Annotated in this window: 51 protein-coding genes, 2 pseudogenes and 1 riboswitch (1 of these 54 running past the window's edge); of the genes and pseudogenes, 18 read left to right on the forward strand and 35 right to left on the reverse strand. The window is 74.5% G+C overall.

The features are described 5' to 3' along the window. The 13 genes and pseudogenes from ADK41_RS22135 to ADK41_RS22195 all read right to left on the reverse strand — a co-directional run. Nucleotides 1–623, reverse strand: a pseudogene (locus ADK41_RS22135) (hypothetical protein); the annotation flags it as partial. Between the two features lie 3 nt (nt 624–626). Next, a complete protein-coding gene (locus ADK41_RS22140) occupies nt 627–1,190 on the reverse strand; it encodes a phage tail protein (protein ID WP_030829894.1) in 564 nt (187 codons plus the stop codon). Further along, nucleotides 1,187–3,148, reverse strand: a complete 1,962-nt coding sequence (locus ADK41_RS22145) for a putative baseplate assembly protein (RefSeq protein WP_030829891.1) — start codon at nt 3,146–3,148, stop codon at nt 1,187–1,189. Before ADK41_RS22145 ends, ADK41_RS22140 begins: the two co-directional genes overlap by 4 nt. Further along, on the reverse strand, nt 3,148–3,570 hold the full coding sequence (locus tag ADK41_RS22150) for a GPW/gp25 family protein (RefSeq protein ID WP_030829889.1): 423 nt from the start codon (nt 3,568–3,570) through the stop codon (nt 3,148–3,150). Before ADK41_RS22150 ends, ADK41_RS22145 begins: the two co-directional genes overlap by 1 nt. Continuing rightward, complete coding sequence (locus ADK41_RS22155; protein ID WP_030829887.1) at nt 3,567–3,887, reverse strand: PAAR domain-containing protein; 321 nt, start codon at nt 3,885–3,887, stop codon at nt 3,567–3,569. Before ADK41_RS22155 ends, ADK41_RS22150 begins: the two co-directional genes overlap by 4 nt. A 40-nt stretch (nt 3,888–3,927) precedes the next feature. Continuing rightward, entirely contained in the window at nt 3,928–5,757 is a 1,830-nt protein-coding gene (locus tag ADK41_RS22160; RefSeq protein ID WP_030829884.1) for a VgrG-related protein, read from the reverse strand. Beyond that, nucleotides 5,754–6,467 (reverse strand): LysM peptidoglycan-binding domain-containing protein, encoded by a 714-nt coding sequence (locus tag ADK41_RS22165; RefSeq protein WP_380957615.1) that lies wholly within the window; start codon nt 6,465–6,467, stop codon nt 5,754–5,756. The genes ADK41_RS22160 and ADK41_RS22165 overlap by 4 nt, the downstream gene beginning before the upstream one ends. A 75-nt stretch (nt 6,468–6,542) precedes the next feature. After that, nucleotides 6,543–6,968: a phage tail protein gene (locus ADK41_RS22170; RefSeq protein WP_030829877.1), complete on the reverse strand. Its 426-nt coding sequence runs from the start codon at nt 6,966–6,968 to the stop codon at nt 6,543–6,545. A 35-nt stretch (nt 6,969–7,003) separates the two neighbouring features. Further along, nucleotides 7,004–9,043 carry a hypothetical protein gene (locus ADK41_RS22175; protein ID WP_158717684.1) on the reverse strand — a complete coding sequence of 680 codons (2,040 nt, stop codon included), beginning with the start codon at nt 9,041–9,043 and terminating at the stop codon, nt 7,004–7,006. Between the two features lie 985 nt (nt 9,044–10,028). Next, nucleotides 10,029–10,187, reverse strand: coding sequence for a DUF6760 family protein (locus ADK41_RS42205; protein ID WP_167353482.1), 159 nt, complete (start codon nt 10,185–10,187; stop codon nt 10,029–10,031). After that, complete coding sequence (locus tag ADK41_RS22185; RefSeq protein WP_030829864.1) at nt 10,184–10,693, reverse strand: zinc-ribbon domain-containing protein; 510 nt, start codon at nt 10,691–10,693, stop codon at nt 10,184–10,186. Before ADK41_RS22185 ends, ADK41_RS42205 begins: the two co-directional genes overlap by 4 nt. Further along, nucleotides 10,690–11,130: a phage tail protein gene (locus ADK41_RS22190; RefSeq protein ID WP_030829861.1), complete on the reverse strand. Its 441-nt coding sequence runs from the start codon at nt 11,128–11,130 to the stop codon at nt 10,690–10,692. The genes ADK41_RS22185 and ADK41_RS22190 overlap by 4 nt, the downstream gene beginning before the upstream one ends. A gap of 35 nt (nt 11,131–11,165) precedes the next feature. Further along, the gene (locus ADK41_RS22195; RefSeq protein ID WP_030829858.1) at nt 11,166–12,728 is read right to left on the reverse strand and encodes a phage tail sheath family protein; all 1,563 of its coding nucleotides are present in this window, start codon (nt 12,726–12,728) and stop codon (nt 11,166–11,168) included. Between the two features lie 240 nt (nt 12,729–12,968). On the opposite strand from ADK41_RS22195, the gene ADK41_RS22200 reads away from it, so the two are divergent. After that, nucleotides 12,969–14,609, forward strand: a complete 1,641-nt coding sequence (locus ADK41_RS22200; RefSeq protein ID WP_051843260.1) for an eCIS core domain-containing protein — start codon at nt 12,969–12,971, stop codon at nt 14,607–14,609. A 13-nt stretch (nt 14,610–14,622) separates the two neighbouring features. Here ADK41_RS22200 and ADK41_RS22205 read toward each other — a convergent pair whose 3' ends face one another. From ADK41_RS22205 to ADK41_RS22220, 4 genes are all read right to left on the reverse strand, one after another. Further along, a complete protein-coding gene (locus ADK41_RS22205) occupies nt 14,623–16,974 on the reverse strand; it encodes an ATP-binding protein (protein WP_030829852.1) in 2,352 nt (783 codons plus the stop codon). Continuing rightward, on the reverse strand, nt 16,971–17,678 hold the full coding sequence (locus ADK41_RS22210) for a DUF4255 domain-containing protein (protein WP_030829849.1): 708 nt from the start codon (nt 17,676–17,678) through the stop codon (nt 16,971–16,973). Before ADK41_RS22210 ends, ADK41_RS22205 begins: the two co-directional genes overlap by 4 nt. Continuing rightward, on the reverse strand, nt 17,675–20,878 hold the full coding sequence (locus ADK41_RS22215) for a DUF11 domain-containing protein (protein ID WP_037804593.1): 3,204 nt from the start codon (nt 20,876–20,878) through the stop codon (nt 17,675–17,677). Before ADK41_RS22215 ends, ADK41_RS22210 begins: the two co-directional genes overlap by 4 nt. Nucleotides 20,879–21,045: 167 nt before the next feature. Then, nucleotides 21,046–21,783 (reverse strand): helix-turn-helix transcriptional regulator, encoded by a 738-nt coding sequence (locus ADK41_RS22220; protein WP_078662031.1) that lies wholly within the window; start codon nt 21,781–21,783, stop codon nt 21,046–21,048. A 195-nt stretch (nt 21,784–21,978) separates the two neighbouring features. Between ADK41_RS22220 and ADK41_RS41740 the strand changes: the two genes are divergently transcribed. Next, nucleotides 21,979–23,346 (forward strand): COG1470 family protein, encoded by a 1,368-nt coding sequence (locus tag ADK41_RS41740; protein ID WP_158717683.1) that lies wholly within the window; start codon nt 21,979–21,981, stop codon nt 23,344–23,346. A 229-nt stretch (nt 23,347–23,575) separates the two neighbouring features. Here the strand turns inward: ADK41_RS41740 and ADK41_RS41745 are convergent, their stop codons facing one another. The 5 genes from ADK41_RS41745 to ADK41_RS22250 form a co-directional block, all read right to left on the reverse strand. Beyond that, nucleotides 23,576–24,481 carry a hypothetical protein gene (locus tag ADK41_RS41745; RefSeq protein WP_037804592.1) on the reverse strand — a complete coding sequence of 302 codons (906 nt, stop codon included), beginning with the start codon at nt 24,479–24,481 and terminating at the stop codon, nt 23,576–23,578. Between the two features lie 249 nt (nt 24,482–24,730). Then, entirely contained in the window at nt 24,731–25,348 is a 618-nt protein-coding gene (locus tag ADK41_RS22235) for an RNA polymerase sigma factor (RefSeq protein ID WP_030829837.1), read from the reverse strand. A 522-nt stretch (nt 25,349–25,870) separates the two neighbouring features. Next, nucleotides 25,871–26,266, reverse strand: a complete 396-nt coding sequence (locus ADK41_RS22240) for a hypothetical protein (RefSeq protein WP_037804590.1) — start codon at nt 26,264–26,266, stop codon at nt 25,871–25,873. Nucleotides 26,267–26,367: 101 nt separating this feature from the next. After that, on the reverse strand, nt 26,368–26,925 hold the full coding sequence (locus tag ADK41_RS22245) for a hypothetical protein (RefSeq protein ID WP_030829832.1): 558 nt from the start codon (nt 26,923–26,925) through the stop codon (nt 26,368–26,370). Nucleotides 26,926–27,108: 183 nt separating this feature from the next. Beyond that, on the reverse strand, nt 27,109–28,677 hold the full coding sequence (locus ADK41_RS22250) for a beta-N-acetylhexosaminidase (protein WP_037804601.1): 1,569 nt from the start codon (nt 28,675–28,677) through the stop codon (nt 27,109–27,111). Nucleotides 28,678–28,859: 182 nt separating this feature from the next. Between ADK41_RS22250 and ADK41_RS22255 the strand changes: the two genes are divergently transcribed. The 9 genes from ADK41_RS22255 (at nt 28,860) to ADK41_RS22295 (ending at nt 35,762) form a co-directional block, all read left to right on the forward strand. Next, on the forward strand, nt 28,860–29,546 hold the full coding sequence (locus tag ADK41_RS22255) for a 2-oxo-4-hydroxy-4-carboxy-5-ureidoimidazoline decarboxylase (RefSeq protein WP_106979504.1): 687 nt from the start codon (nt 28,860–28,862) through the stop codon (nt 29,544–29,546). A 178-nt stretch (nt 29,547–29,724) separates the two neighbouring features. Beyond that, nucleotides 29,725–30,105: a succinate dehydrogenase, cytochrome b556 subunit gene (gene sdhC / locus ADK41_RS22260; protein ID WP_078662030.1), complete on the forward strand. Its 381-nt coding sequence runs from the start codon at nt 29,725–29,727 to the stop codon at nt 30,103–30,105. 5 nt (nt 30,106–30,110) lie between these two features. Beyond that, complete coding sequence (locus ADK41_RS22265) at nt 30,111–30,593, forward strand: succinate dehydrogenase hydrophobic membrane anchor subunit (protein WP_030829822.1); 483 nt, start codon at nt 30,111–30,113, stop codon at nt 30,591–30,593. Between the two features lie 19 nt (nt 30,594–30,612). Then, nucleotides 30,613–32,367 carry a succinate dehydrogenase flavoprotein subunit gene (gene sdhA, locus ADK41_RS22270; protein WP_030829819.1) on the forward strand — a complete coding sequence of 585 codons (1,755 nt, stop codon included), beginning with the start codon at nt 30,613–30,615 and terminating at the stop codon, nt 32,365–32,367. Next, entirely contained in the window at nt 32,367–33,146 is a 780-nt protein-coding gene (locus tag ADK41_RS22275; RefSeq protein WP_030829816.1) for a succinate dehydrogenase iron-sulfur subunit, read from the forward strand. The genes sdhA and ADK41_RS22275 overlap by 1 nt, the downstream gene beginning before the upstream one ends. 153 nt (nt 33,147–33,299) lie before the next feature. Then, nucleotides 33,300–33,914: a Uma2 family endonuclease gene (locus tag ADK41_RS22280; RefSeq protein WP_030829813.1), complete on the forward strand. Its 615-nt coding sequence runs from the start codon at nt 33,300–33,302 to the stop codon at nt 33,912–33,914. 126 nt (nt 33,915–34,040) lie between these two features. Beyond that, on the forward strand, nt 34,041–34,448 hold the full coding sequence (locus ADK41_RS22285) for a membrane protein (RefSeq protein ID WP_030829810.1): 408 nt from the start codon (nt 34,041–34,043) through the stop codon (nt 34,446–34,448). Beyond that, nucleotides 34,445–34,948 carry a thiol-disulfide oxidoreductase DCC family protein gene (locus tag ADK41_RS22290; protein WP_030829808.1) on the forward strand — a complete coding sequence of 168 codons (504 nt, stop codon included), beginning with the start codon at nt 34,445–34,447 and terminating at the stop codon, nt 34,946–34,948. Before ADK41_RS22285 ends, ADK41_RS22290 begins: the two co-directional genes overlap by 4 nt. A gap of 31 nt (nt 34,949–34,979) precedes the next feature. After that, nucleotides 34,980–35,762, forward strand: coding sequence for a TetR/AcrR family transcriptional regulator (locus ADK41_RS22295; RefSeq protein ID WP_030829805.1), 783 nt, complete (start codon nt 34,980–34,982; stop codon nt 35,760–35,762). Here the strand turns inward: ADK41_RS22295 and ADK41_RS22300 are convergent. Further along, the gene (locus tag ADK41_RS22300) at nt 35,755–38,169 is read right to left on the reverse strand and encodes an MMPL family transporter (protein ID WP_030829802.1); all 2,415 of its coding nucleotides are present in this window, start codon (nt 38,167–38,169) and stop codon (nt 35,755–35,757) included. The two genes, ADK41_RS22295 and ADK41_RS22300, sit on opposite strands and share 8 nt — an antisense overlap. 163 nt (nt 38,170–38,332) lie before the next feature. Here ADK41_RS22300 and ADK41_RS22305 point away from each other — a divergent pair, with 163 nt between their 5' ends. Both ADK41_RS22305 and ADK41_RS22310 read left to right on the forward strand, forming a co-directional pair. Next, the gene (locus tag ADK41_RS22305; RefSeq protein ID WP_030829800.1) at nt 38,333–39,022 is read left to right on the forward strand and encodes a response regulator transcription factor; all 690 of its coding nucleotides are present in this window, start codon (nt 38,333–38,335) and stop codon (nt 39,020–39,022) included. Between the two features lie 35 nt (nt 39,023–39,057). Further along, the gene (locus ADK41_RS22310) at nt 39,058–40,545 is read left to right on the forward strand and encodes a sensor histidine kinase (RefSeq protein ID WP_234318891.1); all 1,488 of its coding nucleotides are present in this window, start codon (nt 39,058–39,060) and stop codon (nt 40,543–40,545) included. Nucleotides 40,546–40,598: 53 nt separating this feature from the next. Here the strand turns inward: ADK41_RS22310 and ADK41_RS44320 are convergent. The 3 genes and pseudogenes from ADK41_RS44320 to ADK41_RS22320 form a co-directional block, all read right to left on the reverse strand. Continuing rightward, a pseudogene (locus ADK41_RS44320) lies at nt 40,599–40,928 on the reverse strand (isochorismatase family protein); the annotation flags it as partial. A gap of 245 nt (nt 40,929–41,173) precedes the next feature. Continuing rightward, nucleotides 41,174–42,493, reverse strand: coding sequence for a metallophosphoesterase (locus ADK41_RS22315; RefSeq protein ID WP_030829793.1), 1,320 nt, complete (start codon nt 42,491–42,493; stop codon nt 41,174–41,176). 24 nt (nt 42,494–42,517) lie between these two features. Beyond that, nucleotides 42,518–42,766 (reverse strand): SCO4848 family membrane protein, encoded by a 249-nt coding sequence (locus ADK41_RS22320; RefSeq protein WP_030829790.1) that lies wholly within the window; start codon nt 42,764–42,766, stop codon nt 42,518–42,520. Between the two features lie 172 nt (nt 42,767–42,938). On the opposite strand from ADK41_RS22320, the gene ADK41_RS22325 reads away from it, so the two are divergent. Further along, nucleotides 42,939–44,228 (forward strand): D-alanyl-D-alanine carboxypeptidase family protein, encoded by a 1,290-nt coding sequence (locus ADK41_RS22325; protein ID WP_030829786.1) that lies wholly within the window; start codon nt 42,939–42,941, stop codon nt 44,226–44,228. Here the strand turns inward: ADK41_RS22325 and ADK41_RS22330 are convergent. The 3 genes from ADK41_RS22330 to ADK41_RS22340 all read right to left on the reverse strand — a co-directional run bounded on the left by ADK41_RS22330 (nt 44,176) and on the right by ADK41_RS22340 (nt 46,646). Continuing rightward, the gene (locus tag ADK41_RS22330) at nt 44,176–45,093 is read right to left on the reverse strand and encodes a YihY/virulence factor BrkB family protein (protein WP_030829783.1); all 918 of its coding nucleotides are present in this window, start codon (nt 45,091–45,093) and stop codon (nt 44,176–44,178) included. The genes ADK41_RS22325 and ADK41_RS22330 overlap by 53 nt on opposite strands. A gap of 87 nt (nt 45,094–45,180) precedes the next feature. Further along, complete coding sequence (locus tag ADK41_RS22335) at nt 45,181–46,116, reverse strand: decaprenyl-phosphate phosphoribosyltransferase (protein ID WP_030829780.1); 936 nt, start codon at nt 46,114–46,116, stop codon at nt 45,181–45,183. Beyond that, nucleotides 46,113–46,646 carry a phosphatase PAP2 family protein gene (locus tag ADK41_RS22340; RefSeq protein WP_030829777.1) on the reverse strand — a complete coding sequence of 178 codons (534 nt, stop codon included), beginning with the start codon at nt 46,644–46,646 and terminating at the stop codon, nt 46,113–46,115. The genes ADK41_RS22335 and ADK41_RS22340 overlap by 4 nt, the downstream gene beginning before the upstream one ends. Before the next feature lie 134 nt (nt 46,647–46,780). On the opposite strand from ADK41_RS22340, the gene ADK41_RS22345 reads away from it, so the two are divergent. Next, nucleotides 46,781–48,136, forward strand: coding sequence for an FAD-binding oxidoreductase (locus ADK41_RS22345; RefSeq protein ID WP_030829775.1), 1,356 nt, complete (start codon nt 46,781–46,783; stop codon nt 48,134–48,136). Between the two features lie 19 nt (nt 48,137–48,155). Then, a complete protein-coding gene (locus tag ADK41_RS22350; RefSeq protein ID WP_030829773.1) occupies nt 48,156–48,911 on the forward strand; it encodes a decaprenylphospho-beta-D-erythro-pentofuranosid-2-ulose 2-reductase in 756 nt (251 codons plus the stop codon). A 13-nt stretch (nt 48,912–48,924) separates the two neighbouring features. Here the strand turns inward: ADK41_RS22350 and ADK41_RS22355 are convergent, their stop codons facing one another. Both ADK41_RS22355 and trpS read right to left on the reverse strand, forming a co-directional pair. Beyond that, on the reverse strand, nt 48,925–49,503 hold the full coding sequence (locus ADK41_RS22355) for a 2'-5' RNA ligase family protein (protein ID WP_030829771.1): 579 nt from the start codon (nt 49,501–49,503) through the stop codon (nt 48,925–48,927). A gap of 214 nt (nt 49,504–49,717) precedes the next feature. Next, nucleotides 49,718–50,731, reverse strand: coding sequence for a tryptophan--tRNA ligase (trpS, locus tag ADK41_RS22360; protein ID WP_030829769.1), 1,014 nt, complete (start codon nt 50,729–50,731; stop codon nt 49,718–49,720). Between the two features lie 434 nt (nt 50,732–51,165). Here trpS and ADK41_RS43365 point away from each other — a divergent pair, with 434 nt between their 5' ends. Beyond that, nucleotides 51,166–51,480, forward strand: coding sequence for a hypothetical protein (locus ADK41_RS43365; RefSeq protein ID WP_234318889.1), 315 nt, complete (start codon nt 51,166–51,168; stop codon nt 51,478–51,480). 41 nt (nt 51,481–51,521) lie between these two features. Here ADK41_RS43365 and ADK41_RS22370 read toward each other — a convergent pair whose 3' ends face one another. From ADK41_RS22370 to ADK41_RS22385, 4 genes are all read right to left on the reverse strand, one after another. Further along, nucleotides 51,522–52,976 carry a glycine hydroxymethyltransferase gene (locus tag ADK41_RS22370; RefSeq protein ID WP_030829767.1) on the reverse strand — a complete coding sequence of 485 codons (1,455 nt, stop codon included), beginning with the start codon at nt 52,974–52,976 and terminating at the stop codon, nt 51,522–51,524. 31 nt (nt 52,977–53,007) lie between these two features. Further along, a riboswitch (ZMP/ZTP riboswitch) is annotated at nt 53,008–53,108 on the reverse strand. Nucleotides 53,109–53,193: 85 nt separating this feature from the next. After that, the gene (locus ADK41_RS22375; protein ID WP_030829765.1) at nt 53,194–54,378 is read right to left on the reverse strand and encodes a glutathionylspermidine synthase family protein; all 1,185 of its coding nucleotides are present in this window, start codon (nt 54,376–54,378) and stop codon (nt 53,194–53,196) included. 7 nt (nt 54,379–54,385) lie between these two features. Beyond that, entirely contained in the window at nt 54,386–54,733 is a 348-nt protein-coding gene (locus ADK41_RS22380; protein WP_030829763.1) for a hypothetical protein, read from the reverse strand. A 156-nt stretch (nt 54,734–54,889) separates the two neighbouring features. Then, nucleotides 54,890–56,275 (reverse strand): PLP-dependent aminotransferase family protein, encoded by a 1,386-nt coding sequence (locus tag ADK41_RS22385; RefSeq protein WP_030829761.1) that lies wholly within the window; start codon nt 56,273–56,275, stop codon nt 54,890–54,892. Between the two features lie 46 nt (nt 56,276–56,321). Here ADK41_RS22385 and ADK41_RS22390 point away from each other — a divergent pair, with 46 nt between their 5' ends. Then, nucleotides 56,322–56,609, forward strand: partial view of a carboxymuconolactone decarboxylase family protein gene (locus ADK41_RS22390; RefSeq protein WP_030829759.1) — the 5' portion only. It continues 213 nt past the right edge of the window; the window shows 288 of its 501 coding nt (coding positions 1–288); the start codon lies at nt 56,322–56,324; its stop codon lies beyond the right edge, outside the window.

A 56,609-nucleotide genomic window follows, 5' to 3' on the forward strand; every position in this document is an offset into this window, starting at 1 on the left:
GAGCCGGCGCGGGGAGCGCCGGGGGTGGAGGGGGGTGGAGGGCTCGTGGTCGCCCGCTGGGCGGGGGCGGGGGCGGTGCCGTGGCCCTCGGCGGTGCGGGGCCCTTGACCGGTACCGGGCCCGTCGTCGGCCCCGGCGCGGGAGCCCGCGGCGTCCGTGGCCGGGGTTTCCGGGACGCCCGCCCCGTCGGGCCCACGGCCCGTGAGCCGGGAACGCAGCGACGCCCCGAGGGCACGCGCGGCCGACAGGGGCCCGTCCTCCGGGAGGGCCGCCTCGGACGCCTCCGGCGGGGTGACCTCCGGGACGGCCGGGGGCGCCGGGGGCGCGGGAAGCGTGGGGACGGCCGCTGAGGGGCCGTCGGGGACCGGGTCCGCCTCGGGCTCCGCGGCGGTCGGACGAGCGGCCGGCCGGCCCGGGCCCGCCGGAGCGGCCGGCCGCCCGGGAGCGGCCGAGGTCCCCGGGCCCGCCGGGGTGTCCGCCGGCTCCGTGACCGCCGGGGTCGCCGGTGTGGTGGCGCGGCCCGGCGCGGGTGGGGTGTCCGACCAGCCCAGGTACGCGCCGCAGTTGCCGCAGAAGTCGTCCGCGGGGTCGTTGGGCGCCCCGCACACGGGACATGCGCGCATGCGTCAGTTCCCTTCCTCGGCGGGCGGGCCGGACAGGACCTCCACCCGGAACGCCGTGTGCACCGGACACATGGTCCGGACGATCTCGTGGACCCTGTCCGCGTCCACCGGTGTCCCGCCGGCCGGCCGGACCCGGACCAGCGCCTCGGCGGGCGGCTTCGGCGGCAGGGCGGAGCCGGCGGTGCCCGACCACACCGCGCCGCCGTCGCCGGTCACCTCGGCGTGCGCGCCGAGCGCGAGCCGCAGGGCCTCGACCAGCCCGCGCCGGGTGCCGCGCCACCGGTGCAGGTACACCGCGCGGACGACGGCCTCGCGGCGCACCTCCACCGGCCACCGCGGGTCGTGCGCGGCCCCCACCCAGGACGCCAGCCAGGCCAGGAAGTCGACCGGCGTCACCCGGGGGTCGAGATAGGCGGGCAGGTTGTCGAGGGTCGAGAACACCGGGGCGAGGACGGTGTCGAGCCCGGCGGTGAACCGCTGCGCGAAGTCGTCGTCGGCGTACAGCGCGGGCAGTTGCCCGCCGATCGGGTACCTGCTCGGCAGGCCGGGTACCGCCGCGCGGCTCATCCCCGGCCCTCCGCCCCGGCCTCCGTCACGACCACCTGGTGCTGGTACGAGAAGACCAGCGCGCCCGCGGACAGGTCGATGCGGTCCGTCGGGGCGCCGCGGCGGCCGGTGACGGGGTCGGCGGGGAACAACCGGACCTCCTCGACCAGGGCGTCGCCGGTGGCGCGTTGCAGGACGCCGAAGACCTCGCCGTACTGCACGGGCCGCCCGAAGGGCCATCCGGTGCCGTCCGGGCCGCCGACCAGCGGGTTGAGGTGGCCGAAGAGCGCGTCGAGCGCGGCGCCGCGGACCCGGTCGGTGTCGCCGGGGGCCGCCGAGAGCCGGGCCACCACGGTGACGCCCTGGTACACCGGCGGCTCCACGACGAGCCGGGTGCCGATCAGCCGCCGTTCGTCGAGGCTCGCGGTGATCGCCGCGAGCACCTGGTCGGAGGGGATCAGCTGCTCGAAGCGCAGCCGGTCGTCCCCCTCGTCGGCCGCCGCGTCCGGCACCACCAGGACCCGTACCGCGCCGGGTGCGTCCGCGGCCGGCAGGCAGCGCACCCGGCGCACCGAGGGCGCGGCCCGGCGGCTGATGGTCTCGTAGTCCTCGGCGGTCACCGCGCGGTCCTGCATGCGGAGCGCCTCCGGCGCGCGCCGCCTGGCGTTCTCGACGGTCTCGCCGCCGACGCCTCCGCGCGCCGCCTCCCGGTTGGCGACCCGGGCGACGTACGGCACGGAGCTGAGCAGCACGGAGATCGCGCCGCGGGCCACGTTGCCCGCGGGGCCGCCGCCGGTGCGGTAGCGGGCCACCCGTATCCGCGCGCCCTTGGGCGGCACCGCGCCGCACTGCCGCAGCGTGCCGTCGGGTTCGCGCAGCGCCGGGGGGAAGAGGAACTCGCCGGTGGTGGCGTCCACCCGGACGTGCCGGTCGGCGGGTCCGGAGCGGCCGAAGTGCTCCACCACCTCCCAGCGCTGCCACCCCTCGTCGGAGGACACCTCCACCACGGGCGGCCCGGCGTCCAGGAGGACCGGCGGACGGTCGAGCCGGAAGGTCTGTCCGGCCACGCCCTCCGAGGTGCCGAGCGGCACGTCGGTCACGGTCTCGGCGTGCTCGACGGACATGGTGCCGCCGACGGTGAACACCGCCGCCTCGCGCACCGTCGGGGACTCCGAGTAGAACGGCTGGCCCGGCTCCGCCTCGGTGACCCGGCAGCGCAGCCAGCCGGCCCGGGTGCCGCCGATCACCGACGCCGTGTGTCCGGCCGGTACGTGCACGATGATCTCACCGGGCCGGTTCAGACCGCCGGTGGTGTCGGCGCCGGTCTCGCACGGCCGCCAGCCGCCGCCGTCCCAGGCCTCCCACACCAGCGGGGGCTGGCGCGGGTCCACGCCGATGCCCTCGACGCGGCTGTCCAGGCGCACCGCGACGATGCAGCGCGGCACCGCCGTCGGCAGGCCGAACAGCAGCGCGTCGCCGGGTTCCGGCCTCGTCTGGAAGCAGCGGATGTCGAGGCCGTCGGCGAGCATGCCGGTCCGGTCGCTCTGCCCGCCGGTCCTCGGCGCGGTGACCAGGCGGATCAACTCGCTGGGCAGGATCCGTAGTTCGTCGGTGGTGGTGAAGACCACGGGCTCGTCGGACTCGCCGCCGGCGGTGGTCACCTCGGTGCCCGGGGGCAGCGCGACCGTGTCGGGCTGCGGCGCCGAGAGCCAGAAGTCGACGTCGGCGCCGGCCGCGGTCGGCGGGAACAGGCGGATGCCCAACAGGTCGAGGAACGCGGTGTAGTTCTTGTCCGGGACCCGGTTCAGCCGGTACAGCAGCTGGTCCACGAGGTAGGCGAACGTCTCGATCAGGGTGACGCCCGGGTCGGAGACGTTGTGGTCGGTCCACTCCGGGGCGCGCTGCCGCACGTACCGCTTCGCCTCGTCGACGAGTTGCTGGAACCGCCGGTCGTCCAGGTTCGGGGAGGGCAGGGCCATCAGTCCGCGCCCGCTTCCTCGGCCCCCTCCTCGGAGGGGATCGTGTAGAAGGGAAAGACCAGGTTGCGCCGGTCGTTGGTGGATCGCAGGGTGTAGTGCACGTCGATGTAGAGGGTGCCGTCCTCGACCGCGTCGAAGGCGACCACCACGTCGTCCACCGTGATCCGCGGCTCCCACCGCTCCAGGGCCTCGCGCACCTGCCGCGCGAGGCGCCCGGCGGTGGCGCCGTCGCCGGGGGCGAAGACGTGGTCGTGGATGCCGCAGCCGAACTCCGGGCGCATGGGACGCTCGCCGGGCGCGGTGCCGAGCACCAGCCGGATCGCCTCCTCGACCTCCCGTTCCCGTTCGACCAGGGCGATCCCGCCGGTGGGCCCGACCCGCAACGGGAACCCCCAGCCGCGGCCGATGAACCGCTCGCTCACACCGCACCGCCGATCACGACGTTCACGGCGCCGGGCAGGACCGTCGCGCCGCACGCGGTCCGGTCACGCGCCCGGGCGGCCGGCAGTCCGCCGATGAGGACCTGTCCCGAGGCGATCCCGGCCGGGTTGGGCATGATCACGTTGGCCGGGCCCATGACCGCGTGCTGGGGCATCGCGCAGACGTGCAGGCTGCCCGTGACGGCGGCGGGGCGGCCGCCGATCAGGACGGTCGCCACCGCCCGTGCGGCGGCGGGCGGCGGGGTGGTGATCCGGCCGCCGTGGTCGGTGGGGTCACCGGTACGGGCTGCGGCTGGCATGCGGCACTCCTCGGAGGACGTCGGGGGCGGCGGGCGGGGGTCAGTTGATGCGGATGAGCTTGGCCTTCAGGACGCCGAGCAGACCGCCGTCGACGGTGACGCCCGAGCTGCCGGTGACGTTCACGTCACGGCCGCCGATCCGCACGCCGGCCCGGCCCTGGATGTCCACGTTCCGGCCCGACACGCTCACGTCGCCCTCTCCCGCGTCCAGGGTGATGCCCTGCTGGTCGAGCACGACGGAGCTGAGGGGCTGCCGGGCCCCGCCCCTGCCGGAGTGCACCGTCAGCTCGATCCGGTCCCGGCGGTCGTCGAGGAACACCTCCAGGCGTTCGTCGGCGGTCATCAGCCGCACCCCCGAACGGCCGGGCGCCCGCGCGTCCAGCAGCTCCACCCGGTGCCCCGAACGCGACACGAAGGAACGGCGGTTGACCTTCCCGGTGGTGCCGTCGACCAGCGGCACGTCGTGCGGCGAGGGCTCGTCCACGCCGTTGTAGAGCCCCCCGATGACGTACGGGCTGTCCAGCAGGCCCTGTTCGAAGCCGACCAGGACCTCGTCGTTGACCTCGGGGCTCACCACGCCCCCGCCGCCCCTGCCGCCCCACTGCACGGTGCGCACCCAGTCGGTGACGTAGGTGTCGTCCAGCCAGGGGAACCTCAGTCTCACGGCGCCGCTCTCGGCGCCGCCCGGCTCCCGTACGTCGGTCACCACGCCGATCGCCAGACCGGGGATGCGCGGGCCGCGGGAGGGCGCGTCGGCGCCGGTGACCAGACCGGTCGGGGAGCGGTCCGGGCCGGCGCTCACCCACACCGTCGTGCGGTACCCGCCGTGCGGTTCGAGGACGTGCTGGACCGCCGTCGCCGTGTACTTCCCGCTGAAGGCCTGCCCGACGTTGCCGAGCGCCACGGGCTTGCCCGCCCGCAGCTTCGGGTTGCCCTCGACCAGCGCCTCCAGCTCGCCGAATCCCGCGCTCACCTGGCCGGCCACCGCGTCCGCGACCGCCCTGGTCTCGGCCTGGGTGCGGTACGGGGTGTCGGCGACCGTCAGCTTCGACGTGCCGAACCGGGCGGCGAACGCCGGGCTCAGCCCCGGCAGCACCGTGTCGCTGTCCACCGAGGACCGGCCGGCCACCAGCGGCCGCTTCGTGGTGACGTCCCAGCCGCGCACCTCCACCCGCTGCGCCCCGTCCGCGGCCGACAGGGAGGCCCGCAGCGCCAGCAGGTTCCGCCCGTACTCCAGCACCATCGGGTTCCGGGTGGCCGACGTGGACGGCGCGGGCGCGCCGGACGCCTTCTCCGGCCGGGTGAACTGGAGCAGCCCCCGGTCGTCGACGCGCACCTGCGCGCCGCTCTCGGCGGCCAGGAATCGAAGAAAGTCCCAGTCGGACACGTTCGCCTGCGACAGCTGCTTGTAGGTGACCGGCGCGGCCTGCACGGTGCCGCAGGCCAGACCCGCCCCGGCGGCCACCTTGCGGACGATGGCCGCCGCCGTCATGTTCCGGTACGCCACCACCTTCCGGCCGCGCTGGAGGCGGTGCGCCTTGGAGTAGGCGCGCACCACCGTGAACGAGCCGGTGCGGTCCCGGTCCAGCTCCAGGGCCGTCACCTCGCCGTCGAACAGCCGCTCGCGGGCCTGTCCGGACACGGTCACCACCGACACCTTCAGCGGGGTGCCGATGGTGATGCCGGTCTTCCGGAGGAACTCGTGGTCGGGGTCGCGGAAGGTGAGCACCGCCGCGTCCGGCAGGCCCACGTTCTCGTCCACCACGCAGCTCACCAGCTGGGCGGCCCAGACCGGCGGGAGTTCGGCGGGCGTCTCCACGACCGGGTCCGCCGCGAAGGACCGGCCGCCCCGTTCCACGGCAGTGCTCACCGCTCCTCCTCACCGTCCGTGTCCCGCAGCCCCGGCACCACCAGTTCGGCGCCGGGCACCAGGGCCATCGGGTCGTCGATCCCGTTCGCCTCCGCGATGACCCGCCAGGCCGTCGCGTCGCCGTACTCCCGCCAGGCCAGCAGGGCCAGGCTGTCGCCCGCCACGACGGTGTGCGTGCTGCGGGCGGTGCGGGCGCCGGAGGTCGGGTTCTGGCCCGGCGGGTCGACGCTCGCCTCCTCGATCGACAGCCGGCAGGTGGCCCGCAGCGGTTTCCCGTCCACGTCGAACAGCGTGTAGGAGACCGACAGGCTGGAGAGCACCCCGTCGAACGAGGTCGTGCGCGCGGTGCCCCACTCGAACCGCACCCACGGGCTGGCCGGCTTCTTGCGGTCGAGGCTCGCCGGGGTCGGCACGCACGCCTTCATCAGCTTCTCCACCGCCTGCTCCACGGAGTCGTCGTGCCTGGCGGTGGCGTCCAGGAACACTTCGAGGCTCAGCGTGCGCGGGCCGCTGCCGACGAACTCGGGCAGCGCCGACTGCCCCGCCATCCGGGACGGGGTGCGCCGCCACTCGGTGGTCTTCCGCAGCTCCAGGCTGTTGGGGTTGAACTGGAGGTCCAGCCGCGCGATCGTCCCGCCCGGCTTCGCGCCGACGGAGGCCGGGGGCTCCTTCAGCGTCAGCTGGGCCCTGGCCCGACTGGAGCGGAACATCGTGGACACGCCGGGTCTTCCTTTCCGGGTCGGGTGCGGGGGGTGTGAGGGGGTGCGGGACGGCGGCGGGCCGGGTCAGGAGGGGCGCAGACCCTCGTGGGCGATCTCCAGGGTCTCCACCGCCGCCTGCGATTCGTTGGGGTCGAAGGACGGGCCCTGCCAGCGCACCGGCACGATCCCGAACACCTGCCAGCCGATGATCCGGCTGAGGTTCGGCTTCAGCGCCACGATCTCGCCGTCCTTGGGTTCCACCCGCTTCAGCGTCTCGTCCAGCCAGCGGCCGATCTTCGCCGTGTCGGCGGTGACCGGCCGGGTGAGCGTGATGTTCGACCAGGTCACGCGGCCGGGCAGCTGCCAGGCGAAGCCGTTGTTGCCGCCCTCCGCGTAGCTCTCGATCTCCACCTCGGCGCCCATGCCGGAGCAGGTGTTGAAGGCGCCCAGGTCGTTGCCGCCGATCGTGAGCCGGAAGAACACGCTGCTCGCGAAGATGTTGTCCGTCATCCGTCCGTCATCCGTCCGTCATCCGTTCCGTGCCCTCAGCGGCGTCCGTCGTAGGGGCGGCCCGTACGTTCCCGGCCGCGCCGCAGTTCGGTGCGCAGCAGGCGGGCCAGGGGGTCGAGCAGGCGGCGCGCCAGGTCGTCCAGGTCGGCGCCGGGGTTCTGCGGGGAGTCGGCCGACCGGTCCGCGTGCCCGGCGGAGCCCTCGGGCGCCGCGAGGTCGCCGGCGGCGGAGACCGACGACGAACGGGCGCGCGCCGGCCCCGTTCCGGCCGGTACGGCCTCGACCGGTACGCCCTTGGCCACGGCGAGGTCACCGGCGGGGGAAGCATCGCGCTGGACGGGGGTCGCCGCCCGGCCGGTTCCCCCGCCCGCCGCCGGCCTCGGCGTGACGTTCCTCGGGCGGACCACGGGGACGGGTCCCGCCGGCGTGGCCGACGGGCCGTGGGCCGGGGGTGCCGTCCGGGGAGCGGCCACGGGGAGGGGCCGCTCCGGCGCGGGGGCGACCGCCGTACCGGGAGCCGTGCGGGGCGGCGCGGGCCTGACCACGGGGACGCGCCGGACGGCGCCGGTGTCCCGCGGGGCGGCCGGACCGCCGGCCGGTACCGCGGGGTCGGGTCGCCGCGGGGCCGGGTCGTGCGGCCGGTGCGTCGGCACGGCCCGCTGGACGGGCGGGGCCGCCCGGGTGCCGGCGGGCCGCGCCGGGCGCGTGGGCGCGCCGGTGGACGGGGCGTGGTCGGCGCCGGTGCCGGCCGGGGCCGTGGTCCAGCGGGCGGCCACGACGGGGCGGCCGCCGGTGCGGGACGCGGCCGGTGGTACCGCGCCCTCGGGGGGCCGGGTGTTGAGGGTGAGCGGGCGGGCGGGGAGCAGCGCGAGGGCGCGGACGCCCGTGGCGGTCGCGCCCGCGGCGGGGCTCACGGCACGGGCGACGACGGGGCCCGGCCCCGGTCCGGCGGACGCCGACATGGGTCGTACGGCGTCCCCGGCCGGACCCTGTGGAGCCGGAGCCGGAGCCTGGGACGCGGCGGGCGGCCCCGGCGTCACCAGCGGCGTGGCCGGTCCGCCGCCGTGCGGATCCGCGGGGCCGGGTGACGGGGTGCCCGGCGCGGTGGAGCGATCCGCGAGGCTGCGCCGGACACCGGTGGTCCCCAGCAGCGGGGCGGCCGGCGTGTCCTGTTCCCGTACCGGGTGCGCCGCGGCGGGCGTCCGGGCGTCGGACGCGGTGGCTCCGGGGAGGTCGGCGCTGGGGGGCAGCGCGGGCAGGGGCGCACCCAGACCGCCGCGGGCGCGGGCGCCGCTCCGCCGGGGAGCGGCGGCCGGGTCCGAGGCGCGGCCGTCGGGGCCGGTGTCCGGGGCCGTCGCCCGCACACCGCTGCCGGACGGGGCGCCGGCCGTCTCCTCGGCCCGGCGCTGGACGACGGGAAGCGCGGGGCCGGAGACGGGACCCGGGGCGGGTACGGCGGAAGCGTCCTCGGCCGACGGTGTCGCCGTGGGCGGCAGTCCGGTCAGCGGTGCGCCCAGCGGCGGCCGTCCGCCGTCGCGTCGGACCGGGGCGGTCCCGGGCGTCTGCGGACCGGCCGGGGCGGCCGGGGCGGCCGGACCGGACGCGCCGGATGCCGTGGCGGTGCCCGGTGCCGGAACGGCGGCGGTGGGGCGCAGGGCGGCGACGCGGCGTACGGGTCCGGCCGTACGGCGGGCGACGGTCAACGGGGGCCCCACCGGCCGCGGTCGGGCGACCGGGCGGGACGCCGCGTCGCCGTCGGCCCGGGACGCCTGCGGCCGGCCGCCGCTCCGTTCGGGCGGCGCTCCCGCGGCGGTGCGCCGCGCGGACGGTCCGGACGCGGGCCCGGCGTCCGCGTCATGTCCCGCGGACGGTGTCCGCGAGGAGGAGGGGGCGCCGGGAGCGGACCCGGCGGTCGCGCCGGGGACCACGGAGACACGTCGTACCAGCGGAATCGGCGGGGCGGCCGGCGGGCGGGCGGAGTCGGAGGGCGCCGCGACCGGGGCGGTGCCCGGTGTCACGGCCCGTCGCGCGGCGGGAGAGGGCGAGGAGAGCACGGCGGGGGACGTCGTGGACATGAGGCCACGGGTCCGGTGGGCGCTGCCCGGACCTCCCGCGTCCGGACCGCTGTCGGTACCGTCCGCGGAACGTGCCACCACGGAGTCCGCCCCGGGACCCGTGCCCGCCGCCGCCCGCGCACCGCCCGAGCCGCCCCGGGACACCGCCGGACCGGACGGCCCGGCGCCGGAAGCTCCGGAGCCTCCGGCTCCGGAACCCGGGCGCGCCGAGTCCGGGGACGCCGCGCGGGAAACCCCGGAACCCGAAGACGCCGAACCCGAGGACCCGGAACCCGAAGACGCCGAACCCGAGAGGGCCGAACCTGAGGACGCCGAACCGGAAGCCCCGGAACCCGGGCGCGCCAGGTCCGGGGACACCGCGCGGGAAACCCCGGAACCCGAAGACGCCGAACCCGAGGACCCGGAACCCGAAGACGCCGAACCCGAGGGGGCCGAACCTGAGGGCGCCGGACCCGAGGAGCCCGGACCGGGCGGGCGCGCCCGGCTGGCGACCGGTGTGGCCGGCGTCGCGCCGCCCGCACGCGCCGGGTCCGGCCGCACCGTGCCCGGAGCGCCGTCCCGCGGGCCTTCCCCCTCCGGCTCCGTCCACAGCGCACGGAGCAGCAGCGGTCCCCCGCCGGTGACGGTGGCCCGTGGGACGGCCGGGCGCGTGACCCCCCGCACCAGGCCGGCCGGGGCGTCGGGCCGCAGGGCGTGACCGAGGCCGCTGTCGAAGGAGGGGTTCTGCCAGGCGGCGAGGCCCGCGCGGAAGGAGAGGCCGTCGCTCACGCCCAGCGGGGCGCGCGAGACGGTGAGCCGCGGCGCGGCGGTGCGGCGCCAGCCGCCGTCCCAGTCCCCGGGCACGGCGGGACCCGGACCGTCGGGTGCGGCGGCGGCCGGGGCGCCGTCCGCGCCCCGGTCCACGCCCTCGCCGGGCGCGCCGGACCCGCCGCCCGCCGACCGCCCCGCGGCCCGGCGGCGCAGCCTGTCCCGCCATGCCATGCGCTCAACCACCTTCGTTCATACGGGTGTTGATACGGGCGATCTCGGCCACCCACTGCCGGCGTTCGCCGTGGGTGAGGTCGAGGATCTCCTCGCGCTGCCAGTGGAAGTGGTAGGCGACGTACGCGATCTCCTCCCGGAGCCGGGGGAGCGCGTACGTCACGATTCCCCCAGGCGCCCGCCCGAGAGGTCGACCTCGAAGCCGCCCTCGCAGTGCGGGCAGGTCACCGCCGCGCGGGTGTGGCCCTCGCTGTTGACGCGGCGGTAGAAGTCCTGGAGGAAGGCGACGTCGGTGGCGTACATCCGTTCCACGACCCCGGCGTGCACATCGGTGATCGAGCCGAGCCGGGTGATCACCTGGCTCAGCAGGACCACGCTCAGGTACGCCGGGTTCTCCTTGACCCGCAGGTCGATCTGGGGCCGCAGTTCGTCGCGGGCGGTGGCCAGGCGCATCGTGCCGTGCCGGTGCACCGTGCCCTCGTCGTCCACGTATCCGCGCGGCAGCTCGAACTCGAACTCGGTCCGCAGCCCGTGGTCCTCCCGACGCGGCGGGGGCGCCTCGGCCGGGCCGGCCGCCCCCTGGTCCGACGCCCGGTCCGACGCCTGGGCGGGCGCCGTCGCCTGGAGGACCTCCTCCAGGTTGCCCGCCGTCACCGTACGACGCCTCATTCGACGACGATCTCCTCGAACACGATCGTGACGGACTCGGTGGCCGGGGAGGACTCGCCCGCCTTCAGGGACGGGCCCTCCCACTTGGAGGCCCAGCCCTGCAACAGCTGAATGCGACGGACCGTGTTGCCCTCGGTGTCCTTGATCTCGATGGTGAGGTTCTGGCGCGCGGAGTTCACGGCCCCGTTGTTCAGGGTCTCCTTGATCCAGTTGGTGAACTCGCTGCTCTGGTCGAGTCCCCGGGTGATCGTGATCTCGCCGGCCTGCCGGGCGCCCGGCTGCTTGCGGATGATCTGCTTGCCCTCCGAGGTCACCTGCTTGACCTCGACGACATCCTCCTCGACGGTGAACCCGCTGATCTCCTGGATCGACTCGACCAGGTATCCGCCGAGCTGCACGCCGAAGACGTGGGTGGAAAGAGCGTCGCCCGTTGCCATGACTGTCTGTCAACCTTCCTTTGCGGACCCGCGGGTCACTCGTCGATGAGGCTGGTGGTGTCGGAGAACTGGGCCAGCCGGAACACCACGAACTCCGCGGGCTTGACCGGCGCGACGCCGATCTCGCAGACGACCCGGCCCTGGTCGATGGACTCCTGCGGGTTGTTGTCGCGGTCGCACTTCACGTAGAACGCCTCGGCGGCGGTCCGGCCGAACAGCGCGCCCCGGCGCCACTCCTCCTGGAGGAACGCGGTGACGTTGCGCCGGATGCTCGACCACAGGCGGTCGTCGTTCGGCTCGAACACCACCCACTGGGTGCCGAGCAGGATGGACTCCTCCAGGTAGTTGAACAGCCGGCGCACGTTCAGGTAGCGCCAGGCCGGGTCGGAGGAGAGGGTGCGGGCGCCCCAGATCCGGATGCCGCGGCCGGGGAAGGCCCGGATGCAGTTCACGCCGATCGGGTTGAGCAGGTCCTGCTCGCCCTTGCTGAGCCGCAGCTCCAGGTCGACCGCGCCGCGGAGCACCTCGTTGGCGGGCGCCTTGTGGACCCCGCGCTCGGCGTCGCTGCGCGCCCACACGCCGGCGACGTGACCGCTCGGCGGGACGGTGGTGTTGCGTCCGAGCGCCGGGTCGAAAACCCGCACCCACGGGTAGTACAGGGTGGCGTAGCGGGAGTCGTAGCCCGCCTCGTCGTTGCGCCAGGTGCGCACCTGCTGGGCGGACATCCCGGGCGGGGCGTCGAGCACGGCCACCCGGTCGCCCATCTGCTCGCAGTGCGAGATGACGGCGAGCTGCACGGTGCGCACGCCCTCGGCGTCGACGTCACCGCGCTGGTAGGCGCCCATCAGGTCCGGCACCGCGACCATGGTGATCTCGTCGATGGTCTCCAGACCGCCGAAACCGGTACGGGCCGCGGCGTCGCCGACGTATTCGGCGGGGTCGATGCGGGCCGGCTCGCCGGAGCCGTTCGCGGCCGGCGCGGCCGGGGCGTCGGGGATCGCCACGGTCTGCGCGGCGGGCCTGGCCGCGCCGGCGCCGCGCTGCTCGGTGACCTCGATCAGCTCGGAGGCGCGGGCCTGGGTGACCAGGTACCCCTTGACGTTCCTGCGGGTGGAGGCCTCGTAGGTCTCCACCACCTGGTCGCCGCGGCGGACCAGGACCTTGAAGCGGTCCTCCGGCGGGTTCTCGCCGTCCACGTCGGCGACCTCCACCGACACCCCGGTCACGCCCGGCCTGGCCGCGATCAGGAAGCCGCCGACCTCCACCGGCCGCACGGCCCCGCCGCCCCCGAGCGGCCGGCCGTCGCCGGCCGCCGGGGCGGAGGCGTCCTCGGCGGACCCGCCGATGCGCACCACGTACGCGGCGCCGCCGCCGTTGGAGAAGTACCCGTGGACCGCGTGGGCCAGGTAGGCGCCCTCGGTGAAGCCGCCGAACAGCTGGACGTACTGGTCCCAGCCGGTGACCAGCGTCGGCGCGTGGAACGGGCCCTTCCCGGCGAAGCCGACGAACGCGGCGACGGCCGTGCCGACCCCCTCGATCGGCCGGGCACCGGACTGCACCTCCTCCACGTACACGCCCGGGGTGAGGTACGTCGGCATGCTCGCTCCTTAAACGTCCTTGCGGTCACCTGTGTCCAGGCCGAGTCTGCGCGGCGCACCGGGCGGCCCGGCAGGAGCCCGCGGACCGGACCGGGGGCAGGGCCGCTGCCTTTCCGGGCCGTCCGCGCTGACCGCCCGGACGGCACCCGCCGCTGCCCCCGCACTGCCCTCACGGTCCTGGACGCCCCGCCGGTCCGCGCGCTCGACTGGTGGGCCGGGGATTCGTGGAGAGGACAGCGCATGCGTGCCCGTGGGGAACCGCAGGAGACCGGCCGGAAAGGCCGTACGCAGACCCGGACGGCGTCGCCCGCCGAGCGGGCCCCCCTCACGGGCGGCCCGTCCCCCGCGGGGATGCCGGCCCTACAGCGTGCCGTGGGCAACGCGGTGGTGGCGCGCATGGTGGAGGAGGAGCGGCACGAGCACGGCGCCGGCTGCGGTCACGGCGCGGCGGGCCGGCGCTCGGCGGTGCACGACGTCCTGAGCACGCCCGGCCGGCCGCTCCGGCCCGCGCTGCGGACGGAGATGGAGGCCCGGCTCGGCGAGTCCTTCCACGACGTGCGGGTGCACACCGGCCCCGAGGCGGCGGACTCCGCGGACTCGGTGGGCGCACGGGCGTACACCTCGGGCAGCCATGTCGTCCTCGGCCGGGGCGGAGCGGACAAGCACACCCTCGCCCATGAACTCACCCACGTCGTCCAGCAGCGCCGGGGGCCGGTCGCCGGCGCCGACGACGGCGCGGGGCTGCGGATCAGCGATCCCGGCGACCGCTTCGAGCGCGAGGCGGAGGCCAACGCCCGCCGGGTGATGGCCAGCCCGGCTCCGGTGCGCACCGCCGTCCCGGAACACCCTGTCGCCGACGGCGGGGAGACGGCGGTCCAGCGGGCGGTCCTCGTCGGCGGCGCGGAAGTGGCCGAACCGGCCCGCCTCGTCGAGGAGGCCGGGCTGGATCACCTCCTCACGGACACCGCTCGGCTGGTGCTGGGCTACGCGCCGCAGCTGACCGCCGAGGTGCCCCTGCAGGTGAAGGACGCCGAGGACCTCGTCATCGAGGTCGGGCGCATCGCGGCGATGATCGACCTGGTCCACTCCATCAACAGCAGCGGAATCCTGGGGCGCAGGACCCTGTCCCGCCAGGGGACGGCCTTCACCGGTTCGAACGACGAGGGGGACGGCACCGCGTTGGCGGTGAACGTGCTCGACGCGCGCGCGGGCGGTTCCGACGCGGACATCCGGAACGTGGTGGACGAGTCGCTGACGGCACGCGACCGGGGCAGCTTCAGCGTGGCCATGGAGCGTCCCGTGGACGACGACATGATCCTCGCCGACATGGCCGGGGACGTCCCCGGCGCCGCGCTGAGCGAGACGGAGCTCGCCGCGATCCGCGAGGCCGCCGAGGGCGACGCGAGCCTGATCGGCATGCTGGTCTCGGCCAAGCTGAACGACAAAAAGGGCGAGCTGCTCGCGGAGTCCCACGCGGAGACGGTGGCCCAGTACCGGTCGCTGCTCCAGGAGCGGACCCAGAACACGGCGATGGCGATCATCGGCAGGCCGGGGGCCGACGTCCTCACCAAGGGACCGCACCTGGGGTCCTACGAGTCCGACGTGCCGTCCGACCGGATCCCTCCCGGCCCGGGCGGGTTCACCTCCCTGGTGCTCCCCCGGTGGTTCGAGCCGTACGGCCCCCTGCTGATGACCCGGGACTGGCCGAAGGGCGTCACCCTGAGGTTCGCGGGGAACCGGCAGATCACCGCGTACTACCGCGCCAAGGGCAACGACCATCCCGTCACCGTCGACGCGCCGGACTACGCCACCGAGATCGAGGCCCAGCTGCGGAAGTTCCAGGTGATCGCCACCCACATCCTCAAGACCGCCGGCCTCTGACGGCCCCGGCGCCTCACGCGCCGGCGGCCTCCGCCGTGTACGGCCCGAACTCGCTCTCCAGGACCAGGCGTCCGAGCTTGCGGTACTCCTGGGCTATCGCGGTCACCGTCTGCCGCATGGTGAGCGGTGTGCCGGACTCCGCGGCGAGGTAGGCCGCGGTGACCGCGCAGGCCCTGATGGAGCCGCCGGCCAGTTCGAAGCGGTCGGCGCAGAAGGCGAGGTCGAGGTCGTCGGCCCGGGGCAGCCGGTCGCCCAGGCAGCGGTCCCACAGGGCGAGGCGCCGGCCGGTGTCCGGCACCGGGAAGTCCGCGACCACGTCCAGGCGGCGGGTGAACGCCTCGTCCAGGTTGGCCCGCAGGTTGGTGGTCAGCACCGCGATCCCGTCGAACGACTCCATGCGCTGGAGCAGGTACGCCGACTCGATGTTGGCGTGCCGGTCGTGCGCGTCCTTCACCTCCGAGCGCTTGCCGAAGATCGCGTCGGCCTCGTCGAAGAGCAGCACCGCGTTGACCGCCGACGCCTCGGTGAAGATGCGCTCCAGGTTCTTCTCGGTCTCCCCGATGTACTTGTCCACGACGGTGGACAGGTCCACCACGTACAGGTCCATGCCGAGGTCCGCGGCGACGACCTCGGCGGACATGGTCTTGCCGGTGCCCGACTCGCCGGCGAACAGCGCGACGACGCCGCGCCCCCGGCCGCCGCCGGGCCGCATCCCCCACTGTCCGAGCACCTGTTCGCGGTGGCGGGCGCGCAGCGCGAGTTCCCGCAGCCGCCGGTGGGTGGCGGGCGGCAGCACCAGGTCGTCCCACCCGACGCCCGGCTCCACCCGCCGGGCGAGCCGGTCCAGTCCCGCGCCGTTCTGGGCGCGGACGGCGACGCGCAGGTCGTCCGGTCCGACGGGGCGGCCGTCGAGGGCGGCCGTGCGCACCGCCGCGTCGGCGGCCCGGCGCAGCTGCCCGGCGTCCAGCCGGTGCGCGGCGACGGCTTGCGCGAGTTCCTCGACGTCACCGACCAAGGCGATGTCACCGAGGGCCGGGCGGCCGGCGGTTCCGGTCGCGCCGGGCTCGCCGGCCGCCCGGCCGAGGAACCCGGCGGCACCGGCGGCCCGGCCGAGAGGCTCCGCGGCCCCGGCTCCGGCTGGTTCGCCGGCCGCCCGGCCGGGAAGCCCGGCGGCACCGGTCATGGCAAGACCACCGGCCGCCCGGGCGAGGAACCCGGCGGCACCGGCCTCCCGGTCAAGCGGCTCCAAGGCGGCGGCCGCCCGGGCGAGCGCGTGGCGCCAGCGGGCGGCCTGGCGCTCGGGTGAGGGGGCCGGCACGGTGAGCACGACGGGGGCGTCGGCCGCCCAGGCCGGGTCCCAGCCCGTCGTGCCGTGCGTGAACAGGGGCACGCCCCGCAGTCCGGCGCAGAGCGCCCCGAGCGTACGGGCCCGTTCGGCGGGTTCCCCGGGCAGCTCCGCCAGCGGTCCGAGCACCACGCCGGCGCCGGTCAGACGGGCTTCGAGGGCGATCACCCGGGCCAGCGCCGGCACCTCGGACGGGCGCCGGGCGAGCGCCGCCGTGTCCAGGACGAGCGGGCGCGCACCGGTCAGGCGCAGGGCCGCGACGGCCAGTCCCTCGGCGTCGCCGCCCCGGCTGCGCAGATGGACGAGGCCGGCCCCGGTCCCGGCCGCGGCCGCCGCCCGGTGGACCTCCGCCGCCTCGGCGGTGGGGTCCTCCCGGGCCTCGCCGAGCGCCCCGGTGAGCCGGGCGTCGGGCCGTGTGTCGCCCAGGAGGTGGCCGGTGACCCGGTCGGGGACCACCAGGACGCGGGACAGCGGGGGCCGTTCCGGCTCGGTGACCTCCATCAGGCCGTGGGCGATCAGCGGGGCCCCGGGGGCGAGGCGGAACCGGGCGGGCGACGCGCCGCCGAGCCCGCACAGCTCCAGCGCGAGCCCGACGGTGGGCCGGCGGCGGGTCAGGTCGTCGTTGAGGTAGCCGTAGAGCCGCTCGAACCGTGCGTCCAGGTCGGGCGCCAGGGCGACCAGCAGCAGGTCCAGGTCGAGGGGCGACAGGCCGAACCGCCGGGCGAGCGTGCCGAGGGGGGAACGGGCCGGCGGCTGCCAGGGGTCCTGCGCGGGCAGGTCGAGCCCGCCCGGTTCGTCCAGGATCCGCGCCACCGCCTCCGGTGTGAGGTACTGGCCGCGGTAGGGGTTGTCGGGATCCGGATCGGCGTCCCGTCGCACCGCCACGGCCTCCCGGACCCGCCTCTCGACCGCCCCGAGTCGCGCCCAGAGGGCGTCGGGGCCGGCGAAGGCGTCGTCGGCGTCGGCGCCCCCTCCCCCGGCACGGCTCTCCTCGAGCGCGGGTTCCACGGTGTGCGTCACGGCTGGCGGTCTCCCTTACGGCGGCGTCGGGCCGGGGCCGGCGGGCGTTCGCGCGGTCCGGTGAAACCCTCCGGGCCGGGGTCGCCGGCCTCCGTGTAGCGCAGCCGCCGCCCCGGACCCGCCTCCCCGCCCTCGCGCGCGGCGGCGGAGCGCACCACGAGGCCTTCGGTGACCGGCGGCGCGACGGCCCTGGTCACCCCGGCGAGCGGCGCCCGCACCCGGACCCCGAGGGACGCCTTCAGCTCCCCGCCGAGCGCCGACCACACATCGGCGGCGGCCGGCGCGTCCGTCCCCGTCCCGGCGGTGTCCAGGCCCACGGTCAGGCCGAGTTCGGCGAGCGAGCCGGTGAGCAGGCCCGCGGGCAGCACGTCGTGGGCCACCAGGGTGCCGAGCACCTGGGACAGCAGCCGGTGCTCGTCCTGCGGGCGGCTCGCCCACGCCGTGACGAGGTACGTCAGCTGGAACCAGCGCGGCGGGGAGCGCCGTGCGACGAGGTGCCCGTCCTCGTCGTACACCTCCCCGGCGCCGGTGCCGCGCCGCAGGGCGTCCTCCCGGATGTCGTACAGGAAGGCGCAGACGGTCGGGGCGCTGCGCCGGGCCGCCCAGTCCCGGGTGGGGGCGTCGAAGACCACGTCGACGCCCGACGCCTCCAGCCCGCTCCCGGCGAGGAGCCGGCGCAGTCCCTCGTCGACCTCGTGGATCACCGGCGGGTCACCTCGTCCGGTGGCTGCACGCTGCCGTTGACGACCAGGAAGCCGGTCTTCACCGGGGAGAACCCGGGGCCGCGGGCGGTGATGACGCGCGGTCCGGTCTGGTCCTTGGCGAGGATGAGCAGCTGCCCGATGAACGTGCCGTCCGCCCGCGGGACGGTCGGCGCCGCCGTCGCGGTGATCCCCGGCTTCCACGCGAACCGCACCGGCGCTCCCGGCGGGAAGTCCTCGCCGCGCACGGAGGTGACGAAGCCGGGCCTGCCGATCTCCGGCACCGCGACGATGCGCGGCCGGAGGACGCGCAGCCGCTGCCGGGCGGTGTTGTCGCGCGTGTCGGCGTCCGTGCCGGTGGTGGTGAGCACGCCGGTGACCTGTCCGGTCATCGCCTTCTTCGGGCTGAGCACGACCCGCACGACGGTGCTCGCGCCCGGCGTGAGGTCGGGCAGCGCGCACACCCAGCTCCGGTCGCAGCCGGCCGGCGGCCCGCTGTGGGGGAGGCCGGCGGGCAGGCCGACGCGCAGCCGCAGTCCGGTGGCGAGCGCGTTGCGGCCGTTGCGGACGGTGTACGTCACCACGACGCGCCCGCCGACGTAGCCGGGGTTCGGCTGGGCGGCGACCCGCACCCCGGGGCCGGCCTCGGGCTCCTCCGGCTCCGGGGGCGCCGTGGGAGTCGGCCTCGGGGCCGGGGGCGGCGTGGGGGCCGGGGGCGCGGGCGGCGTCGGGGTGGGAGTGGGTGTGGGTGTCGGCGGGGCCTCGGCCACCGGCACCACGGTCCGGCCCGCGTTGTCGTCGGGCCGCGGATCGATGACCGCACCGGTGACCGACCAGTCGACCGGCGCGTCGCCGGGGACGACTCCGGTGAGCGTGACGTCCACCGGGACGGTGGCGCCGGGCTCCACCACGCCGAGGCCGCACTCCAGGGAGGCGGCGTCGCAGGCGCCGCCGGGCCGGCCGATCCGGGTGACCCGCACGCCGGGCGGCGGGGCGACGGTCAGCCGGGTGCCGGGGGAGGCGGCGGGGCCGTTGTTGACCACGTCGACGGTGACCGTGGTGGTGTCGCCGACGGTGACCCGCGGGGTGGTGCCGGGCGCCCGGACGGCGAGGTCCACGGACTGCTGGACGGAGGGCTCCTTCTGCCGGCCCGCGAGACCGCCGGTGAGGGCGGTGACGGCGCCGGAGTCGATGTCGAGGAGGTTCAGCTTCTCCGGGCTGTTGACCGCGGCCCCGGTGCGGGAGCTGAAGACGAGCCCCTCGCCGTCGGCGGTCCAGGCGGCGTCGCGGGGCTGGTGCGGGCCGGTGACCGAGGTGTCCGGCAGCTCCCGGCCGCAGGCGCCGGGCACGCCGCGGGCGGCGGCAGGCAGCAGCACCCGGCAGGTGTCGCCGGACGGGGAGGTCAGCAGGATGCCGTTCTCCTCGTCGATCCGGCCGGCGCCGTTCTTGCGGTTGAAGGCGATGCCGCGGCCGTCCGGGGAGAACGCGGGGCTGTCGTCGATGACCTCGCAGTCGCCCGGGCAGTTCTCGGCGCTCAGGTCGTTCTGCCGGGACGGGGCGTTCCGCCGGGACAGGTCGGCCGCCGGCACGGTCCACACGTGCTTGTTGCCGGCGTTCCCGTCGATCTCCACGGCGCGGGTGAAGGCCAGGGTGGCGCCGTCGGAGGACCAGGTGGGCTGGGCGTCGCGGCCGGTGAGCTGTCCGGCCGGCGGGACGACCTCGCCGGTGATCTCGCCGGTGGCGACGTCCGCGACGAGGATGCGGCTCGGGCCGCCGACGCCGCCCGGCGAGGTCCGGGTGAAGGCGAGGCGCCTGCCGTCCGGGGAGAGGGCCGGGTCGGTGTCCCAGTCCGTGCCTGCGCGTTCCGCGAGCTCCATGGGCGCCGCGTTCGAGCCGTCGGCGTCCACCGTCCAGATCCGCTGGATCCGCCGGCCGTCGGCGTCGTCCTCGAAGCGGGTGACGACGATCCGGCGGCCGTCGGGCGTGTAGCTCTGCCGTTCGGTCCACGGGTCGTGGCCGGGTCCGGGCCGGAACAGCGGGTCCTCGGCGGGATCGGTGTGGGTGTCGGCCGCCGGGTCCTCGTCGAGGATCGTCAGCCCCAGGTCGCGGGGGTCGGAGCCGTCCGCCCGGGCGTCCTGCAGCGTCACCGCGTGCGGGCCGGCCGCGGAGGTGCGCTCGACCACCGCCCCGCCGCCGTCGAGGGGGCCGAGCCAGGTGGGCGAGAGGACGTCCCGGTCCTCGTCGAGCACCAGCGAGGGGACCCGGTCGGAGTGGGCGGTGGACCGGAACACGTGGTCCCAGTCGCCCTCGCACTCACAGGTGATCTCGGGGCTCAGGAACACCAGGTCGTCCCCGTCGGGCAGCCACGCCGCCCCGTGGGCGCGCCAGCCGGCCCTCGCGCCCCCGAACAGCGGCTCGTCGGCGGTCCCGTTCGTGATCCGCAGCCGGGACACGGACCGCCCCTCCTCGGTGGTGGTGAGGGTGTACGCGATCCAGTCGCGGTTGACGTCGTCGTCGACCGGGTTCCACGCCGGCTCGGAGGCCGTGCCGCCCGCGGAGCCGGTGACGCGGGCGGCGGCGCCGCCGCTCAGGTCCCGTACGTAGATCTGCCGGCCGGCCGACGGGTCGCCGTCGCCGGCGTACGCGATGCGCCGCCCGTCGGGGGAGACCGTCGGGTCCTCTTCGTCGGCCGGGGTGTCGGTCAGCCGGGTCAGACCGGTGCCGTCGGTGCGCACCAGCCACAGGTCGCGCTGCGTCCCGCCGCCCGCGGCGGCGGGCTCGGCCGCGTCGAACACCACGGACCGTCCGTCGGGGGTCAGCTGGGGGTGCGCCGCGTCCATGCCGCTGGTGAGCCGCCGTACCGTGCCGTCGGCGGCCCGCAGGTAGATCTGCGGCCTCCGCTCGTCGCGGCGGCCGGCGAAGACCAGTCGGTCGCCGAGGGCGGACGGCTGCACGTCGTAGTGGGCCGGGCCCTGGCCGAACAGTGCGGTGCTGGAGGTGGTGGCGGCGGCCTCGCCGAGACTGCGGTGCCCGGTGCCGGCGTACACGATCCGGGTCCCGGCGGCGTCCGCCGCGGCCGCCGCCCGCGGTTCGGCGCTGCCCGGACCGGCCGCCGCCGTCACCCCGAGCAGGGGAACGAGCAGCAGCAGCGACGTGCCGAGTCTCCCCAGGCGGTACCGCCCGCCGGAGCCAGCGGTTTCCATCACGGTCCCCTTCGCAGTCTGGTGCGGCACCTGGACGTGCCCCCGTCACCGTGGACCGGCCGCGCGCGCGACGGCAGGGCGGTGGGGCCGCGCCCGGGGGAAGCGCGGGGTGTGCTTTCGGGCAGCGCGGGGTTCCCCGGCGGCGTCGGCGGGGTCCCGGCCGGTCCTCAGATCAGCCCGTTGCGCAGCGCGTAGCCCACGGCGTGGGCCCGGTTGCGCAGTTGCAGCCGGGTGATGACCTCGTGCAGGACGTTCTTGACGGTGCGTTCGGAGTACGAGGTCTTGCGGGCTATCTCCGCCGTGTCCATTCCCTCCGACACCAGGCGCAGCATGTCCGCCTCGCGCGTGGTGAGGGTGGACAGGGGCAGGGCCCCGGGGTCGAGCGCGGAACGCCGGAGGCCGCCGACGTGGTGGAGCAGGTCGCCAAGCAGGTCGCCGGGCAGCATCCCCTCGCCGTTGCCCGTCGCCAGGACCAGACGCAGCAGTTGGTCCTGGTCGGCCTCGGCGCGGCGCAGTACCGCGGTCACACCGCATTCGACGACGCGTTGCAGCCCGCCGGCCCCGAGGGTTCCTATGACCAGGCCGGTGCGGGTGGCGCTGTTGTGCCGCAGCCGGCTCAGCAGGGCGGCCACGTCGTCGTCGACGTGGTCGACGACGACCAGGGACACCCGGGCCGAGCCCGCGTCGTCGGCGTCGACCAGGTCGATCTCGGGGCGGGGCCGTAATTGCTGGACGACGCCCACGCGCAGCACGGGGTCGGCGGCGTAGACGGCCAGGGTGACCCGGGCCGGGCGCTCGGAGCGGGAGGTGCGGTGGGTCCAGTCGGCCCGGACGAGGTCACGGGGCACGGCGTCGGGTGTGGCGGGGCCGTTCTCTTCTCCGCGGAACACGGTTACCTGTTTCATGAGTCGGTGGGAGGCGGGGGGTGGGGGACGAGGCACGAGGCGATCACGGGAGGGGTGGGGCACGGGAGGCGGCGCGCCCCATCAAGGGCCCGCCGTCGCGGGGGAGGGGGCGCCGGCCCGCCGGGCAGCACGACTGCCCGCGCGTTGCCCTCGCGTTCCTCGCCGCGCTTTCGGGCGCGTTCCTACGGTGGGGGCGTGACGCCTTCCGCAGCCTCTTCCGGTCCCGGTGCGCCCGGTCTCGACATCCCGGCCGTGGCGGTGACTCCGGGTGACACCGCCACCACCACCCTGACGGTGCGCAACGACAGCGACATCGTCGAGGCGTACGACCTGAGGGTCGTCGGGGACTGCGCCGCCTGGACCACGGTGGAACCGGCGCGCGTCTCCCTGTATCCCGGCACCTCCGAGACGGTGACGCTCCGTCTGGAGCCGCCGCGCTCACCGGAGGTCCGGGCCGGTGAGGTGCCCCTCGGCGTACGGGTGCTGCCGAACGAGCACCCCGACGCGGTGCGGGTCCTCGAGACCACCGTGCACGTGGGGGAGTTCCACGAGCTCCGGACCGAGCTGTCCCCGCGCCGCCGGCGCGGCTGGCTGCGCGGCCGCTACCTGCTGGCCGTGCGCAACCAGGGCAACACCCCGGTGCGGGTGCGCTTCGCCCCCGGACAGGCGGGCGAGGAGCTGGGATTCGCCTTCGCCCCGGAGCGGCCGAAGCTGGAGCCCGGCGAGTCGGCGGAGGTCGCGCTGCGGGTCCGTACCGCCAGGCCCGTGTGGTTCGGCAACCCGGTGGTGTGGCCGTTCACCGTGGACACCACGGAGGCCGGCGACCAGGAGGAACCGGCGCGGGCGGATCGGGACGACCCCGTCGTACGGCCCCCGCTGGACGCGGAGTTCGTGCAGATCCCGATCTTCCCCAAGTGGCTGCTGGCGGTGCTGGCCGCGCTGCTCGCGCTGTTGCTCGCCTGGTTCGCGCTGGTCCGTCCCGCGGTGCGCAGCGCCGCCGAGGAGGCGGCCACCGAGGCGGTCCGACCGCGGCCGACGCCGGCCGGGGAGCAGGGGGCGGCCGGGGAGTCCCCCGGCACCGGCGCGGACAGCCGGCCCGGGGGCGGCGGCCGGGAGTCGGGGGCGGCGACCGGGCCGGGCGGCGGCGGGAACGGTTCCCCGGCCGGGGGCGGCACCGCGGCCGGGGGCGGTACCGCGGCCGGCGGCCGGCAGAGCTCGGCGACCATCGACCTGAGGACGGGCGCCGGGGCGACCCGGGTCGGCACCTACCGGGTGCCCGAGGACGGCGTCTTCGGCGTCACCGACATCGTCGTCGCCAACTTCCAGGGCGACGAGGGCGTGTTGACGATCTCCTTCGGCGACCGCAAGATCACCACGATCGCGCTGGAGACGTTCCGCAACCAGGACTACCACTGGGTCACCCCCATCGAGATCCCCGAGAACGACACGGTGACCATCAGCGTGACCTGCGCCAAGCCCGGTACACCGGCCACGGGTCGTCAGGCGTCGGAGTGCCACGAGGTCCTGAACGTGAGCGGAGTACTCAGTACCAGCACGCAGTGAATCGGACGTGTGCTTCCGAGCTCATCCTCAGTCCGCGGTCACCGCGTTCGTAAAGTCCCGAAAGTCTTTCGGCCTGAATTCGACAGCCCTTGGTCTCAAAACCGGCATCCGGCCCCAAGGGCCCCGTGGCGCACGGGCCTCCGGCGGAGCGGTGACACCGGCGGCGGGCAGCACGTTCCGCCGCCGCCCGGCCGGCGACCGGCCGGCGACCGCGGGGCGGACGGATGCGCTACGGGCGATCGGCGCCCGGGCTCCCCGGCTTCCCCGCGCTGCCGTCCGGGCCGTTGCCCGCGCCGCGCGTGGCGTTGTCGCCCGCGTTGCCCGAGGAGCCGTTTCCGGACCGGCCGGCCGCATCGTCGCCCTTCCTCTCCGGCGCCCCGGTGGTCGCGGGCGGCGCCCCGGTGGTGGCGGGCGGCGCCCCGGTGGTGGCGGGCGGCGCCCCGGCACCGGTCCCCTCCGACTGCCCGGCGCAGTAGGCGTCGACGTTCTCCGCGCCGCCCGCGGCCTCCGTCAGCCGCTTCCAGGCCGTCGAGTCCAGCGCCTTGCCGCGCCCCCGCACCTGCTCGTAGGCGCGGCAGTGGGCCTCGGTGTCCCCGGCCGTCCTCGGGCGGCCCGGGCGGTCCGGGCGGTCGGTTCCGGTGTCCGGGTCCGCCGGACCGCCGGTGGACGGGCTTGTGGACGGGCCTATGGACGGGCCGGCGGCGCCGGGTGACGGGGCGTGGGTGCCCCTGTCGTCCTGCGTCGGGCCGTCCGGGGCCCCTGCCGTCGCGCCGATGCCGGCGACCGCGACCCCGCTCAGGGTGAGACCGGCGGCCACGAGGGAGAGCGTGGCCTTCAGCGAGTGGCGTCCGAGCCGGCTCCGACGGGTCCGCCAGTCGTCCCGGCGCCGGGTGCGCGCGCCGTGCGCCCCCGACTCCCGGGCGGTCAGGAACGCGGCGACGGCGCGCTGTTCGGCCCCGGCGTCCACATCGCGGCGGATCAGCGCGGCGGCGAGCAGCGCCTCCAGGTCGGCGGCGTCGACGACCCGGCGCCCGCCCGTGACGGACCCTGGACCGCCGGGCCCGGGCGGCGCGCTCGTCCCAGGGTGCGCACGCCGACGGCCGGCCGGCCCGCCGTCGTTCTGCCGTTCACCCATGTCCGTTCTCGCTCCTGCTCGTTCCACTTGATGCCCGCGGCCCGCCCGCCCGGACCGCCGCGCCCGCCCGGACCGCCGCGCCCGTGCGGACCGGCCGCGTGGGCGGTACCGCCCGGACCGACGGATACGTTCCGCATGTCCGGCCTGTTCAGCCGGCGGCCCTCGGGGGCCGTCGCGGGCCGCCGGGCGCGGTCGGCCCGGGCCGGACGTCGCCGCGCCGCCCGCCGTGTCCGCCGTCCCGGCCGACGTTCATGTCGACTCACCCAGCGTCCGCGGCGCCTCATCCGTCACACTCTCGACGCCGAGCTGCTTCGCCAGACGCTTCAGCCCCCGGTACGCGGCCGTCCGTACCGCGCCCGGCCGCTTGCCGAGGACACGGGCGGCGGCGGGACCGTCGAGGCCGACGACCACCCGCAGCAGCACGGCCTCGGCCTGGTCGCGCGGCAGCCCGCCGACCAGGGCGAGGGCGCGTTCGGTGGACATGGACTCCATGGCCTGGTCGTAGGTGCTCTGCGGCCCGGGGAGGTCCAGGACGTCCTGTTCCAGGGTCGACGGCCGGGGCCGTACCCGCTGCCGGCGCAGATGGTCCAGCGCCCGGTGCCGGGCGATGGTCGCCGTCCAGCCCCGGAACCCGGCCCCGTCGCCCTTGAACCTCCCCAGGTCGCGGGCTATCTCCAGCCAGGCGTCCGACATCACGTCCTCGGCGTCGTCCCCGACGAGCCCGCGCACATAGACGAGCAGGCCGGGCTGCACGAGCCGGTAGGCCACGGCGAAGGCGGCCTCGTCCCCCTGCTGGGCCCGCGCGACGGCCGCACCCAGTTCCCCGTCGTACGCCGGTGCGCGGCGGGATTCCCCTCCGTGGCCCAAGAACCGTCCTCGTCCGTACCGAGCGCGTAGCGCGCCGCTCTTGCTTGGCGTGAGCACGCCTGACGGCGCCCGCACCCCCACGGTGATCAGCGTCCGGCGCCACGAAAGTGTCACAGCTCGTCACACACCGCATGCGGCACACGCGGCGCACGCGGGCGGAGGCCGGCCCTCCCGTGCCCCGGCGCCGGGGCACGGCGAGGCCGCCCGGCGGGGCGCCGTCCCGTCCGCGGGGCCGGGCACCGGCCCCGCGGCCCGCACCACCGGTACGACGACGGCCGCCGCGGACCGCCTCCCGGCCACCACCGGCCGGACGCCCGGCCCGGCGGCACGGGCCGCCGGGCACACGACGGTCGGGCGCGCCGTCCGGCCGTGCTTCCCGGTCGCCGGGCGGACCGTCCGCCGCGACTCCTCCGCCCCGCGGCCTCCTCGCCGTCGCACGGTCGTCGACGGCACGTGCCCGCGGTCGGCTCACCGGACGCCGCGCCGCGACGCGCGGAAACGCCACACCGCGCGGACGGCCGGCTACGGGCGCGCTCCCCCGTCGCAGGCGTCGCGGCACAGCAGGCGGAGGGAGCCGTCGCCCGTGTAGCAGCGGCGGGCCTCGTCGATGGGGTCCCAGAGACGGCCGTCGGGGGTGCGGACCCAGTGGTCGCCGCCGCCGGACCACCACTCGCCGCCGGTCCGGCGGGCGATCACCTCGCCGGCGTAGGCGCCGAATCCGCGCAGCACCAGTTCCACGGCGGCGAACGGGGCCGCCTCCTGGCGTATGTCCTCGATCACCCGGTCGACGCTCCACAGACTGCGCGCCGAGTAGTCGAGGCGCAGCCGCGCCCCTTCGCGCATCGCCGCCACCGCGTCCGCCGCCCAGCGGACCGGCTTGGTCGCGGCCGAGGGCCTGGTCTCCTGCTGTGTCGTCACAGTCGTCGCAGTCGTCACACCCTGCTAAGCGCTCCGGTGAGGCGTTTCGTCACTGCCGTCGGGACCGTGACCGCCGTGAGGACCGCGCCGGAGCCGCGGGCCTAGGTGTCCCTGCGGTTGCGGCGGGACACCACGGCGCGCAGCACCCGGCGCCCCTCCGTCGAGACCTCGAGGGCTTTGCGCAGGCCCGCCGGGCCGTGGGCGGCGAGGAGTTCCAGCACCGTGAGCTGACGGCGCAGTTCGGCGGCGAGCAGCGGTGACAGGCCCTCGGGGCGGCCCTCGCGGCGGGCGCCGGCGAGGGCGGAGTCGTCGGCGGCGCCGTCCAGCATCCGGTGGATCCGCAGCGCGGCGACGGAGCAGTCGTCGGCCCACTCCCGCCACCCGGCGGCGGACCGCTCGGCGGGGGCGCCGGCCAGCATCCGGCGCGCGAGCGCCACGGCCTCGTCCGCGTCGTCGGCCGCCGCGTCCAGGGCGCCGCGGGCCTGCTCCAGCCGCTGCGCCCAGTCCCCGGCGGGCGCGGTCTGCGCGAGGCTCGCCCACAGGGGCCGCAGCACCTCGTCGTCACCGCCCAGCAGCGGCACGCACCGATCCAAACAAGCCAACCCGCTCACGGCCAGCCCGCGCTCGTCGGCCCGCGCGATCTGTTCCACCAGGCTCATCCACGCCTCCCCAAGGGGTGTTCGCGGGCCCCCTACGGGGCCCTGACGTGCCCCGTTCCTCACGGAGCCCGCATTTCCCCTTACTGCGTGCGACGGGCCGGGAGTGTCACAGGGGCACCACGCCGAGCCGGTCGAGCAGACGGAAGAAGAGGTTTTCGGCCACCGGGCCGGCCCGGGGCCCGGTCAGCCCAGCTCGTCCGCCAGGTTCCGGAACCGCGCCCAGGACAGCTCCGGTTCGTCCGGGTCCCAGAGCTTCTGGACGGTCGCCCGCAGCGGCAGCCGGATCCCGGCCGCGACCTGGTCCTGGGTCTGGGCCCGGGGGATGTCGCCCCAGACGGCGAAGGACCCGCCGAGGATCCGGTCGTCGTACCGCTCCGGGACGGCGGTGGTGCCGCGCAGCACCCGCGGCGTCCACTGCTCGTAGATCCGCTCGCCCGTCGGATAGACGAACGTCAGGGGCTCCCCGAGCACGTAGTAGAGGAACTCGTCGTTGTGGTTGATCACCTCGCGGCCCTCGCTCAGGTACTCCGCGGGCTGCCGGGCGCCGATCTCCTTGCCGGTCCAGTAGGCGACCCGGATGTCCTTCGCGGCCCGCACCGAGCCGCCCCGGAAGAAGCCGTCGTTCCAGGCGCGGGGCGTGCGGTCGTGGCCGCGGACCGTGGCGGCCCGGTCATTGAGCCAGCCGGTGGTCAGGTCCTCCACGGTCGCGCCGGAGCCGTACCTCTCCCGCGCGGCGGCGGCCAGTTCCGGGAACGACGCCTCGGGGTCGGACACCACCAGCGCCTGGTACTCGTCGCCGCCCAGGTGCCACTGCCCGCCGGGGAAGAGTCCGGCGTACTCGTCCAGCAGATCGTCGACGATCTCGGCGGCCCCGGGCTTCGAGATGTCGATCGCGCCGCGCACCGCGTCGCCGTCCGCGTCGCGCAGTTGCAGGTCCGGGTGGGCGGCGATGACCGCGCCCAGGTGTCCGGGCGAGTCGATCTCGGGGACGACGGTGATGTGCCGGCTCTCCGCGAGGTCGACGATCCTCTTCACCTGCGCCTTGGTCAGGTGCTGCGCGGACACGATCTCCGGATGCGAGTCGGACTCGACGCGGAAGCCCTGGTCGTCGGAGAAGTGCAGGCCGATCTCGTTGAACTTCAGATCGCCGAGCTCGCGGATCCGGTCCTCGATCCAGTCGGCCGTGTAGAACTTGCGCGCGGTGTCCAGCATCAGCCCGCGCCGCTGCTTGGCGGGCTCGTCGCGCACCACGCCCTCGGGGGCGGCGCCGGCCCCCTCGATCTCCTGCTTGAGGGTGCGGGTGCCGTAGAACACGCCCGCCTCGCCGGGGGCGGTCACGGTCACCCGCCCGTCCCGCACGGTCATCGTGTACGACTCGGGGTTCGCGCCCGCGTCCCGGTTCAGCTCCAGCCGCAGGTCGCCGGCCCGCCGGTCGCCCTTCTCCCCCGCGTACGCCAGTCCCAGCTCGGCGGCCGTCAGACGCCCCTCGTCGGCCAGCGCGGGGTCGTCCACGACCACCCGGTGGTCCTTCGCGGGGCGCCAGCCCGGACCGCGCTCCGCGGTGTGCTCGCGTACGGCGGGTATGGTGCGCGGCGCCTTCGACAGCGGGTAGGAGCGGCTCGGACTCGGGCTCTTCGCGGGGGACGCCGCCCTCGGGCCCGCGGACCCGCCGTCGTCGCCCGAGGCCGCCCAGAGGCCGAGGCCCACGCCGGACGCGGCCACCAGCGCGCCGGCGGCGACGGCCCCGATCAGCACCCGTCGCCGCCGCACCACCGCCGCCGCGCCGCGCCCGTGCTGCCCGTACCGCCTGTGCCGACTCACCCCGCCAACGTACGACCCGAACGGGTGAAGGGTGTCATCGAGCCGTTCCCAAACTCTGCCGTTCGAGTGAATCCGGGGTATCGATCGGACACGACTCGGACTCACTCGATAACGTGACGTCACAACTCTCACAGCATCTTCCACCGACACACACGCGACGCCCACGAGGACCCACGCTGCCTGCGCACCGTCTCCCAGACCTCCCCGGCCGAGTCGTCATACCCGGGCAGTCCCGCGGTGCGCCCGGGGTCCCGCCCGCGCTGGAGCGGTTCAACACCGCTCCCGCCGAGGACGCCGAGCGCGCCCTTCTGGCCTGCCTGCGCAGCCCGCGCTGGGCCCTGCGCCTCTCCGGCCACCGCCCCTACCCCGACCTGCCGTCCCTCCTGGCGGCCTCCGACGAGGCGGTGTACGACCTCTTCCCCGGGGAACTGGCGCAGGCCCTGGCGGCGGAGTCCCTCCCCGCCCTCCCCGACGGCACCTACTCCGCCGCCCACACGGCCCTGACCGCGGCCCACACGGCGTACGAGGCCAAGTTCGGCCACGTCTTCGTCATCTGCCTGGACGGCGTCCCCGAGGAGGAGGCCCTGGACCGGGTCCTGGAGGACATCCGGTCACGATTGGCGAACGATCCGGACGAGGAACGGGCCGTGGCGGCGGAAGAACTCCGGCGCCTGGCGAGGGAGCGGCTGGCCGGCTTCCTGGGGGCGCGGGACTGTGACATGGGCGACTCCGCCGCGTGGGCGCGACCAGCCATCGACGGGCCCGCACCCGGCGAACACGACGAAGCCCCGCCCCGGTAGCCGCCAAGCACCGACGCGCACCCCTTCGAGTGCAAGTTTGATCACACCGGTAGGCCCCCTGTCCGCGCCGCAGGCTCACGTCGCTAACATGCTGGGGGCCGGTGGACCGTACCCGGCCGGGCCCGACCGACAAGGAAAGCCGGCGCGGCCCCGAACCCCGCTCCCGGAGGAAACTTCCGTGCCGGCTGGAACGCTGTACCGCGGCCGGGAAGGAATGTGGTCCTGGGTGGCTCACCGAGTCACCGGCGTCCTCATCTTCTTCTTCCTGTTCGTTCACGTGCTGGACACCGCTCTCGTGCGGGTGTCCCCCGAGGCATACGACACCGTCGTGGCCACGTACAAGACGCCGATCGTCGCGCTGCTGGAGTACGGCCTCGTCGCCGCCATCCTGTTCCACGCGCTCAACGGCCTGCGTGTCATCGCCGTCGACTTCTGGGTCAAGGGCGCCCGCTACCAGAAGCAGATGCTCTGGACCGTCGTCGCCCTGTGGCTCGTGCTGATGCTCGGGGCGATCTACCCCGTGCTCGGCCACGCCGCTCGTGAACTGTTCGGGAGCTGACGCCCATGTCCACCACTGACACCACCGCCTCGGGCGTCGGCCCCGTCGAAGGCGCCCCGCTCTACTCCGTCGACAACCCGGCGCCGGTCATCGAGCCCCCGCGCAAGCGGACCAGGAAGAGCCCGAAGAGCACCCGCGGCAACTTCGAGATGGCCGCCTGGCTGTTCATGCGCCTGTCCGGCGTCGTCCTGGTCGTCCTCGTCATCGGTCACCTGCTGATCCAGCTGGTGCTGGACGGCGGCGTCTCCAAGATCGGCTTCGCCTTCGTGGCCGGCCGCTGGGCCTCGCCGTTCTGGCAGGTCTGGGACCTGCTGATGCTGTGGCTGGCGATGCTGCACGGCGCCAACGGGCTGCGCACGGTCATCAACGACTACGCGGAGCGGCCGAACACCCGGCTGTGGCTCAAGGGCCTGCTCTACACCGCCACGGTGTTCACCATCCTGCTGGGCACGCTGGTGATCTTCACCTTCGACCCGAACATCCGCTAGGCACGGGGTTGCGAGAATCATGAAGATCCACAAGTACGACACCGTCATCGTCGGCGCCGGTGGCGCCGGCATGCGCGCGGCCATCGAGTCGACCAAGCGCAGCCGCACCGCCGTCCTGACGAAGCTCTACCCCACCCGCTCCCACACGGGCGCCGCGCAGGGCGGCATGGCCGCCGCGCTGGCCAACGTGGAGGAGGACAACTGGGAGTGGCACACCTTCGACACGGTCAAGGGCGGTGACTACCTGGTCGACCAGGACGCCGCCGAGATCCTGGCGAAGGAGGCCATCGACTCGGTCCTCGACCTGGAGAAGATGGGCCTGCCGTTCAACCGGACCCCGAACGGCACCATCGACCAGCGCCGCTTCGGCGGGCACAGCCGCAACCACGGCGAGGCGCCCGTCCGCCGCTCCTGCTACGCGGCCGACCGCACCGGCCACATGATCCTCCAGACGCTGTACCAGAACTGCGTCAAGGAGGGCGTGGAGTTCTTCAACGAGTTCTACGTCCTGGACCAGCTGATCACCGAGGTCGACGGCGTCAAGAGGTCGGCCGGCGTGGTCGCGTACGAGCTGGCCACCGGCGAGATCCACGTCTTCCGGGCGAAGGCCGTGATCTACGCCTCCGGCGGCACCGGCAAGTTCTTCAAGGTGACGTCCAACGCGCACACGCTGACCGGTGACGGCCAGGCCGCCGTGTACCGGCGCGGGCTGCCGCTGGAGGACATGGAGTTCTTCCAGTTCCACCCGACCGGCATCTGGCGCATGGGCATCCTGCTGACGGAGGGCGCCCGCGGTGAGGGCGGCATCCTCCGCAACAAGGACGGCGAGCGCTTCATGGAGAAGTACGCGCCGGTCATGAAGGACCTCGCGTCCCGTGACGTCGTCTCGCGCTCCATCTACACGGAGATCCGCGAGGGCCGCGGCTGCGGTCCCGAGGGCGACCACGTCTACCTGGACCTCACCCACCTCCCGCCGGAGCAGCTGGACGCCAAGCTGCCCGACATCACGGAGTTCGCGCGGACCTACCTCGGGATCGAGCCGTACACGGACCCGATCCCGATCCAGCCGACCGCGCACTACGCCATGGGCGGCATCCCGACCAACGTCCAGGGCGAGGTGCTGGCGGACAACACCACCGTCGTGCCGGGCCTGTACGCGGCCGGCGAGGTCGCCTGCGTGTCGGTGCACGGCGCCAACCGCCTGGGCACCAACTCGCTGCTGGACATCAACGTGTTCGGCAAGCGGGCCGGCATCGCGGCGGCGGAGTACTCCCGGAAGGCCGACTTCGTCGAGCTGCCGGAGAACCCGGAGTCCCTGGTCGTCGAGCAGATCGAGCGGCTGCGGTCCTCCACCGGCAACGAGCGGGTGGCCACCATCCGCCGTGAGCTGCAGGAGACCATGGACGCCAACGTCATGGTGTTCCGCACCGAGCAGACGATCAAGACGGCGGTCGAGAAGATCGCCGAGCTGCGCGAGCGCTACAAGAACGTCGCCATCCAGGACAAGGGCAAGCGGTTCAACACCGACCTCCTCGAGGCCGTCGAGCTGGGCAACCTGCTCGACCTGGCCGAGGTCATGGCCGTCTCCGCGCTGGCCCGCAAGGAGTCCCGCGGCGGTCACTACCGCGAGGACTACCCGAACCGCGACGACGTCAACTTCATGCGCCACACGATGGCGTACCGCGAGGTCGGCGCCGACGGCACCGAGACCGTCCGTCTGGACTACAAGCCGGTCGTCCAGACCCGCTACCAGCCGATGGAGCGTAAGTACTGATGGCTACCCCTGTTCTGGACAAGGCGGACGCGGCCGGTTCCCCCGAGCCCGGTTTCGCCGACTCCCCGTACATCACCGTCACGATGCGGATCCGCCGGTTCAACCCGGAGGTCTCGGCCGAGGCGGTCTGGGAAGACTTCCAGCTGGAGATCGACCCCAAGGAGCGCGTCCTCGACGCGCTGCACAAGATCAAGTGGGACCTGGACGGCACGCTGACCTTCCGCCGTTCCTGCGCCCACGGCATCTGCGGCTCCGACGCCATGCGGATCAACGGCAAGAACCGCCTGGCGTGCAAGACGCTGATCAAGGACATCAACCCCGAGAAGCCGATCACGGTCGAGGCCATCAAGGGCCTGACGGTCCTCAAGGACCTGGTCGTGGACATGGAGCCGTTCTTCCAGGCGTACCGGGACGTGATGCCCTTCCTGATCACGAAGGACACCAACGAGCCGACGCGCGAGCGGCTGCAGTCCGCCGAGGACCGCGAGCGCTTCGACGACACGACCAAGTGCATCCTGTGCGCCGCGTGCACGTCCTCGTGCCCGGTGTTCTGGAACGACGGGCAGTACTTCGGCCCGGCGGCCATCGTCAACGCGCACCGCTTCATCTTCGACTCGCGTGACGAGGCCGGCGAGCAGCGCCTGGAGATCCTCAACGACCGCGACGGCGTCTGGCGCTGCCGCACGACCTTCAACTGCACGGACGCCTGCCCGCGCGGCATCGAGGTCACGAAGGCGATCGCGGAAGTGAAGCGTGCGCTGATCACGCGCCGCTACTGAGGCACGCCGTACGTCCGTGAGGGCCCCGTCTCCGCCGGAGACGGGGCCCTCACGACATATGCCACACCTTTGGGTGAAGCGTTCGGAAGGCTGTCGCGGAGGGCCTCCGGTCCGCGTGAGGATGCTTCCGGCTCCACCCCTGAGGAGGCACGCATGCCCGTGACATCCGGCGACCCGCGCCACGGCGAACGCCCACTGACCATGTGGGTGCGTCATCTCGAGGAACGCTGTCCCGAATACCGGTGGGAGATCGTCAACGGCGGGATCGTCGCGTCCCCGCAGCGTGACGGCCCGCACGCCCGCACCCTGACCAGGATCATGCGCCGGTTCATCGCGGCGGGCCTCGACGACGGTGAGACCGGGGTGCTGCAGGGTGTCGGCCTCTCGCTCCCCACCGGCGCGGAGGACTTCGCCGTCCCCGACCTCGCGGTGGTGAACGCGGACATCGACGAGCACCGCGCCGGGAGGAGCAAGTCCTACGACCCGGCCTGCTTCCGACTCGTCCTCGAGGTCACCGCCGAGAATCGGGGAGCCGACCTCGGGGCGAAAGTCGCCGCCTACGCGGGGGCGAAGGTACCCGTCTACGTCATCGTCGACCGCGAGCACCAGCGCCTCCACGTCCTGACCGATCCGGTCGGGAACGAGTACGCCAGCCATCGCTTCCACTCCCCCGGCCAGCAGGTCACCCTCCCCGGCTCCATCGGCTCGAAGGTCACCCTGGACGTGGCCGAGATCCTCCGAGCCGGCCGGTGGCGCACGTCCGGCTGAACCGCGCACGGGGCGCGGCCGATCCGTGACGCAGCCCACTCCACCCTTGAGTTGAACACGTTCAAAAAAAGAGGCTAGAGTCTCTCCTGTCAGCGTTTTGAACGCGTTCAAGAAGGGCTGGGGGACATGGACCGCACGGTCATCGCCTACGTCGTCTACCTCGTCGTCAGCATCGGGCTGACCGTCTGGGTGGCGCGCACGCTCAGCAGGAACGGGCGGGTCTTCCTCGCCGACGTGCTGCACGGCGACGAGAAGCTCGCCGACGCCGTCAACCACCTCCTGGTGGTCGGCTTCTACCTCGTCAACCTCGGGTTCGTCGCGCTGTACCTGAGCGGTGACGAGACGATCACCGACACGCGCGGCGTCTTCGAGGCCCTGTCGACCAAGCTCGGCGTGGTGCTGCTGGTGCTGGGCGTGATGCACCTGGGCAACGTGTACGTGCTCAACAGGATCCGGCGCCGCGGGATGATGGAGCGGGAGCAGGTTCCGCCGGTGCCGCCGCAGGGCTGGGCGGCCCCCACGGCCGGGGCGTGAGCGGCGTGACGGCCACACCTCGGGACCGGGGCGCCGCGCGCGTCCCGGTCCGCCGGCTCACCGTGCTGTACGACGCCGAGTGCTCCCTGTGCGCCTTCGTACGGGACTGGCTGGTGCGCCAGCCGCAGCTGGTGCCGCTGGAACCGGTCCCGGCGGGGTCAAAGGCGGCGCGGGCCCGCTTTCCCGGCCTGGACCACGGGGCCACCCTGGAGGAGATCACCGTCGTGGGTGACGCCGGGCAGGTCTACCGGGGCGCCGCCGCCTGGGTCGTCACCCTGTGGGCGCTGCGGAGGTACCGGCGGCTGGCCCACCGGCTGAGCACCCCGTCCGGCGCCCGGCTCGCCAGGGGCGCGGTACTGGCCGCCGCCAAGTGGCGTGGGGCGACGACCGGGTGGGGCGGGAGCGTGTACCACCGGGGCGACGGGTGGACGTACGATCCGCGCGACGGCTGGAGCCACACCCCGCCGAACTGCGCCGCGGGCGCCTGCACCGCCCCGTAGGGCACGCCCTCCCTGGCGTTAGGCTCCTTCCGTGCCCGCGAAGAACGACGGCCCCGGCGACGGCGCCACCCTCAGCAAGTCCGAGCAGACCCGCGCCCTGATCCTCGAGACCGCCATGCGGCTCTTCCAGGAGCGCGGGTACGACAAGACGACCATGCGGGCCATCGCCAAGGAGGCCGGGGTCTCCGTCGGCAACGCCTACTACTACTTCGAGGGCAAGGAGCACCTGATCCAGGGCTTCTACGACCGGATCGCCGCCGAGCACCAGGCCGCGGTCCGGGAGGTCCTGGCCCGGGAGACCGATCTGGAGGCCCGGCTCGCCGGCGTGCTGAAGACGTGGCTGGACATCGCCACGCCGTACCACGAGTTCGCGGTGCAGTTCTTCAAGAACGCCGCCGACCCGGACAGCCCGCTCAGCCCCTTCTCCCCCGAGTCGGAGCACGCGCGCGTGGAGGCGATCAGCGTCCACCGCGCGGTGCTCGCCGGGACGAAGAGCAAGGTGCCCGAGGAGCTGCGGGACATCCTGCCCGAGTTGATGTGGCTGTCCCAGATGGGGCTCGTCCTGTACTGGATCTTCGACCGGACCGAGGGCCGGGAGCGCAGCTACCGGCTGGCCGAGCGCGGCGCCCGGATCACCGCGCGGGGCATCGCCCTGGCCCGTTTCCGGGTGCTGCGTCCCCTGGTCCGGGAGGTGCACGAGCTGTTCACGGAGTTCCTGCCCGGGATGACGAAGGCGCTCCCCGACCCGGCGAAGAGGGAGAAGGAGGAGAAGGGGGCGCCCGCCGACGACGGACGCCCCGGCACCGTCAGTTGACGGCGTCCACCTCACCGGGCGTGAGCTCCACGTCGTGCACCAGCGGGCCGTCCACCACGGTCACGTGCGCCGCGCGGGAACCGAGCGGGGTCGCCGTGACCACGAGCAGATAGGCGCCCGGGGCCGGTACGGAGACGATGTACGCGCCGTCGGCCAGGGAGATCACGCGGTCCAGCCGGCGACCGCCCGGGGTCAGCAGGGTGACGGCGGCGCCCTCGACGGGTTCGCCGTCGGCCGTGCGGACGAAGCCGTGGACCACCGAGGAGGGGCCGTGCGGGTCCGGGACCCCGGTGGGCCCGGGCGGTGCGTCCTCCTTCGGTTCCACCGCCAGGTGCGGCAGCCGCTTCTCCAGACCGGCCGGCAGCCACCAGTTGGACTTCCCGAGCAGGTGCATCACGGCCGGCACCAGCGCCGTGCGCAGGATGAACGCGTCCAGGGCGACCGCGGCGGCCAGCCCCACGCCCGCCATGGCGGCTCCGTAGTCGCCGCTGAGCACGAAGGCGAGGAAGACGCAGACCATGATCAGGGCCGCGGAGTTGATGACCCGGCTGGTCTCGGCGAGGCCGACGCGCACCGCGCGGGCGTTGTCCCGGGTGTGCACCCACTCCTCGTGCATCCGGCTCACCAGGAACACCTGGTAGTCCATGGAGAGCCCGAACAGCAGCGACAGCATGATGATCGGCAGGAAGGACGCGATGGGGCCCTCCTGGCCGAGGCCGAGCAGGTCCAGGCCGTAGCCCCACTGGAAGATCGCCACCAGGACGCCGAAGGAGGCCGCCGCCGCGAGCAGGTTCATCACGGCGGCCGTCAGCGGCACCACCAGGGAACGGAACGCGAGCAGCAGGAGCAGGAACCCGAGGCCGATGATCGTGCCGATGAACAGCGGCAGCCGCTCGCCGGTCACCGTCGCGAAGTCCTTGGACACCGCGGTCACCCCGCCGACGTGGGCCTCGACGCCCGCCCGGGGGATGACCTCCTCGCGCAGGGTGTCGATCAGCCGGTCCGTCTCCTCGGCCTGCGGGGAGGTGGTGGGGACGACCTGGATGACGGTGACGCCGTTCGCGGGCGGTACGGCGGCGACCCGGGCGACGCCCTCGGTCTCCTCCAACCCCGTCACCAGGCCGTCGGACGCCTCGCCGTCCACGACCACCTGGAGCGGGCCGTTGAAGCCGGGCCCGAAGCCCTCGGCGAGCAGGTCGTAGGCCTTCCTGGTGGTCATGGAGGCGTCGTCGTTGCCCTGGTCCACGGTGCCGAGGCGCAGCGACAGCAGCGGGACCGCGAGCGCCGCCATCAGGACCACGGCCACGGCGGCCACGGACCTCGGGCGGCGCTGGACGCCGGCGGACCAGCGCGCGGCGAGACCGCTCGCCGTCTCGGTCCGGGGGCCCTCCGCCGCGAGCCCGCGGCGCTGGCGGCGGCTGAGCACCCGGTGGCCGAGCAGGCCGAGCAGCGCGGGCAGCAGGGTGACGGCGGCGAGCACGCTCAGGACGACGGTGAGCGTGGTGCCGATGACCACGCCGTCCAGGAACCGCAGGTTCGTCACCAGCATCCCGGCGAGCGCGATGCACACCGTGCCGCCCGCGAACAGCACCGCCCGGCCGGAGGTGTTGAGGGCGGTGACCGCCGCCTCCTCCGGGTCGGCGCCGCGCAGGATGCCGCGCCGGTGCCGGGTGACGATGAACAGGGCGTAGTCGATGCCCACGCCGAGACCGATCAGCGTGGACAGCAGCGACGCCAGTTCGGGGACGTCGGTGACGTGGCTGAGCAGCTGGGTGCCGAACATGCCGGTGCCGACGCCGAAGACGGCGACCACGATCGGCAGCAGCATCGCGAAGAGCGACCCGAAGGCCACGAACAGCACGACGGCGGCGGCCAGGATGCCGACCAGTTCGGCCGTGCCCGTCGGCGGTTCCTGGACGCGTGTGATGGCCTGACCACCCAGCTCCACCCGGAGCCCGTCGCGCGCGGCGTCCTGCGCGGTGTCGACGACGTCCTGGACCAGCCCCTTCGGCACGGCGTCCGCCTGCTCGGCGAACGTGACCTGCGCGTAGGCGATCCGCCCGTCCTCGCTGATCTGCGCCGCGCCCTGCGCGCCGTACGGGTCCGTGACCGCGCCGACGCCCTCCATGCGCCCGATCTCCGTCAGCGCCGGCTGGATCCGGGACCGTACGGAGCCGTCCCGCACGGATCCCTCGTCGACCTTCCACACCACGGTGTCGGTGTCTCCGGCGCGTTCCGGGAACGCCTTCTCCATCAGGTCGTACGCCCGCTTGGAGTCGGTGTCCGGCAGCGAGAAGACCTCCGCGTAGTTCGTGCCCGCGCCGCTCGCCGAGACCCCCAGTCCGAGCAGCGCCCCCACCCACAGCAACAGGACCACCAGCCGATGCCGATAGCACCAGCGTGCCAATACCGCCACGTTTCCGCTCCCTCGTCGCTCGGTCGGTCCCCCAGGTCCTGGGCAGCAGGATCGACGGCGGCACCCGCGCGGGGACACGACTCGGGCGGGACTCTCAAGGAACTCCAAAGCGAACACCGTTACGAGCGAAGGGGGTTCGGCTGATACTGGGGGCATGACGACAGCTCCCGGCACCGTGCTGGTCGTGGAGGACGAGGAGAGCATCGCGGACGTCCTCGCCATCGCCCTGCGCTACCACCGCTTCGAGGTCATGACCGCCGGCACGGTCCGCGAGGCGCTCGCGCTGACCGAGCACACCCTCCCCGATTGCGCCCTCCTGGACGTGATGCTGCCGGACGGCGACGGCCGCGCCCTCGGCCGTGAACTGCGTTCCCGGCGGCCGGAGCTGGCCTTGGTGTTCCTCACCGCGCGGGACGCGCCCGCCGAGATCGTCGGCGCGCTCGGCTTCGGCGACGACTACATCACCAAGCCGTTCAACATCGACGAGGTCGTCGCCCGGATCGCCGCCGTACTGCGCCGCACCCGCCCCGCCGACGTGCTCCCGCAGCGGGCGCCGCTGCGCCACGGCGACCTGGAGCTGGACGAGACGACGTACTCGGTGCGCCGCGCGGGCCGCTCGGTCGAGCTCACCCCCACCGAGTACGCGCTGCTGCGCTTCCTGGTGCGCAACGGCGGCCGGATCGTGCCGAAGGAGCAACTGCTGCGCCACGTCTGGCAGTACGAGCACGCCCCGGCCGATTCGACCGTCGTGGAGACCTACATCAGCTATCTGCGGCGCAAGCTCGACGCCCTGGGCCCGCCGGTGATCACCACCCGGCGCGGGGTCGGGTACGGCCTGACGTGAGGCTCCCGATCCGGAGGCCGGGCCGCGGTCGGGGCGTGCACTCGCTGCGCGGGGCGCTGACGCTGGCGAACGTGGTGCTGCTGGCCCTCGGCATCGTGGCGGCCACCGCGGTGAGCGTGATGGGGATGCGCTACTACCTGCTGGACCAGATCGACACGGAGCTGACCCGGACCCGTGACTCGCTGGGCGGCTCGGAGCTGACGCTGCGGCAGATCGACTCGCTGAGCGTGCTGAGCTTCTTCCGCGACCGGATCGACCCGGACCGGAACCGGCAGGAGGACCCGGACTCGCTCTTCGCCGCCGTGGACGCCCGGGGCGAGCCCGTCGGCGTCCTCGGCTTCGAGCCGACCGGGGCGCAGCGCGACCTGGCCGACGCGGTGGGCGACGCGCGCACCCTGGTCCGGGACCCGGAGCCGCACGACGTCACCGTCCGCGGCGCCGCCTACCGTGTCACCGCCACCCGGCTCGCGGACGGCACCTACGTCCTGATCGCCGGCTCCACCGAGGCGGTGCACGACGGCATCGCCAAGGCGGTCAAGTTCGACCTGGCCATCGGGACGCTGCTGTTGCTGCTGCTGGCCTGCCTGACCATGGTCAGCGTGCGGCGCCGGATGCGGCCGCTGGAGGACATGGTGGAGACCTCGTCGGCGATCGCGGAGGGCGACCTGACCCGGCGGGTGCCCTCCAGCCGGGAGACGATCCTCGAGGTGGAGCAGCTGCGGCTCGCCCTCAACTCGATGCTCCAGCAGGTGGAGTCGGCGTACCGCACGCGCGAGCGCAGCGCTGCCCAGCTGCGGCGGTTCGTCGCCGACGCCTCGCACGAGCTGCGCACGCCGCTGGCCGCGATCCGCGGCTACCTCCAGCTGTACGACCGGGGGATGCTGCGGGAGCCGACGGAACGCAGGCGGGCCTGGGACCGGATGCTGGCGGAGTCCGACCGGATGGGGCGGCTGGTCGACGAGCTGCTGGTGCTGGCCCGGCTGGACCAGCGTCCCGAGCTGCGGCTGCGGAACGTGGACGTGTGCCGGCTGGTGCGGGACGCGGCGGAGGACCTGCGGGTGCAGCAGCCGGAGCGGACGGTGACCGTGGACGCGGACGGCGCGGTGCTGGTGCGCGCGGACGAGGCGGGGCTGCGGCAGGTCCTGGGGAACCTGCTGGGCAATGTGCGCACGCACACGCCGGCGGACGCCGCGGTACGGCTCGGGGTGGTCCGCGCGGACGACGGGCGGGTGCGGCTGTCCGTGGCGGACGACGGGCCCGGCCTCACGGCGGAGGACGCGGCGCGCGTCTTCGACCGCTTCTTCCGCGCCGGCGGGGGTGCGGGGAGCGGTCTCGGCATGGCGATCGTGCAGGGCGTGGTGCGGGCGCACGGGGGCGAGGTGTCGGTGCGGACGGCGCCGGGCGAGGGACTGGAGGCGACCGTGACCCTGCCGACCCGGCCGGGAGCGTGCCCGGCGGACGACGGGGCGGCGCCCGCCCCAAAGCGGGCGCCGGAACCCGCCCCGCCGCACCGCACGGCATGAGACCGGATCACTCCCCGGCGGCCGTGAGGCCGACGCCCCGGGCGGTGCCGTGCCTCGTCGGGGCTCGCGGTGGCGTCCTCGGCCACGACGACGCCGTACCCCGGCCGCAGCGCCGTCGCGGCCGGCGCCGCGTCGCCGTGCGCGGTGGACGGCCCGGCGGCCACCGCCTCGGTGACCCCCTCACGGCGCGGTACGTCGTCCGGCTCGGTGTCCTCGAACGCGTCGAGACCGCGCTCGGTCACCAGGTGGCGGCCGGGGCGGGGCGTGCGGCCGGTCGGGGGCGGCGTCCGGCCCGCCGTCCGCCCCGTCGGCGCGCACGTACCGGACCGGGATGACCGTCGAGAACCGATCACGCGGCCGCCCACACGCCTCGACGACGCCACCGCCGACCGGCTCCCACTCCATGTCGACGATCCACCGCTGCAGCTCGACCAGAACAAGCGCCGTACGAACGTGACTCATCGACTCCCCCAGCTGCGGGCAGTCGTGCCTCCCCCAGTGCCTCAAGGGCCGGGGAGGCGCCCCCAGGGCGATGGGGGTCCCCCCGCTCATGGGGGAGGAGCCGGGAGTGGGGGAGGCGCCCCGCGAGCGCGGGGAGCGAGCCCGCCCCGGCCCACCGGACGTACCGTCAGGCCTGCTTCGACGCCAACTCGATCACCGTGATGTCCGACGGCGCGCCCACCCGCGTGGGCGGCCCCCACGCGCCGGCGCCCCTGCTGACGTACAGCTGGGTGTCGCCGTAGCGGTCCAGCCCCGCCAGCGTGGGATTGGCGAGACCGGCCACGAGGTTGCCGGGAAACAGCTGCCCGCCATGGGTGTGCCCGGACAGCTGGAGGTCGACCCCGTGGTCGACGGCGTCGTGGATCTGCACCGGCTGGTGGGCGAGCAGCACGCACGCCCGCCCCCGGTCCCGGTCACCGAGCGCCTTCGCGTAGTCCGGGCCCTGGCCCTCGTCCTCACCGGCCACGTCGTTGACCCCCGCCAGGTCGAAGTGCGGCAGCTCCGTACGGGCGTTCTCCAGCGGGTTCAGCCCGAGCCGCCGCACCTCCTCGACCCACTGCTCGGCACCGGAGAAGTACTCGTGGTTGCCGGTGACGAAGAACGAGCCGTGACGCGCCCTCAGCTGCGCCAGCGGAGCCGCGGCCGGGCCGAGGTCCTTCACGTTCCCGTCCACCAGGTCGCCGACGACCGCGATCAGGTCCGGCTGGGTCGAGTTGATCGTGTCGACGACCTTCTGCGCGAAGCCCCGCCCGAGCACCGGCCCGAGGTGGATGTCGCTGACCACCGCGATGCGGTAACCGTGCGCCGCGCGGGGAAGCTTGGCGAGCGGCACGGTGACCCGCTTCACCCCCGGCCCGCGCAGCACGCCGTACGTCCCGTAGCCGACGGTCCCCACGGCCGCCGCCGCGGCGGCGCCGCCGACGACGCGGGAGACGAACAGCCGCCGGGAGGGGGCGGCGGGTGCTCCCTGCGGGCCGGACGCGCCGCCGTCGGCCGCCGGGCCGTCCCCCGCCGTCCCGGCGTCCGTCGCGTCGCCCGGGCCGCCCGGACCGCGTCCCGTGCCCTGCCCGGCCGGTATCGGCTCCGGCCGCGCCGGTACGGGCTCCGCCGCCTGTGACGTCCGCGCCCGCCGTTCCAGGATCCGCCGCAGCACCGGGCGCACCAGTTCGCCCGCGAGCACCGCCAGCAGCAGGTACAGGGCCAGGGCCAGCCACAGGTAGCCGGGCCAGGCCAGGACCTGCTTGAGCCGGAAGGGGGCGTCGCTGCGGCTGACGACGAAGGTGGCCACCGTCAGCGCCCAGCCGCCGACGATCACCGCCGCGCCCGCGCGGCGCACCGCGCCCGGGCCCTTCGTGGTGTCGCGGAAAAGACGCCGCCACACGTACCAGTTGCCCGTCACCAGGACGGCCACGACCAGTAGCGCGATGAGTACGAAAACGATGGCCACGAGGCGGAGTTCCCCTATTTCCGGTCAGGACGTCCGTGACGTCCGGCTCAGTGCGCGCAGTCCGCGCAACCCGATGCCCCCGATGACCGTCCCCAGTACGAAGGAGACCACGGCGAGCGTCAGGTGAACGAAGAAGTACGCCGTCGGGTGCCCGTCCTCGAACGCGAGTCCGCTGCTGTCCTTGACCAGGTTCTTGACGAAAGTGACCCAGATGACCCAGCTCCACACCCCGAAGGCGAGCAGGAACCAGGAGACGGGGCGGCTGAGCTTCACCAGAGAAGACCTTTCCTCACAGCGCCGGGCCCCCTCGGCCGGCCGGGGGTCCGGGGGTCGTCCCCCGGGAGAGCACGGCATGGGTCCAGTATCGCCGGGCGGTGTCCGGATCCTTGCCCGGGGTGGGGACCTGCCCGGGACTTCGCCGGACATGGCATGTACGTTTCCGGTCGTGCCCGCACCCGAGAACACCGTCCGGCGATCGCTGCTGGTCGCCTCCGCCGTCCTGTTGTCCGCCGCGCTGACCGCGCCCGCCGCCCTCGCGGCCCCGAAGCCGTCGACGAGTCCGTCGGCCACTCCCCCGGCGACGACGTCGATCGTGGGCGGCGCCCGGCTCGGGCAGCCGGGGACGCAGGTCAACCTCGCGAGCGGGGTGCCGGTGCTGCCGAAGGAGCTGTCGGCCCGCTCCTGGATCGTCGCCGACGCCGAGTCCGGCAAGGTGCTCGCCGCGCACAACGCGCACTGGCGGCTGGCCCCCGCGAGCACGCTGAAGATGCTGTTCGCCGACACGCTGCTGCCGAAGTGGCCCAGGACGACGGAGCACGAGGTCGAGCCGTCCGACCTGGCCGGGATCGGCGCCGGTTCCAGCATGGTCGGCATCAAGGAGGACGAGACGTACACCGTCCACGACCTGTGGCTGGGCGTCTTCCTCCGCTCCGGCAACGACGCGGTGCACGTGCTGTCGGCGATGAACGGCGGTGTCGAGAAAACCGTCGAGGAGATGAACGCGCACGCCGAGGAGCTCCAGGCGCTCGACACGCACGTGGTCAGTCCCGACGGCTACGACGCCCCGAGGCAGGTGTCGTCCGCGTACGACCTGACGCTGATCGCCCGCTCCGGGCTGCAGAAGAAGGACTTCCGGGAGTACAGCTCGACGGTCAGGGCGCAGTTCCCGGGTGAGACGAAGAAGAACAAGAAGGGCAAGAAGGTCCGCGGGGCCTTCGAGATCCAGAACACCAACCGGCTGCTGGCCGGCGACACCGACGTGCCGGTCTACCCGGGCATAGCCGGCGTGAAGAACGGCAACACCACCAACGCGGGCGCCACCTTCACCGGTGTCGCCGAGCGGGACGGCAAGGTGCTGCTGGTCACCGTGATGAACCCGTCGAAGAACGAGCACAACGAGGTCTACAAGGAGACCGCGAAGCTCTTCGACTGGGGTTTCGAGGCGGCCGGCAAGGTCGAGCCGGTGGGTGAGCTGGTGCGGCCGAGGAGCGTGGCGCAGGCCGGCGCCCGACCGGGCCCGTCCGCCTCCCCCGGCGAGGCCGGGGGCGCCGGGGACGGAGTCGTCGCGGCCGGTTCGAAGCCGGTGGCGAGTGCCGCGTCGGGCGGCGGCGCCGACGGCGCCGGGGTCGCGCTGGGCATCGCCGGCGGGGTGCTGGTGCTGCTCGCGGGCGGCGCCTTCCTGGTCAACCGGCGCTGGCCGCTGCCGGACCTGGTGCGTCGCCGCTCGCGTCCGTGAGCCCGGGGACCTCGTCCCGCTTGCTCCACGTCGCCGTCCAGGCGGCGCAGAACAGGACCAGTTTCGAGGTGAGGTTGATCCACAGCAGCAGGGCCACCGGAACGCCGAACGCGCCGTACATGCTCTTCGCGGCCACGCCCTGCAGATAGCCGCTGAGCAGCAGCTTCAGCAGCTCGAAGCCGACCGCGCCGGTGAGGGCGGCGACGAGCAGGCGGTGCCGGGTGGGTTCGACGCCGGGCAGCAGGGTGAGGACGTACAGCAGGAGCAGGAAGTCGGCGCCGACGGCGACGGCGAACGCCGCGACGTGCAGGACGATCCCGCCCCAGCCGCCCTTCTCCAGCCCGGCGGCGTCACTGATCCGGCCGACCATCGCGGAGGCGACGGTGGAGGCGACCAGGGTGATCAGGACCGCGCCGCCCAGGCCGACGAGGGTGCCCACGTCCTTGCCCTTGCGCAGGAGGGGGTTCTCCTCCTCGTCGGGCAGCTCCCACACCGCGCGCAGGCACTCCCGCATGGAGCCGGCCCAGCTGACGCCGGTGAACAGCAGCACGGCGCCGGCGATGAGTCCGACGGTGCCGGCGTTCTCCACCAGACCCCCGACGTCCAACTGGTCGGAGATGCCGGGCACCTGGTCGGCGATCCTGTCCTGGAGGGTGTCCTGCTGCTCCCGGCTCAGCGTGGCGGCGCCGATCGAGGCGGCCACGGTGAGCAGCGGGAACAGCGCGACGAAGCTGGTGAACGTCATCGCGGCGGCCAGCCGTGTCCAGTGCACCCGGTCCAGACGCTCGTACGACCGCCACGCGTGCGTGAGCATCAGCCGGGCCGCCCACGGCCCGACGACGGGAAGCCTTTTCAGCCAGTCCATGACCCGACCCTGCCCCCCTCGTGGAAGCCCCATGTCCTGGTACCCCGAAACCGGGCCCGCGTGACCGGCGGCGGAGCGGACGGTTCCTCACCAGTCGGCCACCGCCAGGGCGTACATCACCCCCCAGACCAGGCCGATGACGGCGAGCGCGCGGTCGCCCAGCACCACGTCCTCGGGTTCGCCGGCGGTACCGCGGTCGGCGAAGACGGCGTACCGGAGGACGGCGAGGACGAAGGCGACCACGGACAGCTGCCGCCAGGGCAGCACGCTGGTGTGCGGCACGCCGCCCTCCTCCAGGGCCCACAGGCAGTAGCCGAGGACGGCGACGCCGGCGGCGAGCTGCCAGACGAAGCGGAGGTAGCCGGTGGTGTACTCGGCGAGCAACGCGCGGGTGGCGCCCGCTTCCCCGGCCGTCTGCACGGCTTCGGAGTAGCGCTTGGCGGCGACCATGAACAGGGCGCCGAACCCGGTGGTGATGAGGAACCAGCGGGACAGGGGGATGCCGAGGGCGAGACCGCCGATCACCGCGCGCATCACGAAGCCGGTGGTGACGACGGTGAGGTCGACGACGAGGACGTGCTTGAGGCTGACGCAGTACGCCAGCTGCATGACGAGGTAGGCGGTCAGCAGCGCGGCGGCCTCCGGGGGGCACAGCCGGACCGCGACGGCGGGCGCGAGGACGCCGAGGGCGGTCCCGGCGGCGTAGGCGGCCGGCACCGGGACCCGGCCGGCGGCGACCGGGCGGCGGCACTTGACGGGGTGGGCCCGGTCGGCGTCGGCGTCGCGCGCGTCGTTGACCAGGTAGACGGCGGCGGCGCAGGCGGTGAACAGGACGAAGACCAGGGCGAGCCGGGTCAGGGCGTGGACGGAGAACAGTTCGCCGGCGGCGGCCGGGGCGGCGATCACCAGGACGTTCTTGACCCACTGCTTGGGCCGCGCGGTCAGCAGCAGGCCCGTGAGGAGGCCGCCCGTGCCGGACGGCGCGGTCTGCCGCCGGTCGGGGCGCTCGCGCAGGAGGGTCACGCGGGGCCTCCCGTCATCCAGCGGGCGCCGAGGCGGGCGGTGAGCGCGCCGAGGACGGCGCCGGCCGCCACGTCCGACGGGTAGTGGACGCCGGCCACCAGGCGGGAGACGCAGACGGCGGCGGCGAGCGGGGGCACCGCGCGGGCGCCCAGCGCGCCGAAGGCGACGGCCGCGGCGGCGGAGGAGGTGGCGTGCGAGCTGGGGAAGGAGTGCCGGCCGACCGTGCCGACCAGGGGTTCGACATGCGTGGGCCGTGGACGGCGCACGACCCGTTTCACGAGCGAGCCGGCGACGTGGGCGCCCGCGGTGAGCGCGGTGCCGCGCAGCCAGGCGCCGCGCCGGGGGCGGTCCACGGCGGCTCCGGCGAGCCCCACCGCGAGCCACACCGCCCCGTGCTCCCCCGCCCGGGACAGGGCCCGCGCGGCCCCGGCCACGCGCGGGTCCGCGCCGCACGCTCTGAAGGCCGAGACGATCCGGTGGTCCATGCCGTGGAGACCGGGGGTGCGGGGGAGGTCGTGGAGGTCGTCCATGGGGACCCACTGTTCACGCCCGGCGGGCCGGAATTCCCGTCACCGGGGAGCGACATCCCATTAATCACCCGTTTCAGGGATGGGGGTGACGTTTCAAAGCTAAAAAGTCACATAGGGGCGATACGGTCACCGTCATGCCTGCCGACACCGTTCCCGTCACGGGGTGGGGCCGCACCGCTCCCACCGCCGCCCGGCTGATCCGCCCACGGACGTACGAGGAGGCCGCCCGGGCCGTCCGGGAGTGCGGGGCCCGCGGGGGCATCGCGCGGGGACTGGGGCGGGCGTACGGGGACGCCGCGCAGAACGCGGGCGGCGCCGTGCTCGACATGACGGGTCTGGACCGCGTGCACGCGATCGACGCCGACGGCGGCACCGTGCTGTGCGACGCGGGCGTCTCCCTGCACCGGCTGATGGAGGTGCTGCTGCCGCTCGGCTGGTTCGTGCCGGTGACGCCGGGCACCCGCTACGTGACGGTCGGCGGGGCGATCGGCGCCGACATCCACGGCAAGAACCACCACGTCTCCGGCTCCTTCTCCCGCCACGTGCTGTCCCTGGAGCTGCTCACCGCCGACGGGCGGGTCCGTACGGTCGTGCCGGGCACGCCGCTGTTCGAGGCGACCGCGGGCGGCATGGGCCTGACCGGGGTGATCCTCACCGCGACGGTCCGGCTCCAGCCGGTGGAGACCTCGCTGATGCGTGTCGACACCGAGCGCGCGGGCGACCTCGACGACCTGATGGCCCGCCTCGCCGACACCGACCACCGCTACCGCTACTCGGTCGCCTGGATCGATCTGCTGGCCCGCGGCCGGGCCACCGGCCGCGCGGTGCTCACGCGCGGCGACCACGCCCCCCTGGACGCGCTGCCCCGGGGCGGCCGTGCGCGCGGGGAGCCCCTCTCCTTCCGCACCTCCAGGCTCCCGGCCGCCCCCTCCTTCGTCCCCGAGGGCCTGCTCAGCCGCACCACCGTGGGGCTGTTCAACGAGCTCTGGTACCGCAAGGCCCCCCGCGCCCGGACGGGACAGCTGCAGCGCATCCCCGCGTTCTTCCACCCCCTCGACGGCGTGCCGCACTGGAACCGGGTCTACGGCCGAAGCGGCTTCGTGCAGTACCAGTTCGTCGTCGGGCACGGCCGGGAGGACGCCCTGCGCCGGATCGTGCGCCGGATCTCCGGGCGCCGCTGCCCGTCCTTCCTCGCCGTCCTCAAGCGCTTCGGGGAGGCCGACCCGGGCTGGCTGTCCTTCCCGGTGCCGGGGTGGACCCTGGCCCTGGACGTCCCGGCGTCCCTGCCCGGCCTCGGCGGCTTCCTCGACGAGCTCGACGAGGAGGTCGCCGGCGCCGGCGGGCGCGTCTACCTCGCCAAGGACTCCCGGCTGCGTCCGGAGCTGCTCGCGGCCATGTACCCCCGCCTGGACGACTTCCGCGCGCTGCGCGCGGAACTGGACCCGCGCGGGGTGTTCGTCTCCGACCTGGCCCGCCGCCTCCACCTCTAGACAACCTCCAGGAGCCGTCATGAAGGACGCCTTCGGCCTCCCCCAGTCCCTGCTCGTCCTCGGCGGTACGTCCGAGATCGCGCTGGCCACCGCGCGGCGGCTGATCGCCCGCCGCACCCGCACGGTGTGGCTGGCCGGACGCCCCTCCCCCGGCCTGGACGAGGCCGCCGGACAGCTGCGCGGCCTCGGCGCCGAGGTGCGCACGGTCGCCTTCGACGCGCTCGACCCCGCCGCCCACGAGGAAGCGCTCGGCAAGGTCTTCGCCGAGGGCGACGTCGACCTGGTGCTGCTCGCCTTCGGCACCCTGGGCGACCAGGCGCACGACGAGCGGGACCCCCGGGCCGCGGTGCGGGTCGCGCAGACCAACTACACCGGAGCGGTCTCGGCGGGCCTGGTGTGCGCGGGCGCGCTCCAGGCGCAGGGCCACGGCTCGCTGGTGGTGCTGTCCTCCGTGGCGGGCGAGCGGGCCCGCCGCGCGAACTTCATCTACGGCTCCAGCAAGGCCGGCCTGGACGTCTTCGCCCAGGGCCTCGGCGACGCGCTGTACGGCACGGGGGTGCACGTCATGGTCGTACGCCCCGGGTTCGTCCGCACGCGGATGACCGCCGGTCTCCCCGAGGCGCCGCTGGCCACCACGCCGGAGGCGGTCGCGGCCGCCGTCGAGCTGGGGCTGCGGCGCCGCGCGGAGACCGTGTGGGTGCCGGGCGCGCTGCGGGTGGTGATGTCGGCGCTGCGGCACCTGCCGCGCGGGGTGTTCCGCAGGCTGCCGGTCTGACGGCCGGGGGCGCTCAGTGGGCGGAGACCGATCCCCGGTCCACGCTCCCGGACTGCGGGGGCACCACCAGGGAGCCGAAGGGGAACTCGCGCAGCTTGCGCCACACCCCGTCGGCGCCCTGTTCGTAGAGCGCGAAGCCGGTGCAGGGCCACGCGGCCTCGTAGCCGGCGAGCTCCTCGAAGGCGCGGTCCATGGCCGCCTCCTCGATGCCGTGCGCCACGGTGACGTGCGGGTGGTACGGGAACTGCAGTTCGCGGGCGACGGGGCCGGAGGCGTGGCGGATCCGCTTCTGCAGCCAGGTGCACGCCGCACCGCCCTCGACGACCTGGACGAACACCACCGGCGTCAGCGGCCGGAAGGTGCCGGTGCCGGACAGCCGCATGGGGAACGGGCGGGCGGCCGCGGCGACCTCGCCCAGATGCGACTCGACGGCCGGCAGCCCGGTGTCGCCGATCTCCGTCGGCGGCAGCAGGGTGACGTGCGTGGGGATACCGTGAGCCGCGGCGTCGCCGAAGCCCGCGCGCAGCTGCTGAAGCCGGCTGCCGTGAGGCTCCGGGACCGCGATCGACACGCCGATCGTTACGGTCCCCACGTCGTCTCCTGTCGTTGTGGTGGTGGAGCGGGGTGGAACTGCGGTGAGCGCCGGGTGACCGCCGAAGCGGTCACCCTGTCATCGACTGTACGACCACGACCCGGATGCGGGCAGGCGCAACCGGAGTGATGTGCGGCGCTGTGCGGTGGTACGGACCGCCGCCGCGGGCCGGTTCAGCGCCGGTTCGACACCTGGTGGGCCGGTGTTCGGCGGTTCAGTGCTTGGCGGGCAGGAAACCGACCCGGTCGTACGCCCGGGAGAGGGTCTCCGCGGCGACGGCACGCGCCTTCTCCGCGCCCTTGGCCAGGATCGAGTCGAGCGTCTCGGGGTCGTCCAGGTACTGCTGGGTGCGCTCCTTGAAGGGGGTCACGAACTCGACCATGACCTCGGCGAGGTCCGTCTTGAGCGCACCGTAGCCCTTGCCGGCGTACTTCTCCTCCAGTTCGGGGATGTCCGCTCCGGTGAGGGTCGAGTAGATCGTCAGGAGATTGCTCACCCCGGGCTTCTCCACGACGTCGTAGCGGATCACCGTGTCGGTGTCGGTGACCGCGCTCCGCACCTTCTTGGCGGTGGTCTTCGGCTCGTCCAGGAGGTTGATGAGGCCCTTCGGCGTGGACGCCGACTTGCTCATCTTGACCGTCGGGTCCTGGAGGTCGTAGATCTTCGCCGTCTCCTTGAGGATGTACGCCTTCGGCATCGTGAAGGTCTCGCCGAACCGGCCGTTGAAACGCTCGGCGAGGTCGCGGGTGAGCTCGATGTGCTGGCGCTGGTCCTCGCCCACCGGCACCTCGCCCGCCTGATAGAGCAGGATGTCCGCGACCTGCAGGACCGGGTACGTGAACAGGCCGACCGAGGCGCGGTCGGCGCCCTGCTTGGCGGACTTGTCCTTGAACTGGGTCATGCGGGAGGCCTCGCCGAAGCCGGTGAGGCAGTTCATGACCCAGGCGAGCTGGGCGTGCTCGGGCACGTGGCTCTGCACGAAGAGCGTGCAGCGGTCCGGGTCGAGACCGGCGGCCAGCAGCTGGGCGGCGGCCAGCCGGGTGTTGGCGCGCAGCTCGGCCGGATCCTGCGGGACCGTGATCGCGTGCAGGTCGACGACCATGTAGAACGCGTCGTGGGTCTCCTGCAGGGCCACCCACTGGCGGACGGCGCCGAGGTAGTTGCCGAGGTGGAACGAGCCTGCGGTGGGCTGGATTCCGGAGAGCACGCGGGGTCGGTCAGTCGCCATGCCCACCATTCTCTCAGGCTCCGGGGGTCACTCGGGCGCGGGTCCGGAACAGGGGGGTCGCGATCCGTCCCCGGTGGTGTGACAAGGCACGGGAGGCGGGAGGGGCGGTATGCGACGACGGGTGTGCGCGGTGGCGGCGGGCGCGGCGGTGGTGCTGACGGCGGCGCCGGGGGCGGTGGCGGACGGCGCGCCGCCCGGGGAGGAACCGGATGTGGCGGTGGTCGTGCACGCCGCCGGGCGCACCGCGTCCTGGCACGCCGGTCGGCGGGACTTCGACCGGCTGCGGAGCCTGCCGGACCCGCTGCGCGAGGGGGACGGAGCGGGTCCCGGCGCAGTGGACGGAGGGGCGGCGTCCGCGGGCGCGGGTCACCGTGCTGTGGGGGCCGACCGGGGTCGGGGGCCGGCCGCGAACGCGCCGGGCGCCCGGTGGGGACGTGGCGACGCTGCGCCGGGACCAGCTGTTCGTGGCCGGGGACGGCACGCCGTGGGTGCGCACGGACCCGGCGCCGGACGTGGAGGACGACGGCATCCGCCGGCACCGGGTGCCCCGGGACGTCCACGACCGGCTGGACGGCGACGGCTTCCTCGGCGGGGAGCCGGAGGCGTCCGCCTCCGGCGGCGGGCCGGACGGGCCGGTCCGGGCGGTCGGAGGGCTCGGGGGCGGGATCGCCGGGACCCTGCTGGTACGCCGCGCGGCGGCCCGGTACCGTACCGGGCCGCCGCGTGGGGGGAGCCGCGTCGGGAGCTGATCGACCTGTGAGGTCCCGCGGGGTGCGGGGTCCCGCGGGGGTCAGCCGAGGTCGATCTCCGGGTAGAGCGGGAAGCCGGCGACCAGGTCGGTGGCGCGGCGGGAGATCTCGTCGGCGACCTTCGCGTCGAGGACGTGGGCGGCCTTGGAGGGGGCGCCGGACTTGGTGGTGCCGGGTTCCGTGGTGGTCAGGACACGGTCGATGAGACCCGCGACCTCGTCCATCTCCGCCGTGCCGAGACCGCGCGTGGTCAGCGCGGGGGTGCCGATGCGGATGCCGGAGGTGTACCAGGCGCCGTTGGGGTCGGCGGGGATGGCGTTGCGGTTGGTGACGATGCCCGAGTCGAGGAGGGCGGCCTCGGCCTGGCGGCCGGTGAGGCCGTAGGAGGTGGCGACGTCGATCAGGTTGAGGTGGTTGTCGGTGCCGCCGGTGACCAGGGTGGCGCCGCGCCGCGTCAGGCCCTCGGCGAGGGCGCGGGAGTTGTCGACGACGCGCTGGGCGTAGTCCTGGAAGGCGGGCCGGCGGGCCTCGGCGAGGGCGACGGCCTTGGCGGCCATGACGTGCGGGAGCGGGCCGCCGAGGACCATCGGGCAGCCGCGGTCGACCTGGTCCTTGAGGGAGTCGTCGCACAGCACCATGCCGCCGCGCGGGCCGCGCAGCGACTTGTGGGTGGTGGTGGTGACGATCTGGGCGTGCGGTACCGGGTCGAAGTCGCCGGTGAGGACCTTGCCGGCGACCAGGCCGGCGAAGTGGGCCATGTCGACCATGAGCGTGGCGCCGACCTCGTCGGCGATCTCGCGCATGATCCGGAAGTTCACCAGACGGGGGTAGGCGGAGTAGCCGGCGACGATGATCAGCGGCTTGAACTCGCGGGCGGAGACGCGCAGGGCCTCGTAGTCGATCAGGCCGGTGGCCGGGTCGGTGCCGTAGGAGCGCTGGTCGAACATCTTGCCGGAGATGTTCGGGCGGAAGCCGTGGGTGAGGTGGCCGCCGGCGTCCAGGGACATGCCGAGCATGCGCTGGTTGCCGAAGGCCTGGCGGAGCTCGGCCCAGTCGGCCTCGGAGAGGTCGTTGACCTGGCGGGCGCCGGTCTTCTCCAGGAAGGGGGCCTCGACCCGGTCGGCGAGGACGGACCAGAAGGCGACGAGGTTGGCGTCGATGCCGGAGTGCGGCTGGACGTAGGCGTGGCGGGCGCCGAAGAGCTCCTTGGCGTGCTCGGCGGCGAGCGACTCGACGGTGTCCACGTTGCGGCAGCCGGCGTAGAAGCGGCGGCCGACGGTGCCCTCCGCGTACTTGTCGCTGAACCAGTTGCCCATCGCGAGGAGGGTGGCCGGGGAGGCGTAGTTCTCGGAGGCGATCAGCTTGAGCATCTCGCGCTGGTCGGCGACCTCCTGGCCGATGGCGTCGGCGACGCGCGGCTCGACGGCGCGGATGACGTCGAGGGCGGAGCGGAAGGCGGTGGACGCGGGGGTGAGCGGCTGCTCGGCGGCTGACATGGGGACCTCCGGACGTGGCGTTCTGCGTTCACGGTACGGCCCAGGCGCACGGCACATGTGTCCGGACCCGAAGGGCCCGGGGCCGCTTCCCGATGGTTGCTCCATCCCAGCGCGCCAGTCACGGCCCACGGTCACATTACCGGGCGGCGCGAAGTGCCACGGCGAGGCGTCCACCATGCGGGCGCCGGCGTCCGCCTCGCCGGCGCGGGCGGCGCGGCTAGAGGATCACGTGCGGCAGGAAGCGGGCGTACTCGTCCGTCACCAGGCCCGACGACTCACGGATGCCCAGGCCCGCGGACTCGTTCTCCACCACCCAGGCGCCGAGGACGACGTGGTTGCCGTCGAAGTCGGGAAGAGGGGCGAGCTGCTGGTAGCAGCAGGGTTCGTCGCGGAGGACGGGGCCGGCGCCGGGCTCGTGGAGGGTCACGCCGGCGCCCTCGCGGCCGAGCAGGGGCTTGGCTGCCCAGCCGGTGGTGTCCGCCAGCTCCCGCGGACCGTCCAGGTAGGCGGGGAGGAGGTGGGGGTGACCGGGGTGCAGCTCCCAGAGGATCGCCAGCAGGGCCTTGTTGCTGAGCAGCATCTTCCAGGCGGGCTCGATCCACAGGGTGGTACCGGTGCCGCCGCCGTTGTCCAGGGTGTCGAGGACGTGGCCGGCGAAGCGGTCGGTGGTGAGCCACTCCCAGGGGTACAGCTTGAAGACGCTGCGGATGAACCGGAGCCGGTTGTCGACGAAGCGGCCGGAGAGGCGGTCCCAGCCGATCTCCTCCATGGAGATCCAGTCGGTGTCGAGGCCGGCCTGTTCGGCGGTCTCCTTGAGGTAGGCGACGGTCATCAGGTCCTCGCCGAGTTCGTCGGCGGAGGAGTGGGCGAAGTACAGGGGGCTGCCCGGCGGGAGGAGGGCGCCCTGTCTCCTCCAGGCGTCGACGAGGCGTTCGTGGAGGGAGTTCCACTGGTCGGCGCCGGGGAAGCGTTCCTCCATCCAGAACCACTGGGGGGAGGCGGCCTCCACGAGGGAGGTCGGGGTGTCGGCGTTGTACTCCAGGAGCTTCGCGGGGCCCGTCCCGTCGTAGCGGAGGTCGAAGCGGCCGTAGACGGAGGGGAGTTCCGCGCGCCGACGCCAGGCCTCGGCGACCGCGCGGGCGATGCGCGGGTCGGTGATGCCGAGGTCGGCGAAGCGGTCGGCGGTGACGATGTGCTCGGCGGCGGCGAGGCACATGCCGTGCAGTTCCTCGACGACCTCCTCCAGCGCCTCGACCTCCTCCAGGGTGAGGACGTAGTAGGCGCTCTCGTCCCAGTAGGGGCGCAGGGACCCGTCGGGGTGACGGGTGAGCGGGTAGACGAGCCCCTGCTCCTCGACGGTCTCCTGCCAGCCGGGGCGGGGCTCGGTCGTACGTCGTTCCATGACCCGCTCAGCCGCCGCCGCTGCCGGAGCCCGAGCAGCCGAAGCCGCCCCGGTCGACGGCCTCGCTGCGGCTGAAGGTGCCGTCGTCGGCGTAGCCGTTACTGACGTCGGCGTCGTAGTACCAGTCGGCGTCGGTGCGGGTCCCGCCACCCTTGCCGGGCGAACGGGGGGTGGTCCCGGAGGACGTGCAGCTCCTGTCGGCGACGATCTTGTAGCCGTTGAGGTGGTCGTAGCTGTCCCGGTCCACGCACCGCCGGTCCGGATCCGACCCGCACGAGGTCAACGCCGCCGCGAGGACGCCCATCCCCCCGAGCACCACCGTGCTGGACCGCAACCGCCGCCGCGACTCCGCCATGTCCTTCGCTCCCCCTCGCACGTCCCCGGAGCACCTCTCCCGGCTCGCGGCGGACAGCCTAGGGACCGGCCGGCCGCCGCGCACGGGAGCCCCCTGCCGGCCGCGCTCCCCCGCCGTCGGTTTGCGAACCTTGACGCGGTATGCCGGTTCGGTGCGTCAGGGCAGCGCCCGGCACAGGGCGTCCAGGGCGCCGGCCCAGGCGTGGTCCGGCGGGGTGGCGTAGCCGACGACCAGGGCGTCGCCCGCCACGGTGTCGGCGGCGGGGTGACGGAAGCGGGAGAGGCCGAGGACGGCGAGGCCCTGCCAGGTGGCGGCCTGGACCACGGACCGCTCGGTGCCGGGCGGGAGCCGGAGGACGGCGTGCAGGCCGGCCGCGATGCCGGTGATCCGGACGTCGGGGGCCCGGGCGGCGAGGGACTCGACCAGGCGGTCACGGCGGCGGCGGTAGCGCAGGCGGGCGGCGCGGACGTGGCGGTCGTAGGCGCCGGAGGCGAGGAACTCGGCGAGGGTGAGCTGTTCGAGGACGCCGGTCGAGCGACCGCCGCCGTGGGCCACGACGTCCGGGACCAGGGCCGGGGGCAGGACCGCCCAGCCGAGGCGGAGTCCGGGGGCGAGGGACTTGCTGGCCGTGCCGAGGTAGACCACGTGGTCGGGGTCGAGGCCCTGGAGCGCGCCGACGGCCTGGCGGTCGTAGCGGAACTCGCCGTCGTAGTCGTCCTCCAGGATCAGTCCGCCGGTGCGGCGGGCCCAGTCGACGACGGCGGCGCGGCGCTCGGGCCGCAGGGCGCCGCCCAGCGGGAACTGGTGCGCGGGACTGAGCAGGACCGCGTCGGCGTCACCCGGGTCCTGTGCGCGGGTGCCGAGGGAGTCGAAGGGCAGCGGGGTGGTGGTCAGGCCGGCGCGGGTGGCCAGGTCCCAGTGGACGCCCAGTCCGTAGGACTCCACGGCGAGGGTGCGGGCGCCGCGGGCGCGCAGCACCTCGCAGAGGAGGCGGAGGCCGCCGGCGAAACCGGGGCAGACGACGATCCGTTCGGGATCGGCGCGTACGCCGCGCACCCGGGCGAGGTAGTCCGCGAGGGCCGTGCGCAGTTCGGGGCGGCCGCGCGGGTCGCCGTAGCCGAGGGCGTCGTGCGGGGCGGCGGCGAGGGCGCGGCGGGTGGCCTTGAGCCACTCGGCGCGGGGGAAGGAGGCGAGGTCGGGGGTGCCCGGGACGAGGTCGTACGGAAGCCGGCCGGGGGCTCGGCGCGGGGCGGGCCGGTGGGCCGGCGGGCCGGGTACCGCGCGGTCGGCGACGCGGGTGCCGGAGCCCTGCCGGGCCGTGAGCCAGCCCTCGGCGACCAGGTCGGCGTAGGCGTCGGCGACGGTGTTGCGGGCGATGCCCAGGTCGGCGGCGAGGGAGCGGGAGGAGGGCAGCCGGGCGCCGGGGGCGAGCCGGCCGGTGCGGACGGCCTCGCGCAGGGCGTCGGTCAGGCCGCGGCGCAGGCCGGGACCGGCCGGTTCGAGGTGCAGGTCGATGCCGAAAGTGGCCCAGCGTTCCGCCATGGAAGTGGACCATACCGCTGGGCTGCCTCACTTCTAGGGTCGAGGCATGAGCACTACCGAGACGAACACGACGTACGCCGCCGAGCCGCCCGTCCGGCTGGAGTGGGCCCGGCACGCCCCCGAGGTCTACAAGGCGATGGTCCGGCTGGACTCCGCCGCCAGGAAGGGCCTCGACGCCACGCTGTACGAGCTGGTCAAGATCCGCGCCTCGCAGCTCAACCGCTGCGCGTTCTGCCTGGACATGCACACCAAGGACGCGCTCGCGGCGGGCGAGAGCGTCGAGCGGATCGTGCAGCTCGGCGCGTGGGAGGAGTCGCGGCACTTCTACACGGAG

This window comes from Streptomyces caelestis (genome assembly GCF_001279005.1).
GTDB classification, from domain to species: domain Bacteria; phylum Actinomycetota; class Actinomycetes; order Streptomycetales; family Streptomycetaceae; genus Streptomyces; species Streptomyces heliomycini.

Coding starts and splice junctions, on each gene's coding strand:
- ADK41_RS22245 (WP_030829832.1), bottom strand. CDS start 26,925: ATGAGCCTGGTGGAACAGATCGCGCGGGCCGACGAGCGCGGGCTGGCC.
- ADK41_RS22175 (WP_158717684.1), bottom strand. CDS start 9,043: ATGTCCACGACGTCCCCCGCCGTGCTCTCCTCGCCCTCTCCCGCCGCG.
- ADK41_RS22380 (WP_030829763.1), bottom strand. CDS start 54,733: ATGGCGGAGTCGCGGCGGCGGTTGCGGTCCAGCACGGTGGTGCTCGGG.
- ADK41_RS22190 (WP_030829861.1), bottom strand. CDS start 11,130: ATGGCAACGGGCGACGCTCTTTCCACCCACGTCTTCGGCGTGCAGCTC.
- ADK41_RS22265 (WP_030829822.1), top strand. CDS start 30,111: ATGTCCACCACTGACACCACCGCCTCGGGCGTCGGCCCCGTCGAAGGC.
- ADK41_RS22305 (WP_030829800.1), top strand. CDS start 38,333: ATGACGACAGCTCCCGGCACCGTGCTGGTCGTGGAGGACGAGGAGAGC.
- ADK41_RS22370 (WP_030829767.1), bottom strand. CDS start 52,976: ATGTCAGCCGCCGAGCAGCCGCTCACCCCCGCGTCCACCGCCTTCCGC.
- ADK41_RS22330 (WP_030829783.1), bottom strand. CDS start 45,093: ATGGACTGGCTGAAAAGGCTTCCCGTCGTCGGGCCGTGGGCGGCCCGG.
- ADK41_RS22350 (WP_030829773.1), top strand. CDS start 48,156: ATGAAGGACGCCTTCGGCCTCCCCCAGTCCCTGCTCGTCCTCGGCGGT.
- ADK41_RS22215 (WP_037804593.1), bottom strand. CDS start 20,878: ATGGAAACCGCTGGCTCCGGCGGGCGGTACCGCCTGGGGAGACTCGGC.
- sdhA (WP_030829819.1), top strand. CDS start 30,613: ATGAAGATCCACAAGTACGACACCGTCATCGTCGGCGCCGGTGGCGCC.
- ADK41_RS22340 (WP_030829777.1), bottom strand. CDS start 46,646: ATGGACGACCTCCACGACCTCCCCCGCACCCCCGGTCTCCACGGCATG.
- ADK41_RS22165 (WP_380957615.1), bottom strand. CDS start 6,467: ATGTTCCGCTCCAGTCGGGCCAGGGCCCAGCTGACGCTGAAGGAGCCC.
- ADK41_RS22285 (WP_030829810.1), top strand. CDS start 34,041: ATGGACCGCACGGTCATCGCCTACGTCGTCTACCTCGTCGTCAGCATC.
- ADK41_RS41745 (WP_037804592.1), bottom strand. CDS start 24,481: ATGGGTGAACGGCAGAACGACGGCGGGCCGGCCGGCCGTCGGCGTGCG.
- ADK41_RS22220 (WP_078662031.1), bottom strand. CDS start 21,783: ATGAAACAGGTAACCGTGTTCCGCGGAGAAGAGAACGGCCCCGCCACA.
- ADK41_RS22345 (WP_030829775.1), top strand. CDS start 46,781: ATGCCTGCCGACACCGTTCCCGTCACGGGGTGGGGCCGCACCGCTCCC.
- trpS (WP_030829769.1), bottom strand. CDS start 50,731: ATGGCGACTGACCGACCCCGCGTGCTCTCCGGAATCCAGCCCACCGCA.
- ADK41_RS22375 (WP_030829765.1), bottom strand. CDS start 54,378: ATGGAACGACGTACGACCGAGCCCCGCCCCGGCTGGCAGGAGACCGTC.
- ADK41_RS22200 (WP_051843260.1), top strand. CDS start 12,969: ATGCGTGCCCGTGGGGAACCGCAGGAGACCGGCCGGAAAGGCCGTACG.
- ADK41_RS22155 (WP_030829887.1), bottom strand. CDS start 3,887: ATGCCAGCCGCAGCCCGTACCGGTGACCCCACCGACCACGGCGGCCGG.
- ADK41_RS22195 (WP_030829858.1), bottom strand. CDS start 12,728: ATGCCGACGTACCTCACCCCGGGCGTGTACGTGGAGGAGGTGCAGTCC.
- ADK41_RS22170 (WP_030829877.1), bottom strand. CDS start 6,968: ATGACGGACAACATCTTCGCGAGCAGCGTGTTCTTCCGGCTCACGATC.
- ADK41_RS22140 (WP_030829894.1), bottom strand. CDS start 1,190: ATGAGCCGCGCGGCGGTACCCGGCCTGCCGAGCAGGTACCCGATCGGC.
- ADK41_RS22145 (WP_030829891.1), bottom strand. CDS start 3,148: ATGGCCCTGCCCTCCCCGAACCTGGACGACCGGCGGTTCCAGCAACTC.
- ADK41_RS22385 (WP_030829761.1), bottom strand. CDS start 56,275: ATGGCGGAACGCTGGGCCACTTTCGGCATCGACCTGCACCTCGAACCG.
- ADK41_RS22280 (WP_030829813.1), top strand. CDS start 33,300: ATGCCCGTGACATCCGGCGACCCGCGCCACGGCGAACGCCCACTGACC.
- ADK41_RS22275 (WP_030829816.1), top strand. CDS start 32,367: ATGGCTACCCCTGTTCTGGACAAGGCGGACGCGGCCGGTTCCCCCGAG.
- ADK41_RS22185 (WP_030829864.1), bottom strand. CDS start 10,693: ATGAGGCGTCGTACGGTGACGGCGGGCAACCTGGAGGAGGTCCTCCAG.